The 57,393-nt window shown below is 65.5% G+C and carries 48 protein-coding genes (2 of these 48 only partly in view); 23 read left to right on the forward strand and 25 right to left on the reverse strand.

Annotated features, from left to right (window positions below):
* Positions 1–164: the 5' portion of a hypothetical protein gene (locus NNX38_RS14790; RefSeq protein WP_255798718.1), read on the reverse strand. It extends 613 nt beyond the left edge of the window; only the first 164 of its 777 coding nucleotides appear in the window; the start codon lies at positions 162–164; its stop codon lies off the left edge, out of view.
* A 241-nt stretch (positions 165–405) separates the two neighbouring features.
* Here NNX38_RS14790 and NNX38_RS14795 point away from each other — a divergent pair, with 241 nt between their 5' ends.
* On the forward strand, positions 406–1,242 hold the full coding sequence (locus tag NNX38_RS14795) for a PhzF family phenazine biosynthesis protein (protein WP_255798719.1): 837 nt from the start codon (positions 406–408) through the stop codon (positions 1,240–1,242).
* A 55-nt stretch (positions 1,243–1,297) separates the two neighbouring features.
* On the opposite strand, the gene NNX38_RS14800 is transcribed toward NNX38_RS14795, so the two are convergent.
* The 3 genes from NNX38_RS14800 to NNX38_RS14815 form a co-directional block, all read right to left on the reverse strand.
* Complete coding sequence (locus NNX38_RS14800) at positions 1,298–2,992, reverse strand: cyclic nucleotide-binding domain-containing thioredoxin-disulfide reductase (protein WP_255798720.1); 1,695 nt, start codon at positions 2,990–2,992, stop codon at positions 1,298–1,300.
* A gap of 122 nt (positions 2,993–3,114) precedes the next feature.
* Positions 3,115–4,590, reverse strand: coding sequence for an amino acid permease (locus NNX38_RS14805; RefSeq protein WP_255798721.1), 1,476 nt, complete (start codon positions 4,588–4,590; stop codon positions 3,115–3,117).
* 524 nt (positions 4,591–5,114) lie between these two features.
* Positions 5,115–5,807, reverse strand: coding sequence for an SDR family NAD(P)-dependent oxidoreductase (locus NNX38_RS14815; RefSeq protein ID WP_255798722.1), 693 nt, complete (start codon positions 5,805–5,807; stop codon positions 5,115–5,117).
* A gap of 101 nt (positions 5,808–5,908) precedes the next feature.
* Here NNX38_RS14815 and NNX38_RS14820 point away from each other — a divergent pair, with 101 nt between their 5' ends.
* Positions 5,909–6,775, forward strand: coding sequence for a helix-turn-helix transcriptional regulator (locus NNX38_RS14820; RefSeq protein WP_255798723.1), 867 nt, complete (start codon positions 5,909–5,911; stop codon positions 6,773–6,775).
* 29 nt (positions 6,776–6,804) lie between these two features.
* Here the strand turns inward: NNX38_RS14820 and NNX38_RS14825 are convergent, their stop codons facing one another.
* The 6 genes from NNX38_RS14825 to NNX38_RS14850 form a co-directional block, all read right to left on the reverse strand.
* Positions 6,805–7,860: a DNA polymerase IV gene (locus NNX38_RS14825; protein WP_255798819.1), complete on the reverse strand. Its 1,056-nt coding sequence runs from the start codon at positions 7,858–7,860 to the stop codon at positions 6,805–6,807.
* A gap of 95 nt (positions 7,861–7,955) precedes the next feature.
* Complete coding sequence (gene murJ, locus NNX38_RS14830; protein ID WP_255798724.1) at positions 7,956–9,668, reverse strand: murein biosynthesis integral membrane protein MurJ; 1,713 nt, start codon at positions 9,666–9,668, stop codon at positions 7,956–7,958.
* A 38-nt stretch (positions 9,669–9,706) separates the two neighbouring features.
* Positions 9,707–11,245: a sulfatase-like hydrolase/transferase gene (locus tag NNX38_RS14835; protein ID WP_255798725.1), complete on the reverse strand. Its 1,539-nt coding sequence runs from the start codon at positions 11,243–11,245 to the stop codon at positions 9,707–9,709.
* A gap of 147 nt (positions 11,246–11,392) precedes the next feature.
* On the reverse strand, positions 11,393–12,427 hold the full coding sequence (locus NNX38_RS14840; RefSeq protein WP_255798726.1) for an NADPH:quinone reductase: 1,035 nt from the start codon (positions 12,425–12,427) through the stop codon (positions 11,393–11,395).
* Between the two features lie 53 nt (positions 12,428–12,480).
* Positions 12,481–12,873, reverse strand: coding sequence for a hypothetical protein (locus NNX38_RS14845; RefSeq protein WP_255798727.1), 393 nt, complete (start codon positions 12,871–12,873; stop codon positions 12,481–12,483).
* Between the two features lie 110 nt (positions 12,874–12,983).
* Positions 12,984–13,109: a hypothetical protein gene (locus NNX38_RS14850; RefSeq protein WP_255767342.1), complete on the reverse strand. Its 126-nt coding sequence runs from the start codon at positions 13,107–13,109 to the stop codon at positions 12,984–12,986.
* Between the two features lie 234 nt (positions 13,110–13,343).
* Between NNX38_RS14850 and NNX38_RS14855 the strand changes: the two genes are divergently transcribed.
* From NNX38_RS14855 to NNX38_RS14865, 3 genes are all read left to right on the forward strand, one after another.
* On the forward strand, positions 13,344–13,892 hold the full coding sequence (locus NNX38_RS14855) for a hypothetical protein (RefSeq protein ID WP_255798728.1): 549 nt from the start codon (positions 13,344–13,346) through the stop codon (positions 13,890–13,892).
* Between the two features lie 74 nt (positions 13,893–13,966).
* On the forward strand, positions 13,967–14,572 hold the full coding sequence (locus NNX38_RS14860) for a bifunctional 2-polyprenyl-6-hydroxyphenol methylase/3-demethylubiquinol 3-O-methyltransferase UbiG (protein WP_255798729.1): 606 nt from the start codon (positions 13,967–13,969) through the stop codon (positions 14,570–14,572).
* Positions 14,573–14,637: 65 nt separating this feature from the next.
* Complete coding sequence (locus NNX38_RS14865) at positions 14,638–15,261, forward strand: maleylpyruvate isomerase family mycothiol-dependent enzyme (protein WP_255798731.1); 624 nt, start codon at positions 14,638–14,640, stop codon at positions 15,259–15,261.
* 26 nt (positions 15,262–15,287) lie between these two features.
* Here the strand turns inward: NNX38_RS14865 and NNX38_RS14870 are convergent, their stop codons facing one another.
* Together NNX38_RS14870 and NNX38_RS14875 are read right to left on the reverse strand one after the other, a co-directional pair.
* Positions 15,288–15,869, reverse strand: coding sequence for a Clp protease N-terminal domain-containing protein (locus tag NNX38_RS14870; RefSeq protein WP_255798732.1), 582 nt, complete (start codon positions 15,867–15,869; stop codon positions 15,288–15,290).
* Positions 15,870–15,873: 4 nt separating this feature from the next.
* A complete protein-coding gene (locus NNX38_RS14875) occupies positions 15,874–16,089 on the reverse strand; it encodes a helix-turn-helix domain-containing protein (RefSeq protein WP_146363983.1) in 216 nt (71 codons plus the stop codon).
* A 359-nt stretch (positions 16,090–16,448) separates the two neighbouring features.
* Here NNX38_RS14875 and NNX38_RS14880 point away from each other — a divergent pair, with 359 nt between their 5' ends.
* Positions 16,449–18,281, forward strand: coding sequence for an HNH endonuclease signature motif containing protein (locus tag NNX38_RS14880; protein ID WP_255798733.1), 1,833 nt, complete (start codon positions 16,449–16,451; stop codon positions 18,279–18,281).
* Between the two features lie 260 nt (positions 18,282–18,541).
* The gene (locus tag NNX38_RS14885) at positions 18,542–19,369 is read left to right on the forward strand and encodes an alpha/beta hydrolase (protein WP_255798734.1); all 828 of its coding nucleotides are present in this window, start codon (positions 18,542–18,544) and stop codon (positions 19,367–19,369) included.
* A gap of 143 nt (positions 19,370–19,512) precedes the next feature.
* Here NNX38_RS14885 and NNX38_RS14890 read toward each other — a convergent pair whose 3' ends face one another.
* Both NNX38_RS14890 and NNX38_RS14895 read right to left on the reverse strand, forming a co-directional pair.
* A complete protein-coding gene (locus NNX38_RS14890; protein WP_255798735.1) occupies positions 19,513–20,178 on the reverse strand; it encodes an SDR family NAD(P)-dependent oxidoreductase in 666 nt (221 codons plus the stop codon).
* 144 nt (positions 20,179–20,322) lie between these two features.
* Positions 20,323–21,810 carry an MFS transporter gene (locus NNX38_RS14895; protein WP_255798736.1) on the reverse strand — a complete coding sequence of 496 codons (1,488 nt, stop codon included), beginning with the start codon at positions 21,808–21,810 and terminating at the stop codon, positions 20,323–20,325.
* A gap of 55 nt (positions 21,811–21,865) precedes the next feature.
* Between NNX38_RS14895 and NNX38_RS14900 the strand changes: the two genes are divergently transcribed.
* The gene (locus NNX38_RS14900) at positions 21,866–22,456 is read left to right on the forward strand and encodes a TetR/AcrR family transcriptional regulator (protein WP_255798737.1); all 591 of its coding nucleotides are present in this window, start codon (positions 21,866–21,868) and stop codon (positions 22,454–22,456) included.
* Here the strand turns inward: NNX38_RS14900 and NNX38_RS14905 are convergent.
* The 3 genes from NNX38_RS14905 to NNX38_RS14915 all read right to left on the reverse strand — a co-directional run bounded on the left by NNX38_RS14905 (position 22,453) and on the right by NNX38_RS14915 (position 26,245).
* Positions 22,453–24,564: an NAD(P)/FAD-dependent oxidoreductase gene (locus NNX38_RS14905; RefSeq protein WP_255798738.1), complete on the reverse strand. Its 2,112-nt coding sequence runs from the start codon at positions 24,562–24,564 to the stop codon at positions 22,453–22,455. The two genes, NNX38_RS14900 and NNX38_RS14905, sit on opposite strands and share 4 nt — an antisense overlap.
* A gap of 80 nt (positions 24,565–24,644) precedes the next feature.
* Positions 24,645–25,901: a formamidase gene (gene fmdA, locus NNX38_RS14910; protein ID WP_255798739.1), complete on the reverse strand. Its 1,257-nt coding sequence runs from the start codon at positions 25,899–25,901 to the stop codon at positions 24,645–24,647.
* 35 nt (positions 25,902–25,936) lie between these two features.
* Entirely contained in the window at positions 25,937–26,245 is a 309-nt protein-coding gene (locus NNX38_RS14915) for an FmdB family zinc ribbon protein (protein WP_255798740.1), read from the reverse strand.
* Between the two features lie 471 nt (positions 26,246–26,716).
* Between NNX38_RS14915 and NNX38_RS14920 the strand changes: the two genes are divergently transcribed.
* Positions 26,717–28,579, forward strand: coding sequence for a BCCT family transporter (locus NNX38_RS14920; protein ID WP_255798820.1), 1,863 nt, complete (start codon positions 26,717–26,719; stop codon positions 28,577–28,579).
* A gap of 13 nt (positions 28,580–28,592) precedes the next feature.
* Here the strand turns inward: NNX38_RS14920 and NNX38_RS14925 are convergent, their stop codons facing one another.
* Complete coding sequence (locus NNX38_RS14925; RefSeq protein WP_255798741.1) at positions 28,593–29,621, reverse strand: isopenicillin N synthase family oxygenase; 1,029 nt, start codon at positions 29,619–29,621, stop codon at positions 28,593–28,595.
* A gap of 130 nt (positions 29,622–29,751) precedes the next feature.
* On the opposite strand from NNX38_RS14925, the gene NNX38_RS14930 reads away from it, so the two are divergent.
* Entirely contained in the window at positions 29,752–30,318 is a 567-nt protein-coding gene (locus NNX38_RS14930; protein WP_255798742.1) for a glutathione peroxidase, read from the forward strand.
* Between the two features lie 21 nt (positions 30,319–30,339).
* Here the strand turns inward: NNX38_RS14930 and NNX38_RS14935 are convergent, their stop codons facing one another.
* Positions 30,340–31,275 (reverse strand): hypothetical protein, encoded by a 936-nt coding sequence (locus NNX38_RS14935; protein WP_255798743.1) that lies wholly within the window; start codon positions 31,273–31,275, stop codon positions 30,340–30,342.
* A gap of 103 nt (positions 31,276–31,378) precedes the next feature.
* Here NNX38_RS14935 and NNX38_RS14940 point away from each other — a divergent pair, with 103 nt between their 5' ends.
* Genes NNX38_RS14940 through NNX38_RS14950 form a run of 3 tightly spaced genes read left to right on the forward strand, consistent with a single transcriptional unit; the run spans position 31,379 to position 33,096 of the window.
* Positions 31,379–31,678 carry a type II toxin-antitoxin system VapB family antitoxin gene (locus NNX38_RS14940; protein ID WP_227904874.1) on the forward strand — a complete coding sequence of 100 codons (300 nt, stop codon included), beginning with the start codon at positions 31,379–31,381 and terminating at the stop codon, positions 31,676–31,678.
* Entirely contained in the window at positions 31,671–32,348 is a 678-nt protein-coding gene (locus tag NNX38_RS14945; protein ID WP_255798744.1) for a LytR C-terminal domain-containing protein, read from the forward strand. The genes NNX38_RS14940 and NNX38_RS14945 overlap by 8 nt, the downstream gene beginning before the upstream one ends.
* 4 nt (positions 32,349–32,352) lie before the next feature.
* Positions 32,353–33,096, forward strand: coding sequence for a 4'-phosphopantetheinyl transferase superfamily protein (locus NNX38_RS14950; protein ID WP_255798745.1), 744 nt, complete (start codon positions 32,353–32,355; stop codon positions 33,094–33,096).
* On the opposite strand, the gene NNX38_RS14955 is transcribed toward NNX38_RS14950, so the two are convergent.
* Entirely contained in the window at positions 33,093–34,277 is a 1,185-nt protein-coding gene (locus NNX38_RS14955) for a heparan-alpha-glucosaminide N-acetyltransferase domain-containing protein (protein WP_255798746.1), read from the reverse strand. The genes NNX38_RS14950 and NNX38_RS14955 overlap by 4 nt on opposite strands.
* Positions 34,278–34,665: 388 nt before the next feature.
* Here NNX38_RS14955 and NNX38_RS14960 point away from each other — a divergent pair, with 388 nt between their 5' ends.
* The 6 genes from NNX38_RS14960 (at position 34,666) to NNX38_RS14985 (ending at position 43,845) form a co-directional block, all read left to right on the forward strand.
* A complete protein-coding gene (locus tag NNX38_RS14960; protein WP_255798747.1) occupies positions 34,666–38,721 on the forward strand; it encodes a Pls/PosA family non-ribosomal peptide synthetase in 4,056 nt (1,351 codons plus the stop codon).
* Positions 38,718–39,686, forward strand: coding sequence for a 4-hydroxy-tetrahydrodipicolinate synthase (gene dapA / locus NNX38_RS14965; protein WP_255798748.1), 969 nt, complete (start codon positions 38,718–38,720; stop codon positions 39,684–39,686). Before NNX38_RS14960 ends, dapA begins: the two co-directional genes overlap by 4 nt.
* 14 nt (positions 39,687–39,700) lie before the next feature.
* The gene (locus tag NNX38_RS14970) at positions 39,701–41,059 is read left to right on the forward strand and encodes a heparan-alpha-glucosaminide N-acetyltransferase domain-containing protein (protein WP_255798749.1); all 1,359 of its coding nucleotides are present in this window, start codon (positions 39,701–39,703) and stop codon (positions 41,057–41,059) included.
* 65 nt (positions 41,060–41,124) lie between these two features.
* Positions 41,125–42,204: a hypothetical protein gene (locus NNX38_RS14975; RefSeq protein WP_255798750.1), complete on the forward strand. Its 1,080-nt coding sequence runs from the start codon at positions 41,125–41,127 to the stop codon at positions 42,202–42,204.
* 30 nt (positions 42,205–42,234) lie between these two features.
* The gene (locus NNX38_RS14980) at positions 42,235–42,435 is read left to right on the forward strand and encodes a hypothetical protein (protein ID WP_255798751.1); all 201 of its coding nucleotides are present in this window, start codon (positions 42,235–42,237) and stop codon (positions 42,433–42,435) included.
* A gap of 57 nt (positions 42,436–42,492) precedes the next feature.
* Entirely contained in the window at positions 42,493–43,845 is a 1,353-nt protein-coding gene (locus tag NNX38_RS14985) for a M1 family metallopeptidase (protein WP_255798752.1), read from the forward strand.
* Here NNX38_RS14985 and NNX38_RS14990 read toward each other — a convergent pair.
* The 3 genes from NNX38_RS14990 to aceA form a co-directional block, all read right to left on the reverse strand.
* Positions 43,842–44,549: a DsbA family protein gene (locus NNX38_RS14990; protein ID WP_255798753.1), complete on the reverse strand. Its 708-nt coding sequence runs from the start codon at positions 44,547–44,549 to the stop codon at positions 43,842–43,844. The two genes, NNX38_RS14985 and NNX38_RS14990, sit on opposite strands and share 4 nt — an antisense overlap.
* A gap of 132 nt (positions 44,550–44,681) precedes the next feature.
* Positions 44,682–46,313 (reverse strand): malate synthase A, encoded by a 1,632-nt coding sequence (gene aceB, locus NNX38_RS14995; RefSeq protein WP_255798754.1) that lies wholly within the window; start codon positions 46,311–46,313, stop codon positions 44,682–44,684.
* 90 nt (positions 46,314–46,403) lie between these two features.
* Complete coding sequence (gene aceA, locus NNX38_RS15000) at positions 46,404–47,702, reverse strand: isocitrate lyase (protein WP_255798755.1); 1,299 nt, start codon at positions 47,700–47,702, stop codon at positions 46,404–46,406.
* Positions 47,703–47,846: 144 nt separating this feature from the next.
* On the opposite strand from aceA, the gene NNX38_RS15005 reads away from it, so the two are divergent.
* Both NNX38_RS15005 and NNX38_RS15010 read left to right on the forward strand, forming a co-directional pair.
* Entirely contained in the window at positions 47,847–49,346 is a 1,500-nt protein-coding gene (locus tag NNX38_RS15005; protein WP_255870089.1) for a helix-turn-helix transcriptional regulator, read from the forward strand.
* A gap of 32 nt (positions 49,347–49,378) precedes the next feature.
* Positions 49,379–50,263 (forward strand): Fpg/Nei family DNA glycosylase, encoded by an 885-nt coding sequence (locus NNX38_RS15010; RefSeq protein ID WP_255798756.1) that lies wholly within the window; start codon positions 49,379–49,381, stop codon positions 50,261–50,263.
* A 117-nt stretch (positions 50,264–50,380) separates the two neighbouring features.
* Here NNX38_RS15010 and NNX38_RS15015 read toward each other — a convergent pair whose 3' ends face one another.
* The gene (locus NNX38_RS15015) at positions 50,381–54,295 is read right to left on the reverse strand and encodes a S8 family serine peptidase (RefSeq protein ID WP_255798757.1); all 3,915 of its coding nucleotides are present in this window, start codon (positions 54,293–54,295) and stop codon (positions 50,381–50,383) included.
* Between the two features lie 291 nt (positions 54,296–54,586).
* Between NNX38_RS15015 and NNX38_RS15020 the strand changes: the two genes are divergently transcribed.
* The gene (locus NNX38_RS15020; protein ID WP_255798758.1) at positions 54,587–55,570 is read left to right on the forward strand and encodes a glycosyltransferase family 2 protein; all 984 of its coding nucleotides are present in this window, start codon (positions 54,587–54,589) and stop codon (positions 55,568–55,570) included.
* Entirely contained in the window at positions 55,567–57,090 is a 1,524-nt protein-coding gene (locus tag NNX38_RS15025) for a polysaccharide pyruvyl transferase family protein (protein ID WP_255798759.1), read from the forward strand. The genes NNX38_RS15020 and NNX38_RS15025 overlap by 4 nt, the downstream gene beginning before the upstream one ends.
* Before the next feature lie 91 nt (positions 57,091–57,181).
* Here the strand turns inward: NNX38_RS15025 and thiD are convergent, their stop codons facing one another.
* Positions 57,182–57,393 carry the 3' portion of a bifunctional hydroxymethylpyrimidine kinase/phosphomethylpyrimidine kinase gene (gene thiD / locus NNX38_RS15030; protein ID WP_255798760.1) on the reverse strand. Its footprint extends 634 nt past the window's final position, so only the last 212 of its 846 coding nucleotides appear in the window; its start codon lies off the right edge, out of view; its stop codon occupies positions 57,182–57,184.

The following is a 57,393-nucleotide window of genomic DNA, read 5'->3' on the forward strand; positions in this document are numbered from 1 at the left end:
AGGGCGACGGCCGCCAGGACGAGCGCAACGTATAGGCCACCCTCAAGGATCACTTTCCAGTTACTCCTGCGTACCCCGATCATCAGCACCAGGAGTGGCATAAAAGGAAAGAAGAGGAGCGCGACGGTGACTTTGAAGATGTTCCCCACGGTAAGGCGAGACATCATGATCCTCTCGTGAATGGATAGTGGCGGAGCTGCAGCCAACTACGCCAGATTACAACTCCACTCTGGTTGTCGGCTGTGGACTCCGATCCCGGTTTAGGCTGCCAGCAAAAGCAGATGTTCTACCCGTATATAACCGTCCCGGCAGGCTTTGAATTCCCACAGGTTTGAACACCAGGACGGATTGGCGCGGGCCTCCTCAGCGCCAGGCCCGCCGGAGGCATCTTGTTACAGTGGCGCCATGAAAGTCCGTCCCTACAGCGAAGTTGATGTCTTCTCCTCTGAGCCGTATCGGGGCAATGCGTTGGCGGTTGTTCACGACGCCGACGGCCTGAATGCCGAAGAGATGCAGCGGTTCGCAACCTGGACAAACCTCTCGGAGACGACGTTCCTCCTGCCACCAACCACACCGGAGGCTGACTACCGGGTGCGGATCTTCACCACCAAGGAAGAACTGCCTTTCGCCGGCCATCCAACCCTTGGAACCGCCAAAGCCTGGCTGGACGCCGGGGGATCGCCAAGGCCCGACGGAACAGTCATCCAGGAATGCGCGGCAGGGCTGATAACGATCCGCGTAGCGGGGGATCAGCTGGCCTTCGCGGCGCCGCCGCTCACCCGCTACGAACCCGTGGACGAGCCGCTGGCGCAACGGATAGCGGCAATTCTGGGGATCCCCCGGGAGAACATCCTTGATGCGTCCTGGCTGGTTAATGGTCCTCGATGGATTGGGATTCGGCTTTCCTCTGCACAGGAAGTCTTGAGCCTGCTGCCCGATCCGGGCAAGGCCGGCGATCTGGAAATCGGCGTGGTGGGGCCCTATGGGCCCATGGAGGAAACCCAGTTCGAGGTGCGTGCCTTCGTCGGAGGCGACCCCGTCTGGGAAGACCCCGTGACCGGCAGCCTGAACGCGGGCCTGGCACGCTGGCTGACCGACACAGCTGTGGCGTCGCCGCCCTACACCGCTTCACAGGGAACGGTTCTTGGGCGCAGAGGCCGTGTCCATGTCAGTCTCAGCGAGGGGAAAATCTGGGTTGGAGGACAGGTCACGGGCTGCATCGGGGGGACGGTCCGGCTGTAGTGTTCGGGCGGCAGTCGCCGTCGTCCGCCCAAGCGACGCGAATTCCAGAACGCGGCTAGGTGCTTCGCCCGGCGGGAGAGCGCGGCGCTCGGACGAGAGGACTAGCCGGGTCGCCAAGGGCCCGATGCACGGACGCGACGGCGCTTGACCCTTCGCCGACCGCTGCCGCGATGCGCTTCATAGAGCCGTGACGGACGTCGCCTGCTGCAAAAACGCCTGGCGTGGAGGTTTCAAAGGGCATAGGTTCGCGGCCCAGCGGCTGCCACTGGTCCAGGGCCTGGATGGCGATGTCGGTTCCGGTACGGATGAAGCCTGCAGTGTCTCTATCCAGGGTGGGCAGCCAGGCGCTGGCAGGGTCGGCTCCGATGAAGCAGAACAGGCCGCGCGCATCCACCGAACCGGCGGTATCGATGCGGACCGAATCCAGGGCGGAGCCACCGTCCAATCCGATGATGTTCGATTCGGTATGGATACGGATTCGGGGATCCTCCCGCAGGCGGTCCACGAGGTAGGAGGACATCCGCGCACCAACCTCGGTTCCCCGCACCACCAGATGGACCTGGCATCCATGGGATGCGAGATAGAGCGCCGCCTGGCCGGCCGAGTTCGCCCCGCCGACCACAACCACCGGGTGGCCTGTGACTTGGCGCACCTCGAGGCTGGTAGCGGCGTAATAGATGCCGCGTCCCTCGAAGTCCTCCCACCCCTGAACACCGAGACTTCGGTAGGCGGCCCCGGACGTAATCAATGCGGTGCGGGTATGGAGGGTAGCGCCGTCACCCAGCGTGAGCCTGAGGCCATCAGTCATAGTCTCGAGAGACACCGCATCGCAGGGCGCCCAGATCCTCACCCCGAACTTGATCGCCTGCAGTGTGGCTTGGCGGATGAGGTCTCCGCCGGCAACTCCAAAGGGAAAACCAAGGAAGTTCTCGATTCGAGAGGTCGACGCCGCCTGGCCGCCGGGCGCGACGGCGTCGAGCACCACCGTGCTCAGCCCTTCGGAAGCTGCGTAGATGGCCGCCGCGAGCCCGGCAGGTCCGCCGCCCACGACTAGCAGGTCCGTCGCGCCCTCGTGGTGGGGCTGGTAACTCAACCCGAGCCGCTCGGCGATAGTCCCCGGCGTCGCACGCTTTATCAGCTTGCCCTGGATCAGCGCTGCCGGCAGATCATCGGCTGCGATGCCGTGGCCGTCGAGGACGCCCATGTCGTCCGGCGGGACGACGAAGACGGTATGAATCAAATCCAGACGCTCTGCGAAGCGCCGAAGAGCCAGCAGTCCGCTCGATGCTTCCGTGCCGATGAACTTGAGCGTCATGGCTGCCGGGCCCCGACGAAGCGCTTCACGGCGTTCCCAGAGAGTATGCAGAACAATTCCGCCCAGATCGTCATCCTGGTTCATAACCAGCCGCAGGTCCTCGCGGGCCAGGCGGCGGATCCGGCCGGACTCCTTCACCCGCGCCGACAGGAGTGCGGACTGTCCGTTGAGCAGCCCGAGCTCGCCGGCGAACGAGCGCGGTCCCAGCGTGCTGAGAACGGTTTCTTCATCCCACCACAACGGGTCGCGGACCATTTCAATGGCCCCCGATTCCACGAGGATCATCGGATAGTTCAAATCTCCTGCGCGAAAGACATAGTCGCCGGCGCTGACGTCGGTTGGCGCGGCCAGAGAGAGGAGTCTGTCCCACTGGGAGTCGGAAAGACTCGGCACATCGCTGGTTCGCTGGGCGGGGTGCTCACTGACATCCGTCATGTTGATCCTTCCGCAGGGATGATGCTCATCCGGAGAAACGCGGAGCTGGGAGGTGGATTGAGGATGCAGTGAGATTACCCGATTGGACCCGGAAATGGATGCCCCCGCCGGAACGTCAGACGCTACGACCCGGCGTCGCCGTCCCGGACCGCCGCGAGTTCCAGGACGCGGTCGCGGCAGAGCCGCCAGCCGAGCATCAGCGCGGGGATGATGACCACCAGGGAAGCGATGGTCCAGGTGCCCACGGGCGAATCGAAGGCCATCAGGATCAGCACGGCGAGAAGGAACACGAGCGTGATCCAGCCGGTCACGGGAGCGCCGGGCATCCGGAATGCGGGACGTTCCAGCTCGCCGCGCTTGGCCCGCTTGGCCAGCTCCATCTGGCACAGGACAATCATGGCCCAGGTGCTGATGATGCCCAGCGACGCAACGTTCAGGACAATTTCGAAGGCGTCTGCGGGCACCACGGCGTTGAGGACGACGCCGAGGAGGGCCACCACGGCGGTCAGGGCGATACCGCCGTACGGGACACCGGCCTTGTTCATCCGCGCCGCGAACTTCGGGGCGGAGCCGGCCACGGACATGGAACGCATGATGCGGCCGGTGGAGTACAGGCCGGCGTTGAGCGAGGACAGCGCCGCGGTGAGGACCACCAGGTTCATGATCGCGTCCACGCCGCCGACGCCGATGGAACCGAAGAAGGTCACGAACGGGCTTTCGCCGGCGTGGTAGGCGTTGTAGGGCAGCAGCAGCGAGAGCAGGACCAAGGTGCCGACGTAGAACACGGCAATGCGAACAACCACCGTGTTGATGGCCCGCGGCATGATCTTCTCCGGGTGCTCGGTCTCGCCCGCAGCGGTGCCGATGAGCTCGATCGAGGCGTAGGCAAACACCACGCCCTGCATTACGACGACGGCGGGCAGCAGGCCGTTGGGGAACAGGCCGCCGTTGTCCGAGATGAGGCTGAAGCCGACCTGCTGGCCGTCCACCGGGGTGCCGAAGATGACGAAGCAGATGCCCACAATCAGGAAGGCCACCAGGGCCACTACCTTGATCAACGCGAACCAGAACTCGAGTTCGCCGAACACCTTGACGCTGACGAGGTTAAGTCCAAGTACCAGGATCAGGGCGGCCAGGGCCCAGGTCCATTGCGGCACCTCGGCAATGGGGGCCCAGTATTTCTTGAAGAAGTTCATGTACAGCGCGACGGCGGTGATGTCCACAATTGCGGTCATGGCCCAGTTCAGCCAGTACAGCCAGCCGGACACAAAGGCGGCCTTCTCACCGAAGAACTCGCGGGCGTAGGAGACGAAGGAGCCGGTGGTGGGCCGGTGCATCACCAGTTCGCCCAGGGCCCGCAGGATCAGGAAGGCGAAGAAACCGCAGACGGCGTAGCTGATGACCAACGACGGCCCGGCCGTGGCCAGCCGGCCGCCGGCACCCATGAACAGACCGGTACCGATGGCCCCGCCAATGGCAATCATTTGCACCTGGCGGGGCTTGAGGCCCTTCTGGTAACCCGCGTCCTCGTGCTCGATACTGGTTTCGGCTGTGCGGTCGGGAGCCTTTTGCTCCGGGCTGGCCGCTTGCTGTGTCATTGGTGGTTGTCCTTTTATCTATTTGAGCCGGCGGGGTTATCGCCGGAGTTGCAAACCGCAGCGGCAGGCGTTGAAGGGCGTTGGCGTGTGCTTACTCATGCTCTCTGGTTGTTCGGGGCTCTAACAAATTCACCCGTAGACTATGGCGCCGGTCGCATCGCAGCGTCAAAAACGGAAGCATGGTGAGTATTTGCCACAAGGGCGTTTACGGGGCGGACCCTGTCCGGGTGGGTGTAGAACCCAGCACAGGAGGATGAGGGCCGGCTCCAGGGTGCCGCGCCCGTCGAAGCAGCTCGTGTGACGAGAATGAGACCCCGATGCCCAGCAGCGTCAGTATCGGAATGCCCGCGGCATGCTCATCAATACCCTGATGGCCTGCGGACGTAGATGGACCCGGACCCCGCAGGCAGTCAGCTGGCCGAGCGGGTGCTGAGGAAACCACGGCCCCGCCCGCGGGCTGCCCGGCCCCATGGGAACCGGGCCGGGCAGATTGTGAGGGACAGGGCGGGCAGGATTGCGGAGCACTAGAAGGGGGCGGTACCGGACCTGTCGATGAACGTGCCGGTGGGGCCGGAGCCGCCGCGGGTGGCCAGCTCCACGATGGCGTCCGTTCCCTCGCGTATTGTCTGGGTGCCCTGCCGCCCGTTGAAATCAGTGGCGGTGTAGCCGGGGTCCGCAGCATTGATGCGGAGCTCCGGGAACGCCTTGGCGTATTGCACGGTCAGCATGGTGACGGCGGACTTGGAGGAGGTGTAGAGCGGCATCACCACGGTGGACTCGACGCGCTCCGGGTCGTGCGCAAAGCCGAAGGAGCCCACTCCGCTGGTGACGTTCACAACCGTTCCCTCGGCGGACCCCCGCAGGAGCGGCAGGAAAGCGTGCATCACGCGGACAATGCCCACCACATTGGTGCCGTATACCGCCTCTGCGTCCGCTGCCGTCAGTTCCTCCGCCGGGGCGTAGGGTCCGGGAATGCCTGCGTTGTTGACCAGGACGTCCAAGCCGCCGGCAGCTGCCACGGTCTTGGCTGCGGTCTCCACAGAGGACTCATCGGTGACATCGAGCTGGACGAACGTGCCGCCGAGTGCTTCGGCCGCTTCCCGCCCGCGGATTTCATCGCGCGCCCCCATCCAGACGGTATGCCCCGCCTCGAGGAGACGGCGTGCTGTTTCATAACCCAGGCCTTTGTTGGCGCCGGTAATCAGTGTTGTTGTCATGGCTTTAGTCTTGGCCCGCTGCGGACTGATGTCGTGGCACGGGCCAGCATATGGACTGTCAGGGCCACCCAGAACCGGTTTGCGGCTGGCAGACTCTCTCCATGCAGGATTCTGATTTGGGTGCCATTCTCCGTTCCTGGCGTGACCGCCTGCAGCCGGCGGACGCGGGCCTGCCCGTCTACGGGTTCAGGCGGGCGCCGGGGCTGAAGCGGGAGGAGCTGGCCCAGCTGGCAGGTGTCAGTGTTGACTACCTGGTGCGCCTTGAGCAGGGCCGTGCCCGCCGGCCCTCCGCCCAGGTGGCGGCGGCACTGGCACGTGCGCTGCAGCTGAGCGACGCCGAACGCTCCCATCTCTTCGAGATTTCCGGGCTGCTTCCGCCCGGGCCCGGAGAAGTTCCGACGCATATCCCGCCCAGCGTGCAGCGGTTGGTGGCGCGGCTCGGTGAAGTACCGGTGGCCGTATTCACTGCCGCCTGGGACCTGCTCTCCTTCAGTCCGCTGTGGGCGGCGCTTCTCGGGGAGCCCGCCCCGCCCGACAAGGGCCGTCCCAATCTCCTGCGCTCGCACTTTGCCGGGAGAACGCTGGGCAGCAGCGGAATACGGATCATCTGTCCGGAGGGCAGCCTGGAGATCTTTGAAGCCTCCCTGGTGTCGGACCTGCGCCGTGCTTACGGACGGTACCCGCATGACCACAGGGTGCAGGAGCTGATTGCTGATCTGACTGCGTCCAGTGAGCGTTTCCGTGCACTGTGGGACAGCGGAACCGTCAGCGAGCACCAGTCCGAAATGAAAGTGGTGCAGAACGCTGTCGTCGGGGATGTGGAGCTGGACTGCGACATTTTCACCGTGGCTGGCACGGACCTGCACATTGTCGCCTACACCGCCGCCGCCGGATCCGAAGCGGCAGGGAAACTCGATTTCCTGCGCGTCTCGGCTGTCGCGGCCACAGCACTTCCGCTGGGTGCGTGACCGCTCCTTGCCCGACTGCGGTGCGGCTGTCACCATCCGCCGCGCGTAGGCGTGTGCCCCTTCCGCGCGTCGTCGGGCATGGCCATTTCGGCCCGCAGGCCCAGCAGCCGGATCGGCCGGCCGGGTTCGATGGCGCCGGAGAGATCCAGGGCCCGGGCGAGGACGTCCTCCCGGTCGAAGGTCTCCGGGATCTTCCGCGCATGCGTCTTTGTGGTGAACGGCGCGTACCGGACCTTGAGGGTCAGCCCGATCACCGGCCGCCCTTCGGCCGCCACGTCCTTCAGGACCTGCGCGGTCAGCTCGCGGACGGCGTCGTTCACTTGGGCCGGCTCGGTGAGGTCCTGCTGGAAGGTGGTTTCCCGGCTGTGCCCGCGGGCCACCCACGGGGTGTCGTCCACAACGCTGCTGCCGTCCCCGCGCCCGAGTTCGTTGTACCAGGGGCCCATCTTCGGTCCGAACTCCGGAACCAGCGTCTGCGGATCGGCCGCGGCGAGCTCGGCAACAGTATTAATCCCCAGCTTCGCCAGCCGGCCGGAGATCTTGCTCCCGACACCCCACAGCTCCTTGGTGGGCCGCTCGCCCATGAAATCAAGCCAGTTCGCGGTGGTGAGGCGGAAGACGCCGGCGGGCTTGCCGAAGTCCGTGGCGTTTTTGGCACGGATCAGGGTGTCGCCGATGCCCACGCTGCAGTGCAGCTGCGTGCGTTCCAGGACGTCGGCCTGGAGCTGCCGGGCGTAGGATTCCGGATCTTCCGTCTCCACCCCCACGAAGGCCTCATCCCAGCCCAGGACCTGCACGACGGCGCCGGGCTGGGCGCGCAGGGTAGCCATCACCGCGTCCGACGCCTCGAGATAGGCCTCGGCATCGACCGGCAGGATGACGGCGTCGGGCACCTTCCGGGCCGCGATCCGCAGCGGCATCCCGGACCCGACGCCGAACGTCCGGGCCTCGTAGGACGCGGTGGACACCACGGCGCGCTCGGTGGGGTCGCCGTGGCCGCCCACAATGATCGGCTTGCCGGCAAGTTCGGGCCGCCGGAGCACTTCGACGGCGGCGATGAACTGGTCGAGATCGACATGCAGCACCCAGGGGATAGCGTTCACGCGACCAGTGTGCCCTAACGAGCGCTGAGACGCACCGGCTTCCGCGCCGACCCGGTCACCGGGCGGCGGGCGGTCCGTTACCGGCCCCGCCGGACCAGCGCCTGCAGCGACCCGGCAAGCTGGCCCAACTCGGCCACCCGAAGCAGTTTCAGCATGCCCAAATACACGGCACCCATCACAACACCGCCGACGGCGAGCACCACAACGGCGTGGAACTTGGACTGCCAAAGGTACCCGCCGGCGTCGTACCCGCCGAACGCCCAGGACACGGCCGTCCCGGCGAGGGCGGCGACAATGCCCGCAACCGCGAACCGGACGTGCGCATCGAAGATGTGCCCGGCACCGTAGGGGCCAATGGCCCGCGTGAGGAAGACATGACTGACGACGACGGCGATCACGTTGCCGAGGGAATAGGCGACGGCGAGCGTCGGCACAATGAACCGGGGATCAAGCACGCCGGCAATAACGGCGAGAACCACCCCCACTCCGGACAGGATCAGCTGGATTTTCAGCGGCGTCTTCACGTCCTCTCCCGCATAGAACACCCGGCCGAGAAGGAAGTTGGCGCTCAAAAACGGGGCTCCTACGGCGAGGATGGCGATGATGATTCCGTTGAGGGCAGCGGCCCCGGGCGATTCGCTGAAGAGCATTCCGAGCGGGCCGGCGAACGCCAGCAGGGCCGCCGCGCCGAACACCGTGGCCACACCGGTGAGGCGCAGCCCCTGGGACAGCACGGCGCGTACCTCCGGAAGGTTCCCGCCCGCATAGGCAGCGGAAAGCTGGTTGAACATCACCGTGGCCAGCGACAGGGCGATCACGGCATGCGGCAGCTGGTAGACCATGGCGCCGATGTCCAGGTTCGTCAGGCCCGCGATCCGGGCCGGGCGGCCCTGCTCGATGAGGGCTTGCCGGGCGTCGGAGGCGATGGTGGCAACGTAGAGATTGACGAAGTACAGGCCGTTGCCGAGGGCCATCGTGATGATCGTGACGGATGCCAGCCGGCCCGTGCGTCCAAGCCCCGTTCCACGCAGCCCGAACGTCGGCTTCAGGCCCAGTTTCAGGCGTCGAAGCGGGAGAAACAGCAGAAGCGCCTGAAGGGCGACACCGAGCGTCATGCCTCCCGCCAGCAGGACGGTATGCTCCGGCGTCCAGGTTTCGGGTTTATACCTTTCGGCCTGTTCGGCGCCCATCAGCGACAGGAACACCACCAGCGCGCCGATGGACACCAGGTTGTTCACCACGGGAGCCCACATGTACGGGCCGAAGGAGCCGTTGGCGTTCAGGATCTGGCCCAGTACGGCATACAACCCGTAGAAGAAGATCTGCGGCAGGCACCAGTAGGCGAACGCCGTGGCCAGGGTGAGGTTGCCGTCCGTGAAACGCGTTGCCGCCTCGATGATCACCGGCGCCGCCAGTGTCACCAGCACCGTGAGGACCAGCAGCGCCGCCACGGCGAGGGTCAGGATCCTGCTGACGTAGTCGGCGCCCCGGTCCGGTTGCCGGCTGGCCCGCACGATCTGGGGCACCAAAACGGCGTTGAACACACCGCCGGCGAGCATCAGGTAGATGAAGTTCGGCAGGGCGTTGGCGTAGGAAAACAGGTCCGACACCCCGGCCGAGGCGCCAATGGCAGTGGCGAGCAGCGCTGTCCGGACGAGGCCGAGTACCCGGGACACGACGGTGCCCGCTGCCATAACAGCGCTGGCCCGCGCTGCGGAAACACGGCCCGGGGCCGAAGGCGCGCCGGGGGCGGCATTTTCGGCGTTCCTAGCGGCGGCGGCTGAACTCATGGAGGATATCGTCCCAGATGATCGCTCCGGCGCTCGCCCTACCGTCCGGCCCAGACCTCCGCGTAGAACTGCGGGGAAAGCGATTCCAGCAATTCGACGTAGGCCTCGCGCTCCATCGCCTGCGCCGATTCCGCAGGGATCTCGGAGGCGAAGGCGGACACGCCCAGCCCGGCCTCATGATCCTTGAGGGTCAGGCCGGCCGCTTCCAGGATGGTCGGGTACATGTTCAACTGGTCGACGCCGGGGCGAAGCGTGCTGCCTGCCTGGCCCGGAACCCAGACCCGGTTGAAGATGGTGCGGTTGGTGTGATGGTCCAGCTGCTCGTGGAAAGCGTCGCCGGCACTCATGTGCTTGAGGTGGTCACCCATGATCACCACGGCGGTGTCCTCGAGGTACCCCTGCTGTTCCATGTAGTCGACGAAGCCGGCCACCTCCGTCATGGAGCAGGCGAACACGGAAGTCACGTTGTTTTCGGTGTCTACGTCGCAGTAGTCGTAGACATGCACCGGCTCGTGGGTGTCCAGCGTCAGCATGGAGAGGTTGAACGGCTGCCCGGTTTCCTTTGCCTCGGCATGCAGCCGGTCGACTTCGTCCTTGGCATGAGCCATGAGGCGTTCATCGCTCAGGCCCCAGTCCTTGCGGAAGTTCTCTTCCGGTTCCCCGGCGTCGCGCCAGTCGGAAAGGTCCTTCACCTCGGAGTAGCCGTGGGTGCCCAGGAATGTGTCCTTCGCAGCGAACGAGGCGTTGGCGCCGCCCAGGAACACATTCGTGTACCCCTGCTCTTCCAGGACATCGCCGAGGCAGGTTGACCCGGCCAGGTAAGTGTCGCCGTCGTCGTCGAGGTTGCTTGCGTCCTTGCTCTCCTCGGCCGAGCCCACACCCTTCAGGGGGATGCCGCACTGCGTCGAGACGAGGCCGGCCATGGTCCAGCCACCACCCTCGTACTGCTGGAAATTCTCCACGCTCTGCCAGCCGGCGGAGGCCTGGGTGACGCTCTTAAGGGGAACGAAAGCGTCCTTTTCGAAGAGCTGGTCATCCGCGAGGGTGCCCTCGCCGGACTCCAGGTAAATGAGCACCAGGTTGCGCTTCTGCTCGGCCCCGGTGACGGTTGGCTCCACGTAGTAGTCGCCGATGTTGTACTTGGAGTTCGCTGCCTTGATGTAATCGGCCATGCCCACCGTGCTGGCGAAGGCCGTGGTGCCGCCAATGACCAGTGCGCCCACCAGGACGGTGGAGACGGTGCGCATAATCCATGGTGAGCGGCGAGGGCTCGCGTCCTCCCCGTTGCGGCGCTTGCGGCGGCGGAAGTACTGCCAAAGGGCGATCCCGCCGGTGATGAGCAGGGGCAGGACGCCGACCCCGAGGATGCCGAGCCAGACAATGCCCCCGCCCCCGCCGTCGGTCTCCACCGAGACGAGGTTCAGGAGCATCTGGCCGACGGAGATTTCGCCCCAGAAGAAACGGATGCCGAGGGCGGCAATAAGCAGCACAAGTCCAAGCCAGATCAGGACGTAGACCAGGACGCGTCCAACGACGACGCCGACCCGGCGGGTCACGTCAAGAATCTGGCCAGACATGGAAATACCTCACGTTCCAGATGCCCGCCTTTTCGCCGAACACCCTTGACATCCAACCCGCTCACGGGGCCAAAGAAGAATAGTACCGTCATGCTACCTGTTCAACCTTGGTTCATCCCTCAGGAACGGGCTGGACACCTCCGCGAGTTATGTACGGGATGAGGCGGTCTCGTGGGTCACTCGGATGAGGATCTTGCCCGTGGTTCCGTCCTCAACGGCGTCGTGCGCAGCAGCGGTCTCCTCGAGGGGGAACCAAGTGAGGGGGAGTCCCGCGGACTCACCGACGGGCAGCGCGCCGTCCTGCAGTGCTGCGGTGATGTCCTCTGCCGCGGCGTGCTGGGCCTGTGTCCCGACCGTATATATAAGGACGCCCTGCCAGCGGACATTTTTCGCGAAGCTCGCAACGATCGGTGCCGTGAACTCTTCGCCGTTGTTGTTGGCGTAGTAGGCGATGCTGCCATGGTTGGCGATTACGTCCACATCGAGGGCCGCGTTTTGGGTGGGGGATACCTCGACAATGTGGTCGACGCCGTCCGGGGCGATTTCGCGGATGCGGTCGGCCTCGGCGTCGTCCGGGTAGCGGACAATGTGGTGCGCTCCGGCAGCGGTGGCGAGCTCGGCCTTCGCGTCACTGCTGACCGTCGCGATCACGGTGGCGCCGGCCCAGACGGCGAACTGAATGGCGGCATGGCCCACGGCTCCGGCGCCGCCCTGAACCAGGACGGTGCGGCCGGAGAGGGCGCCCGGGGCGAGCCGGGCCGGGCCGTGTTCGTGGACGGTGAGGGCGCGGTGCGCGGTCATCGCGGGGACGCCGAGGCTGGCGGCGACGTCAAAACCAATGCCTTCCGGAAGCCGTACGGCCCGGTCGGCGGGGAGGACAGTGAATTCCTGGGCGGTCCCGGTCGGTCGGCCGTGGGCGGCGAGGTAGATCCACACCCGGTCGCCCACCTGAAGGTCGGTCACGCCCTCGCCGACGGCGTCGACAATCCCGGCGCCGTCCTGGTTCGGCACCACTTCGGGGAAGGCCAGGCTGCTGCCGGCACGGGCCTTCCAGTCGGTGGGGTTCACGCCCGAAACGGCAACGCGGACCCGCACTTCGCCGGCACCTGGGGCTGCGGCATCGCGGTCAACGAGGGAGAGGACGGACGAGGGGCCTGTGGCGGAGTACACGATTGCTTTCATGGGCGGTACAAGAAACCGAGGCGGAGTTCTATTCCCCGTCGCGGCCAATCGGGTCAGGTGCTCGCCTGCGGCAACTGCTGTTGGCCCCAATAACTGCGGGCATCCGGACCGACGGCATCGTAGTCATCGCTGCCGAGGAAGCGCTCCTGTGCGTAAGGGGTGTCATTGGCGACGGTGGCAGCGTAGACCTTCAAGTCCCTTCGCTTGCGGTGCAGTTCCCGGGGACGGGATTCGCGAACATAGATCCCCGCCAGGGCGACCGCCTTGCTGATCAGCATGCTGGAACCGTCGGCTGGGCCAGGACCGTTGTAGAGGATCCAGCCTGCGACGGTAAGAACCTCCTCCAGCACCTCTTGGGGCGCTTCCCACGCCCACTGTGCAGCAGCGTCCTCACCATACGAGAGCAGATCCGCAACGATGCTCACCCGCGACGTGCTCAGCGACATTCTTCCCCCATTTCCCCCGACCCCCGGGTGTTAACCCGGTTCTGCAAAGCGTTCTGCGAAGAGCCGGACCGCCCCCGCGGGGACGGTCCGGCTCTGTTTGGCGACGGTTACTACTTCTTGTCGTCCTTGTTTCCGTCGACGGCGTCCTTCGCCTTGTCTTTAGCCTGGTCAACCTTCTCCGGGTTGTCCTTGGCTGCGTCCTTTGCCTTATCTGCCATGCCGCCTAGATCTGCCATTGGATAATGCCTTCCCTCCGTGCGGTCCGGGGTCCACGCGGCCCCGGTTGGGTACACCCATCCTGCCCCACATTGGCAGGATGGAACCCGGGTGCAGGTGTTTTTTATTGGCTCTTTGCGGCGGGGCGGTGGTGTTGCGCCGCTAAGCCGGGCGTGTAGCGCTCCTGCTGTCGGATAAGCTACCTACCGCCGCGGCAAACATGCCGCGGAATCAGCCAGCTTTATGGGGGAAGCATGTCCGAGAACGTGGCGCAGGACGCCAACTACAATCCTTACGCAGGAGTCCAGCCGGTAGCACCCGGAAACGCACCTGCACGTCCGATGACGGTGGAGATGGCCTTCTGGCTGCTGCTGGCAGCAGCGGCCCTGGTGCTCATCCGGATTCCGGTGGGAATCATGGCCGTGAATAAGGATGACCATAAGTCCGAGATCGAAAGCTTCCTGGGCCCGGACAACGTTCCCATCTGGATCCGCAACGAAATCTCCGACTATGTCTGGGCAGGAGTCATCACCGCCGTCATCCTCGCGGCGATTGCCCTGCTGTCCCGGATGGGCTTTGGTTGGCCCCGGATAGTCCTTATCTTCGTGGTGATTTTCACCGCGCTGAACACGCGTGTGCAGTTCTTCGCAAGCGTCATCCCGGTGTACGAGACAGCTTGGGTGACGCTGGCATCCGTGCTCCTGTCGCTGGTCGCGGCGGTGCTGCTGTTCCTGGCGCCGTCCGGGGCATACTTCAAGTCGATGGGGCAGTACCGCAAAGGCAAGAAGGCCGTCCAGGCCTAGTCTCCACATGCGTCCCCGCGGCCGGCAGCCCTGTTGGCTGACCGGCCGCCAGGGGCGCGACGTAGGCTGGAAACATGCGAAACGAAACTCTCTGGGAAGCAAAAAAGCGGCAGAATCCCGAGCATTCCGCCTGGTACATCTCGCGGTTCGAAGCCATGCGGGAGCAGGGCCAGGACCTCGACGGCGAAGCCCGGCTGATCGACGCGATGCTGCCGCGGGGAGCCCGGATCCTCGACGCCGGCTGCGGTCCCGGCCGGGTGGGCGGGGAACTGGCGCGGCGCGGTCACACCGTTGTCGGCGTCGACGTCGATCCGGAACTTATCGACGCCGCCCGGCACGACTTCCCGGACCTGCAGTGGTTCGTGGGCGACCTGGCCGAGCTGGACCTGCCCGCCGAGGGCGTTCCCGAACCGTTCGACATGATTGTCTGCGCCGGCAACGTGATGACCTTCCTGGCACCGGGAACCGCCGTCGACGTCCTGACCCGGATGCGCGGGCACCTGGCAGCCGACGGCCGGATAGTTGTCGGGTTCGGCGGAAACCGCGGCTATGCGTTCCAGGCGTTCTTTGACGACGCCGCCGCGGCCGGGCTTGAGGTGCAGCAGCGGTTCTCCACGTGGGACCTGCGGCCGTTTACGCCCGAGTCGGACTTCCTGGTGGCGGTGCTGGGCCGCGCCTAAACCCGTTCCGACCCCGACGATGGAGAATAACGTCCATCAGCGAGTCGGCGGGAAGGCGGGGCATTGTGAATCTGGAAGAGGATCCGCAGCGGGCGTCACAACTATGCCTTGAGGCCCAGGCGCGTTTGACGCGTCGTGCCGCAGGCCTCTCAGACACGGACGTGCTGGCGCCGAGCCGCTTGCCCGGCTGGACAGTGGGTCATGTGCTGACCCATCTGGCGCGGAACGCCGATGCCCACGCCCGCCGGCTGTCCGGCGCCCTCGAAGGGCACGATGTTCCGAGGTATCCCGGCGGCGCCGAACAGCGCGCCCGGGAGATCGAGGAGGGGGCCGGCCGGGCTGCCGCAGAAACCATTGCGGATCTGAGCTCCAGCATGCTGCACCTCGAAAAGGTACTGAACCTTTCCGATGCTGCAGGATGGCCCAACGGGCACCTCATGGGCGACGACTCCTACCGTGTGGCTGCCTGTCCGGCGCATCGGCTCCGCGAAGTCGAGATGCATCACGTGGATCTGGGGCTCGGCTATACGCCAGCGGACTGGCCCGAGGAATACGTCGCGTGGGACCTGCCGGTGCTGCTTGCCACTGTTCCGGAACGGCTCGGGTCCCCTGCCGAGCAACGCAGCTTCATGGCGTGGCTGTCGGGCAGGGGACCGCTGGCTCCGGACACGAAGCTGGCGGACTGGTGAACCGGGCTCGGCGCGGGCGCCGGGACCTAGGCCGCGGCGTCCATGGTGCCGAGAATCCGCATCCTCAGGTCCTCCGGGCCCACGTGCCGACTAATCAGGGACGTGGCTGCGGGATCGGCGCCGCGCAGGATCCCGAGCAGGAGATGTTCGGTCCCGATGTAACCGTCTTTCCGGGCCGTTGATTCGCGCAGGCTGTTGGTCAGCACGGCTTTCGCACCGTTGCTGAAGGGCCGGTGCCCGCCTTTGAGGGAGTCGAACAGGCGACGGCGCCGCGGGGCGGAACCGGCCGCCGCGTCCAGGGCGCCTTCGCCGAATTGTGCGTCGATGGCGCGTCGCACTTCGTCCAGGTCGATACCGACGGATTCCAAGGCGGCGGCGTCGTCGTACCCGGAGTCCGCGCCCATGGCGCGAAGGTCCGCGCGCAGCTGCGCCGAGGTCAGTCCGGACTCGGCCAGCACGGATGCCAGTAGGGGAGTGGTGGCTTCAGCGGTGGACACGGTGCTGAGGAGTAGATGCATCGGAAGGATCTGCGTCGCCTCCAGGGTTTGGGCTTCTTCCTGTGCGGAGATGACGCTTTGACGGGCTTGCTGTGTAAACCGTTCAAACATGGCTCTACTTCGCTTTCCGGTTGTATTTCTGGTGCACTGCCTGCTTGCTGATGCCGAGCTGGTCCGCTATCGCCTGCCAGGACCAGCCCTGCGCCCGGGCGTTGGCAACCTGCACGGCCTCAAGCTGGTCGCGCAGTCTGCCGAGGGCGACGACGGCGCGCAGCCCGGTGGCCGGATCGGGACTCGCCGCCGCGGCGGCCAAGGGGGAATGGTCTTCCATGCCGTCAATCTAGATTGACGCGCTGGGGGAGTCAAGGGGTTAGCGGAACTGCTGGCGTCAGGACAAATGACTGTGTGCTTCTTTGGCGGGCTGCAATCGATTATGGTTACCTGCGTCCTGCGTCCTGCGTCCTGCCATTCGCGTTCATTCTGGTGGGTCCGGTTGACGCCAGGGCAGCCCACCTAACCGGGGCTTCGCTGGCGTCGGTTTAGCTTGTGCGGGTTTGTTGATCGTGCCCGGCGATGCTGGAGCTGCGGGCAAGTAGTTGGGTGCGAAAGACGCGTATTCTGGTTTTTCTGACGGCTGTTTTCGGGCTGTTTTTCGGTCAGGAATGTCAGTGCGGGATGAAATCCTAAGATATGGATCAGCCTAGGAATACCGAACCACTCAGCGAAGAGCAGAGCGGTGAGAACCAGCGGCCGGCGGGGCGGGCTGGCGGCGGCGAGCAGCCCTGTCCTTCAGTCACTCTGGCTGTCTACCGGGCGGAACTGGCTGATACCTCCGCCGGCGGAGAGGCCGCGGCACGGCCCGACGACGACCCTACCGGACCTACTGGAGCTACCGACCCTGCGTCCGCCGGCTCTGACCCTTCCTTCCATCCGGACCGCGCGGAGAATGCCGAGACCACTCCTGCCGACGGAGCTGAGAGTCCTGCCGGTGCCTTCCCAGACGGATTTACCGGGACGTTGGCGCTGCAGAACCTTGAAGCCTTCGACGAGCAGATGGTTGGTGAGGCCTTGGTCCGGGTGGAGCATTTGATTTCCTGGGGGCAGGCGCAGCGGGCCCACCTTTTGAACCGGATGGAGCAAATCTTCCGGGACAACTTCTTCGACCCGTCGGAGCGGGATAAACCGGGGATCGCTTTCAGCCTCGCGGCGGCCGAATGTGCAGCCATTCTGAATGTTCCGCAGGTGACCGGTCAGCGGCTGCTGAGCGAGGCCGGGCAGCTGTGCGGTGCCCATACGGCGACCCTGGCCGGCTTGGAAGAGGGGCGGTTTTCGTACCAGCATGCGCAGGTGGTCCTGGAACAGTGCCAGAACGTTCCCGCCTCGAAACTGCCAGCGTTCGAAGCGGACCTGTTGAAGGCGGCAGAGGGTCAGACGCGGGCGCAGTTCTCGGCCAAGGCCCGGCGGCTGCGCGAAAAGAAGTTCCCGGAGACCGTCAGCAAACGGCACCTGACCGCTTTCGAGCAGCGCATGGTCACCTTGGACCGGGAAGAGGACGGCATGTCCTGCCTCTCAGCCCACCTCCGGGCCGCGGAAGCGCAGCAGATCTATACCGCTCTCAGCACTGCGGCCCGAGGCGAGCAGGCGGGAGGGGATTCCCGGACCACGGACCAGCTGCGTGCGGATATTCTGTCGCAGCTGCTGATGGGCGGCAGCCGGGGACTTTTCGTGACGGCGGGAACCCGAGGCGAAGCCGGAACCCGATACGCGACCGGAGTCCGACCCGGCACCGGCCACACCGGCCACACCGGCAATGACAATGGCGCAGCCGCCCGGGACGAGGACCGAACCGGCTTTGCCAGCGGCCCGGAGAACGACGGCGGACTGGAAAGCTACCCCGATATAGAGGCTAAGCCGGACATGGGATCAGGGCCGAATGAGGGAATCGTCCCTCGGACCGAAATCATGGTGCTGATCAGCGCCGAAACCCTCTTCGGAGCCGACGACCAGCCCGCCGAGCTGCACGGCTACGGCCCCATCAGCGCCGAAGAAGCCCGCAGGCTGGCCCGCAACGCCGTGGGATGGGCCGGACTCGCCCAGGACCCAAACACCGGAGAAATCCTCGGGGTAGGACGGCGCCGAAAAGTCCCGGCAGGGCTTCGCCGTTGGCTCCGCGCCCGGGACGGAACCTGTAGGTTCCCCGGTTGCCGGGCCAGCACCGCGAACGCGGACATCGACCACACCGTCGATTGGGCGAAAGGCGGGCCTACGGACCACGGAAACCTGGAACACCTCTGCCGTCGGCACCATCGGTTTAAGACTCTGGGTTTCTGGAACGCGCGCCAAGCCACTCCCGGGGTGATCGAGTGGACTTCGCCAACCGGACGGGTCTATCGGACCGAGCCCTTCTTGGAACTCGGTCCTCCGCCCCCGGCAGCCGAACAGGAAACGGACCCCCTCGATACCCGGCAGGCAATGGATTCCGGAGAGAAAGATGCCAGCCCAGCACCGATGCCGCCGTTCTAAGCACCGACCGGCGTCTAAGTGTCGTGACCGCTTGGAACGTGTACACGGAGAAACTCGAGCATCACATCCGCGAGCTGTTCCGGTGCTTCCGAAGCTACGTGCATCCAGAGCTGCTTAGTGCCCCACGGCGTCGGGCTGCACGGAAGCGACAGGTTCCGCAACCAAAACTGGCTTTCAGGATTGTTCCACCCCGCAGGACTACGTAGCCTGCGCATACGCTGATTTTCCGCCTAATCCAACGGAGCGCCGAAGGGGTCACCATGAACGGTTCCACCACCCCGGATACGATCGTGCTGGTCCACGGGCTCTGGGTGACGCCCCGCAGCTGGGAAGGATGGAAAGCCCACTATGAGGCGAAGGGATTCACCGTCGTGACGCCCGCTTATCCGGGCTTCGAGATAGAGGTTGAGGCACTGCGCGAAAACCCGGACGTGATCGCCGCGCTCACCGTACCGGAAACACTGGATTACCTCTCGGGCGTCATCGGGGACCTGCCCCGTCCGCCCATCATCATGGGCCACTCCTTCGGAGGGCTCCTGACCCAGATGCTGCTGGCCCGCGGTTTGGGGGTTGCCGGTGCTGCCATCAACTCGGCGCCAACCGAAGGGGTGAGGGTTACCCCGCTGTCTCAGGCCCGCGCGCTCTTTCCCGCACTGAAGAACCCTGCCAACTTCCATAAAGCGGTGGGGTTCACCCCGGAGCAATGGCACTATGCCTTCACCAATACGCTGAGCCGGGAGGACTCCGACGCCGCCTACGAACGGTACGCTATTGCCGCTCCCGGAAACTGGGTGTGGGCGTACGGACTGCTTGCGAATTTTCAGCCGGGGCATCAGGAGACATGGGTGGATTACTCCACGGACAGGGCGCCGCTGCTGTTCATCGGAGGCAGCGAAGACCACATCATGCCCCCGTCGGTGAATAAATCCAACGCTAAACACTGGGCCAAATCGCCCGCCCTCACGGAGTATCACGAGTTTGACGGCCGAGCGCATTGGACCTGCGCCGAACCGGGGTGGGAAGAGGTGGCCGATTACGCGCTGGACTGGACCCTCGGCCACGCGCAACCGCAGCCGTCTGCTCTCTAGGACGGACCAGGCTAGGACGGATCAGGCCTAAGCGCCTTGACTGAGCATGAGGCCCGATTTCTCGGGCCTCATGCCTTGTGATCAGCCCGCCGCGGATCAGCCCGCCGCGGAGCAGTCCGCCGCGGAGCAGCCATGCCTTGTGATCAGTCCGCGCTGATCTGGCGGCGGAAGGTGTCCCGACGGGTGTGGAGGTCCCAGAGGACGCCTGCGAGAACGTCGGGGTCCTTTTCCGGATCACCCTCGATGATGCGGCCGCCGATGATGAGCTGCGATACGTGGATGCCCTCCTCGCCGAGGACCTCATTGAGGAGCTGGGCGTAGGCGGCCTGTCCGGCGAACGCCACCGAGGTTCCGGTGACCCCGCGTCCGGGCTTCACTGCTGATCCGCCGTTGACGAACAGGATGGTGCCTCGGCTTTCACCAAGGAACCGCATTCCGGGCAGCACCTGATGGACTGCGGCGACCGGCCCGTAGATGGAGAACTCAACAGGACCCTTGAGGTCCGCAACCGTCGTCTCAAGGACGGGCCGCATGAAGTCTTTCTGCGGAAGGGGGCTGTACTGCAGCACCTCTACGGGCCCGAGGGTTTCGGCCGCAGCCTCGAGGGCCGCGGCGATTGATTCCGGGTTGCGGACGTCGGCGGCGAAACCCCGGGCCGGAATCCCCGCCTTGCCGAGGTCTTCGGCAAGGGCATCCACCTTGGCCTGGCTTCGGGAGATCAGCGCAACGGAGAATCCCTCCGCACCGAAACGTCGAGCCACTGCGGCACCGAGGCCGCGTCCTGCACCAATGATCGCGATAGTAGTCATGGGCAAGCTAACTGGTTGGGGTGCCGAATAATTCCGGAGGTTTCCAGCCCCGGCACGGGGCCCGGCGTACAGAAGGCGTACAAAAAAGGAACCGGTCCCGCTTTCACGGGAGCCGGTTCCTTTTTCGCCAGGGATGGAGCCGCTTTAGCCGACGGGGGCTACCTCGGGGACCTTCAGCAGATCCTCCTTGGACGGACGGATCATGAAGTACCCGATCGGGGCAGCGAGGAACAGTGCGACGCCGGCCCAGATGAACGCCGTGGAGTAGCCGTTGACGAGCGCGTCGAGCTGCGCGGCAGGCTGGCCGCCGTTGCTGCTCATGTAGGAAGTGATGCCCGCCGTGTAAACGGCGGTGAACAGTGCGGTGCCGATGGACCCGCCGATCTGCTGGGTGGCGGATACAGCGGCGCTGGCAACACCGGCGTCGTGCTCGTCAATGCCGGCCAGGGCCACGTTCTGCAGCGGCACGAAGATCATTGCGAGGCCGAAGCCCAGCAGCGCCAGTCCGGGGAGGACCTCCAGGGCATAGTTCCCCTCGACCGTGATGAAGGAGAGCCAGATCAGGCCGGCAGCACCGACGACCGGCCCTACGGTCATGGGCAGGCGTACGCCGGTGCGCGGCAGGAACTTGGACAGCACGCCCGCGCCGACGGTGATGGCGATGGTCATGGGCAGTGACGCGAGGCCGGACTTCAGCGGCGAGTAGCCCAGGACAATCTGGAAGTAGAAGATCAGGAACAGGATGCCGCCCAGCAGGGCAGCGCCGGTCAGGGTGGAGGTCAGGAACGCGCCGCCGCGGACTCGGTTGGTCAGCACACGCAGGGGCAGCAGCGGGTTGGAGACGCGGCTTTCCACGAACACGAAGAGTGCCAGGATCAGCACGCCGGCGGCGAGGAAGGCAATGGTTTCAAAGCGTGCCCAGCCGTTTTCGGCCTCGGAGAATCCGTACACGAGCGAAGCCAGTCCGGCGACCACGAGAACGGCGCCAGGCAGGTCGTAGCGGGTGTTGCCGTGGGCCTTGCTCTCGCGGATCAGGGGCAGGCCGGCGGCCATGGCGACAATCGCGATGGGCACGTTGACCAGCAGGCACCAGTTCCAGCTGGCGTACTGCGTCAGGACGCCGCCAAGCAGCAGGCCGATGGCCGCGCCGCCGCCGCCAATGGCACCGTACACGGCGAAGGCCTTGATGCGGTCCTTGCCCGAGGGGAAGGTAATGGTCAGGATGGCGAGCGACGCCGGTGCGAGCAGTGCGGCGAAGGCGCCCTGCAGGCCGCGGGCCGTCAGGAGCATTTCGGTGCTTTCCGCGAAACCGCCGATGGCGGAAGCGACGGCAAAGCCCGCCATGCCCACCATGAACGTGCGCTTGCGGCCCCAGTAATCGGCGATGCGGCCGCCGAGCAGCAGCAGCGAGCCGAAGGCCAGTGCGTAGATGGTGACCACCCAGGTGCGGTCGCCGTCGGACATCCCCAGTTCGCTCTGCGCATCCGGCAGGGCGATGTTCACGATGGTGCCGTCCAGGACCACCATCAGCTGGGCCAGCGCCAGGACGGCCAGCAGCAGCCAGCGGTGCGGATGTGCCGAATGGTCTACGGCTGCGGCCCGGGGCAGGCCGGAAGGGGTGGTGCGGTCCATGAAGGTGAAATCCTAATCAAACGAACTGGTTGGTTGGCTTAGATAGACTACAGGTATGAGAACCGACGGCGAAGCCACGCGGGCCAGGATCCTGGCTGCAGCACGAAAAGAGTTTGCACAGTATGGCTTGGCCGGTGCCCGGGTTGACCGTATTGCGGAAGAGGCACGCGCCAGCAAGGAACGTCTTTATGCGTATTTCGGCGGGAAGAGTGCCTTGTTCGCCGCAGTGCTGGCGGGAAACCTGCAGGAAACCACGGACAAGCTTCCACGGGATGCGCTGGATCTTCCCGGGTTCGTGGGCGCCCTCTACGACCACGCGGCGCAGCACCCCGAGCATCTGCGCATGTTGGACTGGGCCCGGCTCGAGGGTGCGCCGGAAGTGCTCGCGCCCTCCAGCCGCCCGGGGCCGACGTCGGCCGATATTGCCGCCGCCCAGGCGCAGGGGATCATTGATCCTGCCTGGGATCCGGATGACCTGATGACTCTGCTTTTTTCGCTGGCCACCGCATGGGCGCAGTCCCCGGAACTGCTCTACACCGGCAGGACCGAGGATTCCGACGCCGCTCGCGAACGACGCCGGCAGGCCGCCATCGCTGCGGCCTGCCGGCTTCTTGCGCCTCCGAAGGAGGAGGCAATACCGTCCTAGAGCTCGGTGCTCACCTTCCAGGAGGAGTGGATGGCACCGTGGATGTAGTTCACCGCACCGGCGTCGCCGACGACGTCGCAGGTGATGTCCGCGGCCCGCAGCTCGTCCGCCAGGGGTGAGGCTGACGTCGTCCCGTCCGCGTAGACCACCATGTCCGCGGGGGCGGAGAAGCTTTCCCCGCCGACGGTCCACTCGACGCTCTTCTCGGTGATCCGGGTGATCGAGGCGTTGCGGTGGATCTTCACGCCGTGCTTTTCGGATTCCTTGACTGCAGTCCAGCGGCGGGGCATGGCCAGCGGCAGGCCGAGCTGCTGCTTTTCATGCAGCAGCGTGACCCGGCGGCCGCGCTCGGCGAGGAACTCGGACAGCTCCAGGCCCACGAGCGAGCCGCCGATCACCACCACGTCCTTGCCCATGGGCAGCCAGACCTTGGTGAACTGGCGGACAAACTCCGGGCTCTTGGTCACGCCGGAGAGGCGGCCGAGCTTGCCCAGGGTGCTCAGCACCGCGCCGGCTTCCTCCGCGGTGGCGGTGCCGAGCATCATGGCACGCAGCGTGTCGCCGGTCTGTACGATCGGCAGGTCGCCGCCGGGGAAGTCCGGCTTGGGACGGACAGCGCCGGTGGCCACGATCACGTGGTCCGGGTGCAGGGCCCGGATGGACTCCACCGTGGCCGGGGTGTTCAGCTTGACCGCAATGTTCAGCCGTTTAATTTCGGCCTTGAACCACTTCAGCAGGCGTTCGTTGTCCGGGGTGGTCATGGTGGAGAACCACATGGTGCCGCCGAGGCGGTCCGACTTGTCCACCACGGTGACCCGGTGGCCGCGCTCGGTCAGGACCCGGGCGCTTTCCAGGCCCGCGGGGCCGGCGCCGACAACCACTACATGCTTGGTCGCGGACGCAGGCTTCAGCGGCAGCAGCGCCTCGTTGCCCAGTGCGGGGTTGACCGCGCAGAACGGGGTGTCGTCGAAGAAGTTCTCCGCGACGCAGAGGTAGCAGTTGATGCAGGGGCGGACCTGGTCGAACTTGCCGTCGCGCAGCTTGTTCGGCAGTTCCGGGTCGGCCAGCAGCTGGCGTCCCATGGCGGCGAAGTCGATCTGTCCGGCGGCCAGTGCCTTCTCGGAGACCTCCGGCAGCATCCGGCCGACGGCGATCACCGGAACCTTGACGTGCTTCTTGATCTCCGCGGCGTTCTTCAGGTAGGCACCCACTTTGTTGGGCAGCGGACCGTCGGTGAAGTTGTCGAACGGGTTGCGTCCCCAGCCGGTGACGTGGATGGCGTCAGCCCCGGCCTGTTCGAACAGCTTGGATGCCTCGATCGCCTCGTCGAGGGTCAGGCCGCCCTCCTGTCCGTATTCCTCGCCGGCAACGCGGACCAGGACGGCCAGGCGGTCGCCCACCCGCTTCTTCACGGCGCTGATGACCTCGCAGGCGAGCCGGGCCCGGTTTTCCAGGGAGCCGCCGTATTCATCCGTGCGCAGGTTGTCCCGCTGGTTAAGGAAGACGCCGAGGATGTAGCCGTGCGCTACGTGGATTTCGATGGCGTCGGCGTCGGCTTTGGCAACGCGTTCGGCGGCGTCGGCCCAGGTGGAGACCAGCCAGGAAATGTCTTCGGCCGTCATCTCGTGGTACGCGGTCTGCTTGCCGGCGGTGGCGGCACCCATCTTGCCGAGCTCTTCGCGGGTGCTGTCCGCCAGTGCGGACATGTCATACGTGTAGTCCGGCAGGTTGGGTGCGAGCACCGGACGGTCGTTGGCGACGTCCACGCGGGCAACCTTGCCGTGGTGCGTGGACTGGATGCAGAGCTTGCTGCCGGCGGCGTGGACGGCATCGGCCAGTGCCTTCAGGCCGGGAATGTACTTGTCATCCGACAATCCCGGTTCCTTCATGGACGCCGCGCCGTGCGGGAACGCGATGGCGCAGGCACCGGTGATGATCAGGCCGGCGCCTCCCGCGGCACGGGCCACGTAATGGTCGATTTCGGGCTGTTCAATCTCGCCGTGCTCGGAGACATTCATGTCCATTGCCGGCAGGACGATTCGGTTGTGCGTTTCCATGGGGCCCATGCGCCCCGGGGCCATGAGGTGCGGGAAAGATTTGGTATTCACAGGGGTATTTTAGCCCGGTTGTGTACACCGTAAACGCACGGCCCGGCGGGCGTGGGGCGGCGGGTCGCCGGGCCTGCCGGTCAGGTGCGGCTCGCCCGAGGCGCTCCAATGCCCGGGTCAATCCGGAACGGTCCGGCGGCGGACGGGCGGACATCGAAGTCGAAAATGGACGTCGGGATGTACACGGTGGAACACGAGTTCGGGATGTCCACCACGCCGGACAGGCGGCCCTCGATGGGCGCGGCCCCGAGCAGCAGATAGGCCTGCTCGGGGCTGTAACCGAACTTTGTCAGGTAGTCGATCGCGTGCAGGCAGGCCCGCTGGTAGGACAGGTGCGAGTCAAGGTAGCGCTGCTCGCCGTCGAGCGTCACCGACGTGCCCGAAAAGGCGATCCACTCACTGAACTGCGGATCCACGTTGCCCGGCATAAAGACCGCATTCTCGGAGACGCCGTAGGTCTCCATGCCGCCCTTGATGACGTCCACCCGGAGATCGATGAAGCCGCCCATCTCAATGGCACCGCAGAAGGTGATTTCGCCGTCGCCCTGGGAGAAGTGCAGGTCACCGACCGAAAGGTTCGCGCCGTCGACGAACACGGGGTAGAAGATCCGGCTGCCCTTGGACAGGTTCTTGATGTCCTGGTTTCCGCCGTTCTCCCGCGGCGGCGCGGTACGGGCGGCTTCTGCGCCCACCCGTTCCCACTGGTCCCGGGGCAGGCCCCCGAGGACGGCGTGCTCGGACTCCGGCGGCAGTGCCAGCGGTGGAACGCGGTGCGGGTCGGTGGCGATCAGGTCCCCTTCCCGCCGGTTCCACTTGGCGAGCAGGTCCGACGACGGCGCGGTTCCCATCAGTCCGGGATGGATCAAGCCCGTGAAGGAGACGCCGGGAACGTGCCGGGAGGTGGCGGTCTGGCCGGTGAAGTCCCAGACGGCCTTGTAGGCGTCGGGGAACTGCTCGGTGAGGAACCCGCCGCCGTTCTCGCGGGCGAAGATTCCCGTGTAACCCCAGCCCTGTCCCGCCAGCGGGCCGGAGTCCTCCTGCGGAATAGGGCCGACGTCGAGAATGTCCACCACCAGCAGGTCACCGGGACGGGCTCCCTCAACGGCGAACGGGCCGCTGAGCTTGTGCACGGTCAGCAGCGGAGCGTTGAGGATGTCTTCGGCGGAATCGTCGTTGACGATGGCTCCGTCGAACCACTCGCGGCAGTCCACCCGGAAAGCCTCGCCGGGCCGCAGCACCGCAACCGGAGGTATTTCGGGATGCCACCGGTTGTGCCCCAGCTTTTCCTGGTCCTCAAACTTCCTGGCGGAATCAAGTGGAAAGACGGCCTTGGGCATGGCTTCTCCTCTAACGGGGCGGACTCGCGGCGGGTTTAGTCGGGGCGGGGCAGCTTTCGGTGGAGCGGATTGGTGGTGTTTCTGCCGGCCGGGCGGGTGCCGGGACCGGGGGAGCGGACGACGTCGGGCTCCGAGGCGCTGCGCTCGGTGGACTCGATCAGGCGGTACGCACTGGAGGAAGCGTGCGAGAGGTTGGGCGCAGTGAAGCGTCGCCGGGCGGGCGCCCCGCAGTCGGGGCAAGGGAGGGAAGCGGGCGCGGAGCCCATGCTCAGCCGGACCTCGAAGTCCGGGCAGATCGACCCTGCCGAACCACCGGCAGCACAGCGGTAGGCGTAGAGCGGCATGTCGAAAGCCTTTCGATTCCACGCGGGAGCGTCATGGACTGGAAATAGCGGTGCCGCTCCGGCTTGCCCGACAGCCTAGGGAGGGGGCTGGCGCGAGTCAACGGTAGGTGCGCGATGGCGATATTCGACCGGCTGGAATTGTTTCCGGGAATTATCAGAATGAATTATAAAGGGATATCAGCATTAGGACTTTCGCTATTTCTATCGATTGCATCGGTGAGTAACGCACAATACTTTCGTGGCGCAGGGCTATCCGTGGAGCATGGTTCGAGCCCTTGCGCTCGATTGGTCCTGCCGCGGCATTAGTGCTATGTGGGCGCTTCTGCGATTGATCGAGAGGGCACCGTTGCAATCCGTTATTTACTGTAAATGGCGCTTTATGCCATAAAGTTTAGCGTTATGAATTCCGACTCTTCACCCCCAGGGCACGGCGCAGGCACCACCGACGGTTCAAGCGGGGCCGGGTCGCCGATGCGCAGACCCGCCGGCCGCCCAGTTGAACGTGTGAAAAAAGCGCTGCGTACTGCTGCTTCCGCCCCGGCTCTTAGCCTCCATCCCGGGCTGGTCCCGGGCATCAGCGTTGAGGACACCGGGGTCAGCTATCCGACCCGGCGCGGTGTGTTCATTTTTGCCATGGCCATCTCTCTCGCCGTTCTGGCGTGGGCGATTTTTGCCCCCGGCAACCTGAGTTCCGTGGGCACCGGCATACAGGGCTGGGTGGTTGTGCATTTCGGCTGGCTGTTTAACGCCACCATGGTTGCAGCCGCGATCTTCATGCTGGTGGTCGGCTTCGGTCCGACCGGCAAGATCCGGCTGGGGGCCGACGACAGCACGCCGGAGTACTCCACGGCGTCCTGGATCTCCATGCTGTTCGCAGCTGGTCTGGGCATCGCGCTGATCTTCTACGGGCCGATGGAACCGCTCAGCCATTTCCTCTCCCCGCCGCCCTCGACTGATGCCGAGGCCGGCACCTCCGCCGCCATCCTGCCGGCCATGGCGACCACCTTCCTGCACCAGGCCAGTCTCGCCTGGGTCATCTACGCCCTGGTGGGCGGCGCCCTGGCCTACGCCTCGTTCCGGCGCGGCCGGTTGCCGCTGATATCGTCGCTGTTTGAACCGGTCTTCCCCGACGGCAACAACCGGGTACTGGGAAAGATCATCGATGTTTCCGCCGTGCTGGTGACACTGTTCGGCACCGCGACCTCGCTGGGCATCGGCGCGCTCCAGATCCGCACCGGAGTCTCGATCATCACGGGCCAGGAGCTGGGCAACAGCTTCGTCGTCGTCGCCATCAGCCTCCTGACGGTAGTCTTCACCATTTCCGCGGTCGCCGGCATCAAGAGGGGCATCCGGCTGCTCTCCAACCTCAACATGACCCTGGTCATTCTGCTGACGCTCTTTGTCCTGCTGACCGGGCCGACGTTCTTCCTGCTCGATCTGCTGCCGGCCTCGCTCATCGCGTTTGTCGGCAACCTGCCGGACATGCTGACCGTCTTCGCCGGCCAGGGCGCCGAGCAGGAGGCCTTCCTGACTGGCTGGACCACCCTGTACTGGGCCTGGTGGATCTCCTGGTCGCCGTTCGTGGGAATGTTCATCGCCAAGATCTCCAAGGGCCGCACCCTGCGCCAGTTCGTCACCGTCGTCGTCTTCGTTCCCTTGACCATCTCCATCTGCTGGTACACGGTCTTCGGCGGCACCGCCATCTGGATGAACCGGAACGGGCAGGACCTGGCCGTGAAGGGCACCGGAGAGAACGTCATGTTCGATCTGCTGGCCAACCTGCCGTTCAGCTCCGTGACGCCCATCGTGTGCATGCTCGCGATTCTGGTCTTCTTTGTCACCGCCGCGGACTCGGCCGCCAACGTCATGGGCTCGATGTCCCAGTCGGGCCGGCCCGTGCCCTCGAAATCGGTGACCATCATCTGGTCGGCGGCACTCGGGCTGATCGCTATGTTCCTGCTGCTGGCCGGGGGCCGCAACGCCCTTTCGGGACTCCAGGCCATCATGGTGACCTGCGCCCTGCCGTTCACCATCATCCTCGTCGGCGTGATGGTCTCCTGGGCCAAGGACCTCCGCAACGACCCGCTGATGATCCGGCGCCGGTATGCGCTGGAGGCCATCAGCGGCGGCGTGCGCCGCGGTATCGACGAGCACGGAGACGACTTCGTCTTCGGCACCGCGCACGTGCCGGAGGCCGAAGGCGCCGGCGCCGACTTTGAGAGCGACGATCCCGCCCTCACCGAGTGGTACACGGACAACGTGCAGGACCCGGACGTCGTGGAGGGCCCGGAGGAGGAACACTCGGGCAAGGCGAAAGCCGGCGCCGTCGACTAGCGCTCTTGCCTGGTTACTTCCCCACAAGCTCCGGATGGTGCAGCTTGGCCACCTGCGGGTGCGCCCGCAGCCAGCCCTTCAGGACATTGGCGCCGTAGGACGCCAGCATGGGGTTGTCCGGATCATCGGAAATACCGCGGGACTGCGCGGCCAGCTCGGCGGGAAGCTGCACGGGGTCGATCACCGTGTCCAGCCGCGGCGACCAGAAGAAGGGAATGGCGTAGCGGTCCACTCCGGGCGCCGGCGCCAGGACACGGTGGATGGTGGCGGAAAGGTAGCCCTGGGTGGCCACCTCGAGCATTTCGCCCAGGTTCACCACCAGTGCACCGGGGATGGGTTCCACCGGAAGCCAGGTATCGGACTCGTGCGGCTTCACTTCCAGGCCGCCCACCGAATCCTGCAGCAGCAGGGTGATGAAGCCGTAGTCGGCGTGGGCGCCCACGCCCTGGGTGCCGGCTTCCTTCACGACGCCGCCCACATAGTGGATGAGCTTGGCCATCCAGGCGGGGGTGTCCTCGAAGGGTTCGGTGAAGTGGTCCTCGGGCAGTTCCAGGGACACTGCGATGGCGCTGAGCAGCTCCGCACCCACCCAGCTCATGGCCTCCGCCCAGTCCATGGCGGTGGAGCGCAGTTCGGGCAGCACCTCGTCCGGGAACTGGTTGGGCCCCTGCACCAGCCAGTACGGCTGGTCCGCAGGATAGTCCGCCACGGGTGCGCGTTCCGGACCGAAGTCCACCTGCTCACGGGCATCGGGGCGGCCCTTGGTGATTTCGGTGCCGAGCCGGGTGTAGCCGCGGAAGTGCGGGGAATTGCGGTTGTCCAGGGCCAGCCGGTCCTCGAGCGGCAGGTCGAAGAACCGCTTCGTGACGTCGAACAGCTCCTCCACCCGGGCCTGCGCGGCGCCGTAGCCGACCAGCTGGAAGAAGCCGATCCGGTGCGTGGCGTCACGCAGTTGGTCGATGAACTCGGGATTGAAGGAGCCGTCGGCATCGCGTGCCGTGCTCAGGTCCAGGACGGGAATTGACTCGGGAATAGCACTCATAGCGGCAAGCTATCACCGGGCCTGTCAAGTTCGAACCAAATATTACGAAGTGCTAGGAATCACGTCCCCGTGTTTCCTGCGAGTAGGCACGGAAGCCGGAATTGGGTATTCCGCTCGGAGATGGGATGCAATGGAAGCAGACCAATCGAAAGGGAGCTCCGTGGAGGACGACGCCGTGTATGACAACTCGTACGACAATACGAACAACACCTTGTACGACATCCCCCTGACCATGCTGGACGGCACCGAAACCACCTTCGGAGAGCTGTTCCGCGGCAAGGCCGTGCTGGTGGTGAACGTTGCTTCGCGCTGCGGTTTTACCTCCCAGTACGAGGGGCTGCAGGCCCTCTACGAAACCTACGAGCACCGGAACTTCACCATCCTCGGCGTGCCCAGCAACTCCTTCGCCGGGCAGGAACCGGGCACCAACGAAGAGATTGCCGAGTTCTGTTCGCGGAACTTCGGCGTCACCTTCCCGCTGACCGCCAAGACAGACGTCAACGGACCGAACCGGCACCCGCTCTACGCAGCCCTGACCCGGTTCCATGATGGCGAACTGGGCGACGATATCGGCTGGAACTTCGAGAAGTTCCTCATCACCGACAGCGGCGAGATTGTGGGCCGGTTCGCGTCCAAGATTGCGCCCGGGGCACCGGAAATCCAGGAATCCGTAGAAGCGGTCCTGCGCCTGGAGTAGGGCTCCACCGCCGGGGGAGGGCTAGACGACGGCGGCGTCGTCCGCTGCTTCCCCGGCAGCCATCGCCACCCAGCGCTCAAAGTAGGCTGCACCGGCGTCGTCGTGGATCAGGGACCCGGCCGTCAGCACCGGATAAGGCGTGGACGGGACCCCGTCCGCCGGCCGTACGTCCACGTGCGCGACGTCGTACCCCAGTGCGTGCAGTTCGTCGGCCATGGCGTAATCGGTGCGCGAATCGCCGACCGTCCGCCAGATCTGCGGAACCGGCGTGCCGTCCGCTTCGAGCAGGGACAGCGCGCGCCGGGCGCCCAGGTCCTTGCCCACTCCCATGGCTTCGATGTCGGTGGAGATGATGGTGGGATCAATGCGGAAGGCAACGGCTCCACGGGCGTCCGGGATGGCATGCTCCAAACGCCGGCCGCCCATTCCGGCCAGAGACATCTGTTCCAGTGCGTCCGCGTCGAAGCGGCGCTGGTCCGTGAGGTAGTCCGAGTTGTCCACCTGCAGGTGCTGCTCCACGGAGACCATGGCCAGCTTGGTTTCGTCGAAGAACATGGTCTCGGAGTACTTGGCGGCCACCAGGTCGCGGATGGCCTCGGCGTAGTCTCCGGGGACCTTCAGTTCGGGGTCCACCTGGGGCTGGTCCGAGCCGGTCCCGTCGAAGGAGAACCAGACGGCACCCTTTTCACACACGGCGTGCAGCCGCACCCCCTCCGGCAGTCCCGCTGCCATCATCGGCTGCATGACCTGTTCGCGGATGAAGGCATCGGAACGGCCCGTATTGAAAATGACCGGCCAGCCTGCTGATGCCAGGGTAACCAGGTGCCGGATGATGGAGGGGCGGACGCTCCGGGAGACGGGGCTGGCCACGGGGCCGTCGACGTCGAGCAGGAGACCGATTCGGGGAGCAGAGGTGTTCACCTCCCCAGTATCCCGTGTCCGCGCCGGGTACCGCATTTTCGTGTCTCGGGCGCAATCAGCGGCCTAATCGGGGCTTTTGCCTGCGGCGCGCCCGAGCACCGCTGTTTCTTTGGGTGCGGATGTTATCTACTCTGTACTAGTGATCTTCAAAGCTGTTGGCGACGTACGCCCCTACCCTGACCATGGATACGTAACACCGAAGGACTGGGCAGCGGTACCTCCCCGGCAGGTTCGCCTGGATGAACTGGTGACCACGAAGGCCACACTGGACCTCGGCGCGCTGCTGGCCGAGGATTCCACCTTTTTCGGAGACCTGTTCCCGCACGTCGTCCAATGGAAGGGCACCATGTACCTTGAAGACGGATTGCACCGGGCCGTAAGGACGGCGTTGCACCAGCGGACCATACTGCACGCACGCGTGCTGGTCCTCGATGACTAAAGAGCCCCCTGAGGGGCGGCACCGCGGCAACCCTGCGAAGAGTGATCCAAGGGAATGGCACGGGCACCGGATCATCACCGGAGGCGACCTCGGTGCGGTATTTGCACCGACCGACGAACCGGAGGTGGTCCGGCGTGCGAGACGGCGCCGGCGGCTGCATAATTCAGTGGTCGGGTTCCTGGCGTTGCTGCTCGTGCTGGCGGTGATCCTGGCACAGGGATTGATTTCGGGGTGGGTACGGCTGCCCAGCGCAGCACCCAGTACCTCTGCAGGTCCGGTGGACGAATGCCCGGCCGGGCCTTTTCCGTATCTGGACCCCGCCACCGTGACGGTCAATGTCTACAACGCGACGGCGTCCCCGGGCCTGGGCGGAACCGTCGGAAACGCCCTGAACGAGCGCGGCTTCCGGGTGGACCGGGTAGGCAACAGCAGCGTGAACCGTTCCGGCATGACCGCGCTGGTGCTTTCCGGACCCTCCGGCCTCGCCGCCGCGTACACGCTGCAGCAGCACATTCCCGGCACGGACTACGTCCTGGACAAGCGGACGGACGCATCGGTGGACGTGGTGATCGGCTCCGGATTCCAGGAACTTCTCCCGGCGGAACAGGCAGTAGCCGCGGGACCGGGTGCGCTGAGCTGTCCAGGCACTTCGACGCCGGACGGGCAGTAACGCGGTGGGCCTGCCGCACAGTGAAACACGCGGGTTTGGAGACCAGCAGGAACTGGCGGAGGTGCAGCTGGCCGTCCGGCGGCTGGACGCAGTGGACCTTGGGACCGCGGCCAGCCTGGGAACCGCCGTACAGACACGGGCGAAGGGATTCCATCACGAGGAGGACCGCCGTCGTTTCCTTGCCGGGCGGGTGGCCGCCCGGTCCCTGGTGGCCGGGTACCTGCAGGCACCTGAGGACACGGTGACCGCGATGGCGCACTGTCCTGACTGTTTGCACGGCAATGACGGAAGCCACGGGGAGCCGCGCTATTTCATTGCGGGCAGGCCCATCCCGCTCAAAGTCAGTTTCAGCCGTTCCGGGAACTGGCTCGCGGCGGCGCTCGCACGGACGCGTGTGGGGGTGGATCTGGAAGACTCCGCCGCAGGGGCGTTCGCTGATACGGCGGTGGAGGACGTGATGGCCACCGGTGCGGAAAGGGCGGCCATCGCCGCCGTCGCGGTTCCGGACCGCCCCCGCCTGCGGGCGCAGATCTGGGTACGGAAGGAGGCCCTGCTGAAGGCGTCAGGCCAAGGGCTCCGGGTTGATCCGCGCAGTGTGGAAACGGATTCCGACGAACGGGCGCGGGAAAAGGGCCTCGGGTTCAGCGGGCTGCGCGCGTACGACGTCGAGCCGGAGCAGTTCGGACTGCCAGCCTCCTTTGCGTTGTCCTACGCCGTGGACGCGAGGGAGGCGGACGGGTTGGCTTAGGGGCCCCGGTGGGCGGAACGGGTGTCCGGGTGCCGCCGAAGGACGGACTCCCGCGCGGCAGCGGCGCCCCGGGAGACGAGTTTCTCCAACGGCCCCTGCTTTCTCGCAAGCTGCCAAATCACGGCGAAGATTATGAATACGGTGATTTGCAGCCAGAGGGAGAATTCCGGGAGGTCGACCAGTGCTCCGGTGCCGAGGAAAAGCAGATGGGCGCAGTAGAGGGTAAGCGTCATCCGGCCGGGCGCGGACAGGAGGAGCAACGCCTTGCCTGCAAAGCGTGAGACCAGCAGCATGGCCCCGAGCACGCCGGCGGCAACTCCTATGGTGTGCAGCAGATCGAACGGTGTGGTGGTGTGCGGCGCGGCAATGGACAGCCACCACCAAGAGCTGGTGGGAAGGTACTCTTCGGTGCCCCACACCAGGATTTCCTGGAGATCACCTGTTCTTAGATCCGGCTCCGATGCCAGCAACCGGTCAAACCCGGGACCGGCAAGCAGCAGCTGGGAGCCGAGCCAGGCAGCCGCGGCAAGTGCGGAGCCGAACCCCAGCAACCCCAGCTGCACGCTGGGCCGATCCAGGCTCATCCTGCCGATAGCGAGCCCGGCGGCAATGTAGGCCAGCCACGGAATGGCGGGGTAGGTTCCGGTGAGCAAAAGCTGACTCAGGAAGACACCGGGTTCGGTGAGCACGGTAGTGAACGTGGGGTCGAACCCGGGCTCGGGGAGGTAATCCCGCAGGCCCTGCATCAGGATAGGTCCCAGCAGTGCGAATCCCGCGGCGGCGACGAGCAGGGTCCGGGTCGATACTCCCAGCAGCGGGATTGCCAGCAGGAACATGGCGCCGTAGTACGCCAGGATGATGAAGGCGTCCATGTCCACGTAGGCGATGGCCAAGCCTAGGGTGGTGACCAGTCCTGCCCTTGCAGCCACGCTCCACCGGGCCGCAACCAGGAAATGTCCGCCTTCCGTCCTTGCCCTACGGGTAGTGAAGGCCAACGTAACCCCGGCCAGAAGAGCAAAGAGCGCTGCCGCCTTGCCGGCGAACAGCAGCCACGTCAGGGTCGGCTCGCCGTCTTCGCTAACGGCAGACAGGACATGGATCGCCATCATCCCGAAAAGCGCCAGCCCCCGCGCAGCGTCCACTCCGGACAGCCTGGGTCTCGATGTAGCTACTGAAGACATGCTCTAGATCCCATCGGCAGGTGTTATCCAGCGCCCTGTCGAGTGCCGGGGGTGGACCACACACAACCAACCGCTTCTGTCCGTAACCTATCGGAAACCTAAGCGCAGGCTGTGAAGCACCGGGCGCCATTTCTACCTGCGCCCTGCTTGCCTGTGCTGACGCGAGACGCCCGCGGAACGAATTCTAAGTTGAGTAGTGATCCGAGTAGCCGCGGAGGCGGGGGAGTAATTAACCCCGTACCGGATGGACTCCTGCAGCTCTGGGGTACTCATGTGAATCCGCTGTGAATTTTCTAGGCTTCCCTGCATCGCCCCGGCCGTCGCCGGGCTCAGGTTGTGGTCCCTCGACCACGGATATGAGATGTACCAGCAGGGAGAACTGCTTTCTATGAACACGCCCGAAAACCCGCAAGACGTGGCGGCACGACCATCAACCATCCAGCACTCTGCCGCCCTCGGCAGCAAGACCGCACCACCCCTTCCCGAAAGGGCACCATCAGCAGCAAGCCAGAATCCCGTTCCCGCGGAATTGGCGGTCTTTCACGGCGGCCGCACACCTGAGCAGCGCACCCTGGTCGACATCATCACCGAAACGGTCTCCGCCTATCCAGGCGCGCCCGCCATCGATGACGGAACCGTTTCCCTGAGCTACGCCGAACTTGAACTGCGGGTGCAGGCGCTCGCAAGGCGGCTGTGGGCCGGCGGCATCGGTGCCGGTGACCGGGTAGGAATCTATGTCCCCTCCGGATCCGTGGACCTGTATATCGCCATTCTCGGTGTGTTGTACTCCGGGGCCGCCTATGTTCCGGTGGACACGGACGAACCGGCCGGCCGGGCGGAGACGGTGTGGGCCGAAGGCGGAGTCTGCGCGGTTATCGAAGCAGGGCTGGAGCTGAACCTGCTCCAGGGCGTCCCCAGCGGCGGGCACAGCCCCCAGCCGCACCCCGAGGACGATGCGTGGATCATCTTCACCTCCGGTTCCACGGGCAAGCCCAAGGGCGTGGCCGTGACCCACCGCTCCGCGGCTGCCCTGGTGGATGCCGAATCCTCGCTTTACTGCGTCAACGCCCCGCTTTCCCCGGGGGACCGGGTCCTGGCCGGCCTGTCGGTCAGTTTTGACGCCTCATGTGAGGAGATGTGGCTGGCATGGGCCCACGGTGCGTGCCTGGTTCCGGCCCCTCGTTCCGTGGTGCGGTCCGGAGCGGATCTCGGCCCCTGGCTGGTCGAACGGAGAATCACTGCCGTTTCAACAGTGCCCACCCTTGCCGCGCACTGGTCCACCGAGACCCTTGACCGCGTGCGGCTGCTGATTTTCGGCGGTGAAGCCTGCCCGGAGGAGCTGGTCCGGCGGCTGGCTGCCCCCGGGCGGGAAGTCTGGAACACCTACGGCCCCACGGAAACCACGGTTATTGCCTGCGGTGCGCTTCTGGACGGACAGTCCACCGTCCGGATCGGACTGCCGCTGAACGGGTGGAGCCTCGCCGTCATCGGCGAAGAGGGGAACCCCGTGCGCTGGGGGGAAGTGGGTGAACTGGTCATCGGCGGTGTAGGTGTTTCGCGGTACCTCGACCCGGAGAAGGACGCCGAAAAATTCACCCCGCTTCCGGCCCTCGGGTGGGAACGGGCTTACTACAGCGGAGACCACGTCCGCGCAGACCAGGAAGGCCTCGTCTTTTTGGGGCGCGTGGATGAGCAGATCAAACTGGGCGGCCGGCGGATTGAGCTCGGCGAGATTGACGACGCCCTGAGCCGGCTGCCGGGCGTGGCCGCGGCTTCCGCCGCCGTCCATTCCACCCAGTCCGGAAACCGGGTGCTGGCTGGATATCTGGTCCCGGCGGCCGGGGCCACCCTGGACCTTGGCGCCGCACGGGCCCAGCTGGCACAGAACCTGCCGGCATCCATCGTCCCGTCGCTGGGAATCGTCGATGAGCTGCCGATGAAGGCCTCGGGGAAAGTGGACCGCAAGGCCCTGCCCTGGCCATTGCCGGTTAGGGAAACGCCGACCGACGTCCGGGTGGAGCTCAATGCCGATCTGCGTTGGCTGGGCCAGCGGTGGACCGATCTGCTGGGACCGCTGCCGTTGACCGAGGAAAGCGATTTCTTTGCCCTGGGCGGAGCGAGCCTGGCTGCAGCCCAATTGGTCTCTGCACTGCGGGAACGTTATCCGAAGGTCTCGGTTGCCGATATCTACGAGCATCCGACGCTGAGCACGATGTCCGACCATTTGACGTCACTGCGCGACTCAACCCTGGACGTCCGTGAAACCCCCGAGTCGCCCTGGTGGCTGGGGCTGGTCCAGGCACCGCTGATCGTGGCCCTCTACGGGATCACGGGCCTGCGGTACGTCACCGGTATCGCCATCGTGTGCATGGTGATGTTCCATGTGGTGGGCAGCCCCTGGACCCCGGATCCACCAGTAGTTCCCACCCTCGCGGCCTGGCTGGCCCTGTACAGCCTGCCGGCACGGATGGTGGCCGCGGTGGTGTCGAGCAGGTTGCTGCTCTTGGGAATAGGCCCCGGCATTTATCGGCGCGGCGGCAGCACCCACCTGAGGCTGTGGGCAGCGGAACGGATAGTGACGTACTGCAAGCTCGAGCCCATCATGGGATCCCCGATCGGCATTTGGTATGCCCGCCGGCTGGGCTGCAACATCGGTGAAGGCGTGCACCTTGACGCCATGCCGCCCGTTACCGGTTTTGCGTCGATAGGCGACCGGTCCTCCATCGAATATGAAGTAGACCTGGCGGGCCACTGGATTGAAGGCGGACAACTCCACATCGGCCGCGTGCAGATCGGCGAAGACGTGCGGATCGGTGCACGGTCCACGCTGATGGGCGGGGCGAAAGTGGGCCGCGGAGCCGAAACGGAACCGGGGACCCTGGTTTCCGGGGAGATTCCCGCAAATGAACTGTGGGCGGGATCCCAGATGCGGAAGACCGGTAGCGCCGGAGCGGGGTGGCCCACGGAAGCAGCACCGACGTCGGAATCCCGCAGAGTACGGTTGCTCTACCCGGCTTCCCTGGGTGGCATCGCGTTGTTGAACCTCCTTTCCATAGCGCCCGGATCCGCCCTGATGCTGTGGCTGCTGAACGGGGTTTCCTCCTTCACGGACGCCTTGTGGATCCTGGCTGCCTGGGCACCGGTTTTCGTGGTGATTTCCATGCTGATGTTCCTCGCACTCACCGCCGCCGTGGTCCGCGGTACCGCCCGTCTAATGCCCGAAGGCATGCACCCGGCGGACGGCATGACAGGCTGGGCGTCCTGGTTGAGCAACGTGATGCTTAGCCGGTCGCTCATTACGATGTATCCGATCTACGCCAGCGTGCTCACGCCGGTGTGGACGCGGCTCCTGGGAGCGAAGGTCGGGCGCCACGTGGAGATTTCCACCATGGAAACCGTCCCGCACCTGACACGGCTGGAGGACCGGACCTTCCTGGCGGACCACTCCATGGTGTCCGCGCGGCGAGTGCGCCAGGGGTGGCTGCACCTCGGCCAGGCGAGTGTCGCGGAACAGTCCTTTGTGGGGAATTCGGCGATCGTCGGGCCGGACACGCACGTTCCGGATAACTCCCTGATTGCGGTGCTTTCCTCAGTCCCCAAGAACATGCCGGCCGGTACTTCCTGGTTCGGGCGTCCGGCGGTGGAGCTTCCGCGGCCGGTGCAGGTGGGGGACACCGCACGGACCTACGATCCTCCCCGACGACTGCTGGTTGCCCGAAGCGCGGTTGAAGCATGCAGGATCCTGCCGGCGGTGATCACGGCCTGGCTGGCCCTGCTGACCGTCTGGGCATTGGCCGGACTGTACGACGCCTTCGGGTTCCTCACGGCCGTCCTGTGGTCCGGCCCGGTCCTCCTTCTGAGCGGGATCGCAGCAGCGCTCATTGCCGTCATGGCGAAGTGGCTGCTGGTGGGCCGTTTCGAGGCTTCGGAGCACCCGCTGTGGAGTTCGTTTGTCTGGCGGAATGAGCTGGCGGACGTGTTTTCGGAATCCCTGGCCGTTCCCGGCCTGGTGCGGATGAGTCTGGGCACCCCGATGCTCAACGCCTGGCTGCGCTGGATGGGTGCACGGATCGGCCGCAGCGTTTGGTGCGAAACGTGGTGGTTGCCGGAATTCGACCTGATACAGGTGGGCGACGGAGCGAGCATCAACCGCGGCACGGTACTGCAGACGCACCTTTTCCATGACCGGATCATGCGCCTGGACGAAGTAACCCTGGGCGACGGTTCCACGCTGGGACCCAACAGCATCGTGCTGCCGGGCAGTGCCATCGAAGAGGGCGGCACCGTCGGAGGCTGCTCGTTGGTGATGCGCGGGGAAAGCGTCCCCGTGAACAGCGCCTGGTGCGGCAACCCCTTGGCGCATTGGGGCCAGAGCCGCCCGATGGAACGCCGTGCCCGTCACCGCAAGTCGATTGAATACAAAACTGTAGGAGCAGGACTATGAGTACAACTACGGGCAACACAGGAACAACGGTCTCCCGACAATTCGGCACCGTGCTCACCGCAATGGTCACGCCCATGGACGAGCGCGGCCAATTGGATCAGGCCGGCGCCGAGGAGCTGGCCCGATGGCTGCTGCGGACCGGTTGGAACGACGGTGTGGTGGTCAACGGCACCACCGGGGAGTCCTTCGCTACCTCGGACTGGGAAAAAGCGTCGATGATCCATTCGGCGAAACGGGTCACCGCGGGCACCGAACGGCGGGTTATCGCCGGGGTGGGCTCCACCGACACGCGGCACAGCATCGAGCTGGCCCGGGCTGCGGCAGAGCAGAAGGCAGACGGGCTGCTGGTGGTTGCCCCCTACTATTCACGCCCCACGCAAAAAGGCCTGCTGCGCCACTTCGAGGCCATTGCGGACAGCACCGACCTGCCGGTGATGCTTTACGACATCCCCGCCCGCACCGGCGTCGCAATTGCCCCCGAGACCTTGGTGGCGGCCGGCCGGCATCCGAATATCGTGGCGGTGAAGGACGCCAAGGGAGATCTCGCCTCCTCATCCTGGGTCATGAAGCACAGCGAGCTGGTCTATTACTCGGGTGATGACGCACTGAATCTGCCCCTGATGTCCGTTGGTGCTGTCGGCGTCGTCTCGGTGGTTGGACATGTCGCCGCTAACCGGCTGCGTGCCCTGACAGTCGCGTACCGGCAGGGCCGGGTGGATGACGCGCTGCGGATTCACCGTGACCTGCTGCCGATCTACACCGGTATGTTCCGGTGCCCCGGCGCAGCATCGGCCAAGGCGGCGCTTCGGAAACTGGGGCTGCCCGCCGGCCCCGTCAGGGGACCGCTGACCGACCTGAGCGAAGAGGAGACGGACCTGCTTGTGGCAGACCTCACCGCAGCGGGGTTGCCGACTACGCTTGCGTCCGGCCCCGCAGTCCCTGAAGCTCTGGCACGGGTGTATTGAGCAAAGGGGGAAGCATGAGCGGGTCGTCTCAGGCAGCGGTGGGCAAACGGCGAGTGACCGGTGTCGATGCTGCCCGGGGAGCGGCGTTGATTGCCATGATGGCGATCCACATCCTGCCCGCCTGGAATGAGGAGTTCGCCCCCACGCTCACCTGGCTTCTGTTCGCCGGCCGGGGAGCCGCGCTTTTTGCATTGCTCGCCGGGATATCGCTGGCTTTTATGTCCGGCGGCAAGCACCCTCCGCGGGGACGGAAGATGGCTGCCGCCCGTTATGGACTTGCGGTGCGCGCTGCCCTCATCACCGTCATCGGGCTGTTTCTCGGCTACCTCGCCGTCAACGCACAGGTGATCCTCGTCTATTACGGCGTGATGTTCCTGCTCGCCCTTCCGCTGCTCGGGCTGCGTGTGCGGACCCTGCTCGTTCTTGCTGCGGGTATTGCCGCCGCCGCCCCTGTCCTGATGCAGGCCACCAGGGATTGGTTGCCGGACATGGGCGGGGTGGAACCCAACTTCTCCACGCTCGTTGAAGCCCCCGGCGGTGTCATTGGCCAGGTCCTTCTCTCCGGTACGTATCCCGCATTGCCTTGGATGGCGTACGTCTGCGTCGGACTGGCTATCGGCCGGCTGGACCTGGCCGAGCGGGCGGTGCAGATTCGGCTGCTGGTGGCCGGCGTCGCCCTTGCCCTTGCAACAGCCGTCCTTTCCGCCCTCATCCTCGGCCCCATCGGCGGGCGGCAACAGCTGGTGGACGCGACGTCGGAATGGACTTCTGCCCCGGAGGAAATCGTTGGGGACATCCTGATCTGGGGGCCGGACCCGGTGCTGCCGACGGATTCCTGGTGGTGGCTTGCCTCCTTGGCTCCCTATTCCAGTACGCCGCTGGTGCTGGCCAACACCATCGGCACCTCTGCCGCGTTCCTGGGGGTGCTGCTGCTGCTGGGCGGCGCCCGCGGGCGGTTCCTGTGGCCCTTGGCTCTGCTGGGAAAGATGACCTTGACCCTGTACTCCCTGCACCTGATCCTCTTGGCCACCGGCCTGCTGGCGGACCAGCCAGTGCCGGCAATGATTCTCCAGTTGGTCATCATTTCGGCCTTCGCCTCCATCTGGCTGCGGTATGCGGCCCAGGGGCCGCTGGAAAAGGGAGTTGCCGAAGCCTCGAAGTGGGCGCGGAACAAATACCTGGCGCGCCCGGGCGATCCGCGGGAGAGTCGGACGTCGTCGATAAATCCAGCGGCTGCGGGAACGACGACAGAGCCGCCTGCCCCGTCGTCGTCGGAACCGCGCGGAGTGGCGTACCCGCCCGCCCCGTCCTACCCGCCAGCTCCGCCGGTGCCGGAAGGCAGGGCCCGCCACCGAGCCCGTCAGCGCAGTTGATGCTGTTGACTCATGCACGCCGTCTCGGGCTTGCGGCAGCTGCGGCGCTGCTTGCTGCCCTTTTAATGCCTGCTCTGCCCGCGGCCGGCGCCGAGCAGGAGCACGACCCCTGTGCGAGGCTCAACGCGGGGGAAGTCCGCTACTCCGTCCGTGAAGCCAAGCGCGTCACTTTCGCGACGGCGGAAAAATACGGGGCTACGGAAACCCGCCTCACCGGCTGCGTTTTCGAGGACGGGGCCTATGTACAGGAATGGCAGTCCTGGGGCTTCAGCGGCCGCAACGGCTTTGCACCCCCGGGCAGCATGTGGGAGAACACCTTGTATTCACCGACCGGGTCCTTCAGCTTCACCGAGGCGCTCGGCCGCAGCAACCCGGGCACGGAACTGGAATATCACGAGCTGAAACCCTCCTCCCGGTGGGGCGGGAAGCACGGGGAGAACTATAACCAGTACTTCGAAGGGGAAGGCGAAGGCGCAGACGAGAACCTTTGGCGGTACATGGAGCAGGGCCTCTATGAGCAGGCAGCCGTGATCAACTGGAACCGCCAGCCGGATATGCCGACCCGGCAGGGTGCCTCCTTCGCCATCTTCTTCCATGCCGGGTACGCGCCAACGTGGGGATGCATTTCCACGGACCTGGCCACGGTCACACGGTTGCTGCGCGGGGCCGTCCCGGGCGACCGCATCGTTATGGGGACCGTGGAGGACGTTTTCACAGCGTCCACTGCCGCTTCCGAAGCTGCCGCTGCCGCTGCGGCCAGGGCAGAAGAGAAGGCAGCGGCAGTCGAGCAAAGGCTGGAGACGCTGACTCACGTGCTGATGACCCTCGGCGTGCTGGCGGCTCTGGGGCTGCTGATTCGGCTCGCGTTCAAGCGGGCCGGGCGCCAACGGAAACCGCGGCGCTCTCCGCCGAGCGCTGACTCATTCGCCAAGACGGCGGCGTCGGACCGTCAGGCTGCGGCAAGGCCACGGGCCCATACGGGGTGGTCCCCGCCGGCGGAAATCCCGCCGGCAGGCGCGTCCCTGCCGCGCGACCGACCGTTGGACCCGTCGCTCGATTCGTCGCTGGATTCGCCGTTGGATTCGCCGCTGGACAGTGAGCGTGAAAGGAAACCGCGGGAGGACGTTTCTTCGCGTAAGCCCTGATGCGTTAGCGGTGTCGCTTAGAGTTTAAGGGTGAACCAGACACCTGCCGCCGAGGGGACAGCCTGGACGGACCCCGACGACGCAGCGGATGAGGGCAGGTTGCTGTACGAGGAACGCGCGGCCCTCCTCCCGGGGTTGTGGATGCCTCCGGCACCCGACTGGGAGGACCTGTCCGAAACGGACCGGCAGCGGTGGCGCCAATACGCCCAGGACGCGGAAAACGACCTATAAGGCCGGTTCCGCACGCTACCCGTGGCGAAATCGCCGCGCCGTGTCAGGATGTCGGCCATGTGGCAGACCGGATCCCACCGCCAACATCAGCACCAGACGCCCGACCCGTATACGCCCGCGTCCGGCTCCACGGAGCTGAGCATCAACGAATATGACCTGACACTTGATTACGACGTCGGCCTCAACCGGCTGAAGGGGCAGGCGCGCCTTGCCGGCTCGGCCCTGGTCGACATTGAACAGCTCACCCTGGACCTGGACCGGCCGATACGGGTGGAAGAAGTGCTGCTTTGGTGCGCCGGAACTCCGGTGGACGTCCGTTCCTTCCGGCAGCGACGCGGCAAGCTGGCGATAACGCCCAGTCGGGACCTGAAGGCCGGTGACAGCTTTCGGCTGAGCATCCGGTACCGGGGCAAGCCACGCGCTGGCAACGGCCTGTGGGGCGATATCGGCTGGGAGGAATTGGCCGACGGCGCCCTCGTTGCGGGTCAGCCGACGGGGGCTCCGTCCTGGTTTCCCTGCAACGATCTGCCAGCGGACAAAGCGCGTTATCGGATCAGCGTGACGGTGGAGTCCGGCTACCGGGTGACGTGCAACGGAGAGCTGGTCTCCCACGAAGACCGCCGCGGCCGGGAGACCTGGGTCTTCGAACAGCCCGAGCCGATGTCTACCTACCTGGCGACGGTTCAGATTGGCCGGTACGAATGCCTGGATCTGCCGGGCGACGTACCGCAGTCCGTCGTCGCACCCCCGTCCCTGGCCGACCGGGCGCGGGCCGCGCTGTCCCGGCAGGACGCCATGATGACGCTGTTTGCCTCCCGGTTCGGGCCCTATCCCTTCGGCCGGTACACGGTGGTGGTGACCGATGATGAGCTGGAAATCCCTTTGGAGGCGCAGTCGGTGTCCGTCTTCGGACGCAACCATCTGGGGCCGGCCTCGGCTTCGCTGGTGGCCCACGAACTCGCGCATCAGTGGTTCGGCAACTCGGTTACGGCCGGCAAGTGGCGGGATATCTGGCTGCACGAGGGCTTCGCAACCTACGCAGAGTGGATGTGGGCAGAGGCGGCCGACGGCGTCAGCAGCGACCAGCGGGCCGCGGTGGATCTGGAGTGGCTGCAGCATCAGCGGCAGGACCTGCAGTTGGCCGATCCCGGGCCGGCGGCCATGTTCGACGAACGGGTTTACCGGCGCGGAGCGTTGACCCTGCACATCCTGCGGCGCAGCGCCGGCGACGGGATCTTTTTCGAGCTGCTGCAGGAGTGGACGCAGAAGTACCGGCACAGTTGTGCCGGTACCCGCGACTTTTTAGACCTCGTCGACAAGGCATATGCCTCCGCCGGTGTTTCGGCCAACGGCCTGCTGGGGCCGTGGTTGTTCGAGCCCTCGGTCCCGGAGGTTCCTTTCCGGGCCTAGCAGCCGTCCGGGCCGCAGGCCGGTCCGTCTGCTGACACCGGCGTCAAGTTCACCAGCGGATGGGATTCCTGCCACGCCTGTTCCAGGGCCGAGGAGAACAAGTCGGCAGGCTGCGCACCGGAAATGCCGTACTTGTCATCGAGCACGAAGAACGGGACGCCGCTGATCCCCAGCGACCGTGCCTGGGCAATGTCAGCATTGACGGCGTCGGCGTATTCGTCAGTGGCCAGTACGGCCTTCACCCGGTCCGCGGACAGCCCGATGCCGGTGCCGATCTGCACCAGGTCGTCGGCGGACCCAATGTTCATGCCCTTTTCGAAGTGGGCCGAAAGCAGCGCTTCCTTGGCGGCGTCGGCGGTCTTGGGCCCGCCTTCCGCCTTGGCCAGGTGGATCAGGCGGTGGGCGGAGAAGCTGTTGGCCACTACGAGGGAGTCGTAGTCGTAGGACAGTCCCTCGCCGGCGGCCTGGACGGTTACCTGGTCCAGCATGCCGGCGAGCTGCTCGGGGTCGATGCCCTTGCGCTCGCTGAGGTACTCGACCTCGCTGCCGTCAAAGTGGTCGGGCAGGGACGGGTCCAGCTGGAAACTGTGCCAGTGGACTTCCACCTCGTCCCGGTGCGGGAATCGGGCGAGGGCTGCCTCGAAGCGGCGCTTGCCGATGTAGCACCACGGGCAGGCAATGTCGGACCAGATATCAATCTTCATACCGGGTGCAACGCGCAAAGGGCCGGGAGCCATTCCCGCGGTGCCCAACGAATCGAGCACATGCGGTAATGATTCCCGGCCCTTGCTGAAGCGGATACTGAAGCGGTATCCGCCTCGCCGCCCCCCAAGCGGCTATGCCGTGGCCAGCTCCTGCGATTCATGCAGGAAGCGGGCGTAGGCAGGCACGGTGAGGAAGGTGGGGAAATGCTCCCCGCAGGCGACTTCCTCAAAGAGTTCGCGTGCGTCGTCGAAGCGGTCACCCTCGAAGCGCTGCAGGCCCGTGAACTCCTCGTCGAGCAGTTCCTCCACCCACTGGTGAGTCACTACGTCGCCCTCATCGGTCAGCGCGGAGCAGTGGATCCACTGCCAGATCTGCGAGCGGGAGATTTCCGCGGTGGCGGCGTCTTCCATCAGGTTGTTGATGGCGGCCGCACCGTTGCCCCGCAGCCAGGACTCGATGTAGCGGATGCCCACTTCGATGTTGCTGCGGATGCCGGCCTCGGTGATGACGCCGGGCGTGGAAGCGATGTCCAGCAGTGCCTTGTCGTTGGGCACCACGTCTTCGCGGGTCTTCTCCAGCTGGTTGGGCCGGTCGCCGAGCACCCCGTCGAACACCTCCATGGCCACGGGGACCAGGTCCGGGTGCGCCACCCACGATCCGTCGAAACCGTCGCCGGCCTCGCGGGTCTTGTCGGCGCGCACCTTCTCCATGGCGACGTCGTTGGCTGCGGCGTCCTTGCGGTTCGGGATGAAGGCGGCCATGCCGCCGATGGCGTGGGCACCGCGGCGGTGGCAGGCACGGACCAGCTGCTCGGTGTAGGAACGCATGAACGGTGCGGTCATGGTGACCATGTTGCGGTCCGGCAGCACGAACCGGGGTCCGCGGGTCCGGAAGTTCTTGATGACCGAGAAGATGTAGTCCCAGCGGCCGGCATTCAGGCCTGCAGCGTGGTCCCGCAGTTCGTAGAGGATTTCCTCCATCTCGAACGCGGCGGTGATGGTTTCGATCAGGACCGTGGCGCGGATGGTTCCCTGCGGGATGCCGAGCAGGTCCTGGGCCAGGACAAAGATGTCATTCCAGAGCCGCGCCTCGAGGTGGTTTTCAATCTTCGGCAGGTAGAAGTAGGGGCCGCGGCCCTGGGAGATCAGGCGCTGGGCGTTGTGGAAGAAGTACAGTCCGAAGTCCACGAGGCCGCCGGCAATCGGGGTGTTGTCCACCAGCATGTGCTTTTCCGGCAGGTGCCAGCCGCGGGGGCGCACCACGATGGTGGGCAGCTCGGTGAGGGAGGCACCCTTTACCCGGTATTCCTTGCCCTCCGGGGAGGTGAAGTCGATGCAGCGGTCCAGGGCGTCGCGCAGGTTCAACTGGCCGTTGATCACGTTGGACCACGACGGCGTGGAGGAGTCCTCCATGTCCGCCAGCCACACCTTCGCGCCGGAGTTCAGGGCGTTGATGGTCATCTTCCGGTCCACCGGTCCGGTGATCTCCACCCGCCGGTCCTCCAGCCCGGGAGCCGTGGGGGCCACCTGCCAGGAGTCGTCCTCGCGGATGCTCCGGGTTTCGGGCAGGAACGTCGGGTCCGCACCGTTGGAAATCTGCGTCCGGCGGGTCTGACGCTGCTGAAGGAGTTCCTGCCGCCGGGTGGCCGTGGCCCGGTGCAGCGCCTTGACGAAGTCCAACGCCTGCGGGGTGAGGATTTCCTCCTGCCGCCGCACTACGGGAGCGGTGAGGGAAATGCCGTTCAGGGTGATCGGGTCATTCATGGCGTTCTCCTTGTGGTCTTTCAAAACTGTGGCGGTGATGCCGCGGGGGCGCCGCTGCGGATGCAGCCGGCGCCCCCGCAGGACCGGGGTTTAGTGGAACTGGCTGGACTCCGTGGAGCCGGCCAGGGCCAGGGTGCTGCCTTCGGGGTTCAGCGCCGTGGCGATCGCGTCGAAGTAGCCGGTGCCGACCTCACGCTGGTGCTTCGTGGCGGTGTAGCCGCGGGACTCGGAGCCGAACTCCTTCTCCTGCAGTTCCACGTAGGCGCTCATGCCCGAGCGGGCGTAGCCGTGGGCCAGATCGAACATGGAGTAGTTCAGGGCGTGGAAGCCGGCCAGGGTGATGAACTGGAACTTGAAGCCCATGGCACCGAGTTCCCGCTGGAACTTGGCGATGGTCTCGTCGTCCAGGTGCTTCTTCCAGTTGAAGGACGGCGAGCAGTTGTACGCCAGCATCTGGTCGGGGAATTCGGACCGGACGGACTCGGCGAACTTGCGGGCCATCTCCAGATCCGGCGTGCCGGTTTCCATCCAGATCAGGTCCGAGTACGGGGCGTAGGCCTTGGCCCGGGCGATGCAGGGCTCAATGCCGTTGCGGACCTTGTAGAAGCCTTCGGCTGTGCGCTCGCCGGTGATGAACTCGGCGTCCCGCTCGTCGACGTCGGACGTGATCAGCGTGGCTGCCTCGGCATCGGTGCGGGCAATGACCACGGTGGGCGTGCCGGCGACGTCGGCCGCGAGACGGGCGGCGTTCAGGGTGCGGATGTGCTGGCCGGTGGGGATGAGGACCTTGCCGCCGAGGTGGCCGCACTTCTTCTCCGAGGCAAGCTGGTCTTCCCAGTGAACGCCCGAGGCGCCCGAGGTGATCATGGCCTTCATCAGTTCGTAGGCGTTCAGCGGGCCGCCGAAGCCGGCCTCGGCGTCAGCCACGATCGGCACCAGGTAGTCCTCGACGCTCTGGATGCCTTCGGCGAATTCGATCTGGTCTGCGCGCAGCAGGGCGTTGTTGATGCGGCGGACCACGGTGGGAACCGAGTTCGCCGGGTAGAGGGACTGGTCCGGGTAGGTGTGGCCGGAGTTGTTGGCATCGGCGGCTACCTGCCAGCCGGAGAGGTAAATGGCCTTGAGCCCGGCCTTGACCTGCTGGACGGCCTGGTTGCCGGTGAGGGCACCGAGGGCGTTGGTGTAGCCCTCATCGCCGGCGTTGCGCAACTGGTCCCAGAGCTTTTCGGAACCGCGGCGGGCCAGCGTGTGCTCTTCCTGGACGCGGCCACGCAGCTTCACGACGTCGTCGGCGGTGTAGTCGCGCTCGATGCCGTCCCAGCGGGGATTGGTCTCCCAGTCGGAAGTGAGCTGTTCTGCTGTGGGGGCGGTGAACTGGTCCTGGCTCATGCTTTTATCTCCTTGAAATCATTCATTCGTTCCGGTCCGCTTCAAACCGGAATTCCTGCTGTGAACTAAGCCTGTGCCAACAACAACCCCTCTTCTAGGGGTTTTCTATGGAAAGAAACGCAATTCTTCGCGTAATCTGAAAATGTGACGCCTACTACATGGAATAGACCCGCTCCTGACTCTCCGAAGGGCGGATTGGGGCCCGACGCCGAGCGCACGCTGGACGTGATTAGCCTCGGCCGCCGCGTGCGGCACCTGCGCAAAGCCAAGGGCATGACGCTCGATGATCTGGGGGCCGCCGTCGGAACCGTGGCGTCCCAGCTGTCCCTGATCGAGAACGGCAAGCGCGAGCCGAAGCTCGGCATGATGCAGGCGCTGGCCGCTGCGCTGGATGTCAGCATCGATTCCCTGCTGGGCTCGGAGCCGCCGAGCCGGCGTGCCGCGCTGGAAATCGAACTCGAGCGGGCGCAGCGCGGCCCGCTCTACGCTTCCCTGGGCCTGCCCAAGGTGCGGATCGGTTCGCGGCTGCCCATCGACGTCCTCGAATCCCTGGTGGGGCTGCAGGCCGAACTGGAACGCCGGCTCAACGAGCAGGTAGCCACCCCCGAGGAAGCACGCCGGGCCAACGGCGAACTGCGGGCCATGATGCGCGAACGGAACAACTACTTCCCCGAATACGAGGCCGAGGCGCAGAAGGTGCTGGATTCGGTCGGGCACACGTCCGGCCCGCTGTCCCAGCACGTGATCGCCGATATTGCGGCGCACCTGGGCTTCAGCCTGCACCACGTCAACGACCTGCCGCACTCCACGCGCTCCGTCACCGACCTGAAGAACCGGCGCATCTACCTGACCCAGTCACAGCGTTCGGACCACGATCCGCGGTCGGTGCTGCTGCAGGCACTGGGGCACTACGTGCTTCAGCACCAGACGCCCAGCAGCTACGGGGAATTCCTGGGCCAGCGGGTCGCCACGAACTACTTCGCCGCCGCGCTGCTGCTGCCGGAGAAGGCCACGGTCGAGTTCCTGCAGCGGGCCAAGGCCGCCAAGGAAATTGCCGTGGAGGACATCCGTGACGCCTTCGCGGTGTCCTATGAAACCGCCGCACACCGGTTCACCAATCTCGCCACCGAGCATTTGGGCATTCCCACCCACTTCCAGAAGGTGCACGAGAGCGGCATTGTCTACAAGGCCTACGAGAACGACGGCGTGACGTTCCCTGCGGACCACACCGGCGCCATTGAGGGCCAGCCGATCTGCCGGTACTGGACCTCCCGGGAAGTCTTTTCCGTACCGGACCAGTTCAGTGCGTTTAACCAGTACACCGACACTCCGGCCGGCACCTACTGGTGCACGGCCCGCACGGAGCGCGGATCGGCCGGCAAGTTTTCGCTCAGCATCGGGGTGCCGTACCAGCACGTGAAGTGGTTCCGGGGCCGGGACACCACGGAACGTTCCAAATCCCGCTGTCCCGATCCGGACTGCTGCCGCACTCCTCCCGGGGAGCTGGCGTCGGAGTGGTCCGGCTTTGCCTGGCCCAGCGCACGGGCACATTCGCACCTGCTGGCTGCCCTGCCGCCCGGAGCCTTCCCCGGCGTGGACGAGACCGAGGTGTATTCATTCCTGCAGGCGCACTCGGAACAGTGACGCCACCACCGCACCGCCGTTAGGGTAGGGCCATGCCCGAGATGCCCGAAGTGCAGGGACTGGTTGATTACCTGCGGTCAAAGCTGCTCCCGCCCGATGCCCCCGCAATGGCGATCGACGACGTCGAAGTGCTGTCTTTCCCCGTACTGAAAACCGCTGCGGTGCCGCTGGAGGAGCTCTACACGGGCCCCGTGTCCGACGTCGAACGCCGGGGGAAGTTCCTGGTGGTCACCGCCGGGGGAGTGCATTTGGTGATGCATCTGGCCAAGGCCGGCTGGCTGCGCTGGTCCGATGCGCTGAAGCCGGGACGGCTCCGGCCCGGCAGGGGAGCGATGGCCCTGCGCGTGAGGTTCGCAGCGGAGGACGGCTCCGCGCAACCCGGCTTTGACCTCACCGAGGCAGGAACCCGGAAATCGCTGGCGGTCTACGTTGTCCGGGACCTCGCGGACGTTCCGGGGATTGCCCGGCTGGGTCCCGAAGCGCTCGACGTCGACCCGGCGGCTTTCGCGGAGCTGGTCGCCTCCCATCACGGCCAGATCAAGGGACTGCTGCGGGACCAGGCGGTTATCGCAGGGATCGGGAATGCCTACAGCGACGAGATCCTCCATGCAGCACATCTGTCGCCGTTTGCTATCGGCGCCAAGCTCGGACCGGCCGAGGTGCAGCGGTTGTTCGAAGCCATGGGCGCCGTCCTGGAATCCGCAATCGAGAATGCGGCCGGGCGTCCCGCGGCGGAATTGAAGGACTCCAAGCGGCAGGCCATGAGGGTGCATGCCCGGACCGGTGAGCCCTGCCCGGTGTGCGGGGACACGGTCCGCGAGGTGGCCTTCGCGGATTCCTCCCTGCAGTACTGCCCCACCTGCCAGACCGGCGGCAAGCTGCTGGCGGACCGGAGGATGTCCCGCCTGCTGAAGTAGTTTGGCGGCCGGCCTTCCGACCCAAAAACAGCGGGCCCCGGATTTCTCCGGGGCCCGCTGCTTTTATGGTGTGCTGCTTATCTTGCCGGTGTGTTTCCGTGCCAGGCCCATACGGGCTTAGCGGCAACCACCGTTGTTTTCCGTGTAGGTGTCCAGGCGGTGAACGAAAGCCGCCATGGCTTCACGGGAAACCTTTTCACCCGGATGGTAGCTGCTGTCCGGGTAACCCGTAGACACGCCGGACGCCTTCATCCAGGAGATCTCCCGGTGGAACTGGTCGTTAGTCGGAACGTCCGTGAAGGATGCCGTGCCCGGAGCCTGGTAGCCCTTGGCAGCGTCGATCCCGCACTTGTCCCCGGCGAACCGGTTCATGAAGGCAGCCATCGCGTCACGGTTGACCGGTGATACCGGGCGGAAGCTACCGTCCGGGTAACCGGTGCTGATGCCGGATTCGGCCATCCACGAGATTTCCTTGTAGAACTGGGTGGTCGGAGTGACGTCCGTGAACGGCGACACGTCCGGCGCGTCGTAGTTCGGCGAACCCGCGAGACGGTACAGGAACGCTGCCATTGCGTCGCGGTTGATGGAACCGGCAGGACGGTAGGTGCCGTCTGCATAGCCGGTGGTCAGCCCCTGGTCAGCCATCCAGTTGATGTCCGATTCGAACATGGTGCCCGGAACATCCGGGAACCGAAGCGGAGCAACTTCCACCTGCGTGACCTGGTCCTTGACGCCCTGGGCGTTGTGGTGGTGCAGGAACAGCGCCTTGGCGTCCGTGGTGCTGGCCTGACGGTTGACCGTGAGGGTTGCTCCGTCCTCCTCCGCGTAGACGAAGGCAGCAGGGCTGGCGCTCTGGAACCAAACGGCCGGCTGGGTGAGGTTGAACGGAATCCACGCGGTGGTGTCAACCGGAACCTCCTGGCCGGACTCATCCACGTTGATGGCGTTGGAGGTGGAGATGCGGTACTGGATCGGCTGTGACTTCGTGAGATCCAGGCCAAGGGAACCGGCCGGAATCGGCAGCGTCATCACGTTGGTGTCGAAGACGTTGCTGTCGACGTCGCCCACGGTACCGTTCACCGGGTAGGAGCCCGGGAGCGGGGTACCAAAAACGAGCTCTCCGTCGGCATCGACGCCCGTCACCGGAACAATGCGGAAGACGCTCTGGTCGAGTCCCGTGATCCGGGTGGTGATGGCCACGAAGTTGGGTACACCGTCGGAGTTGGTATCCAACTCGACCAGGATCGTGCTGTTGCCGCTGATCGTGGCCCAGTTTTCCCAGGTGCTCAATCCGATGTTCAGGACAGCCGCGTTCAGGTTTGCGCTCCCTGCAGCAGCCAGTGCCGGAACGTTGGACGAAGCACCGACGTTGCGCAGGTCAAGCCCGTAGAGGGAATCAAGGTCAAGATCGCTCCTACGCGGGCTTTCCTCGCCCAGCACCAGCGGCGTCATCATCGAAACGTAAGCCTCGCTGCCTTCACCCTGGTCCAGTCCGCGACCGGTGAAGGTGACGGAAGTGGCCAGGTCCGTTGCGCCGGCAAACGAGATCTTGGAGCTTGCCTGCATGTCGGACGTCGGCTTGGGTGCGGAGTAGACCGGCACCCGCAGGGCCGGCGATCCTTCGCTCGTCAGCTGGATGCGGCCCGATTCTTCGGCGATGTACTGCCGCGCGATGGCGCCAGTACCCTGGGTCCGCTCGGCGGCCGGGTCGATCCGCTTCACCAGTGCGGTGGGATCCGCAATGCTGAGCGTGACCGGCACGGTGACAGTAGCGTTGGCAGGAACCTGCACGGGTGCAGTGCTGACGCTGATGCTGACGCCGGGCATGTCGGTTGCGGGCAGGTACTCGGGCGTGTACGTCTTCGGTGAATCGCCCTTGTTCTCAACCGTGATGGTGCGCGTGATCTCAACCGGATCCGCTCCGACTTCCAAGACGCCGAAGTTCATGGACGTCAGACGCGGGTTCTCTGCGTCGTAGGCCAGGACCTTTGTGCTCAGGGCGTCCAGGGCGTCAACGCGTCCGGATCCAACGCGGTTCGGCGCATGAACTACGCCTTCCCCGGCGAATACGTCGTGGGTCGCCGTGTTCATGATGATCGACTTGACCTCGTACGGGTTGTAATCCGTCGCGCCCACAACGAGTGCGGCAATACCCGCTACGTTCGGGGCAGCCATCGAGGTGCCGGACTTGATGGAGGCGCCGGTGCCGGTGCCAACCTGGGCGGACTTGATCTGCGTTCCCGGGGCGGCGACGTCGGGCTTGATCACGCCGTTGGATCCGTGGACGCCGCGCGAGGAGCTGGCGTTCAGGGTGTCCAGCGCGCCGGACTGTCCGGTCACGCTGCCCACCAGCTCGGGAGCGAGCTGAATCTGCAGGGTCCCGGCCTCGGCGGCCGGCCGCAGCTGCTCGCTGGATTCGCGGGTGAACTGGAAGCCGGGGATCGCAGCGTTTCCGGCAATGCCGGCCGAGAAGCCGTTCAAAGTGGAGTCAAGGACGACGCCGGCGTAGCCTGCGGTTGCGGCGTTGTTCCAGCGGACGGCCGAACCGCATTCGCGGGTGGCCGCGTCCTCATCCCAGGTCAACCAGACCCATTTGCCCGCATTGGCGCCCGCGGGTTCCAGTGCGGCGCAACCGTCGGAGTTGCCGCCCTGCGGCCCCATCACCACGGTTCCCGTAAGAGCAGCCTCGTCGGCGGAGGCGTAGTCGAAGCTGGAGGTGTACTGGCCCTTGGCGGTTCCTGCAGTCGGAGCCAGGATGCGTGCAGCGTCCAGGGTGGTCTGGGACCCGACACTGTTCGCCACGGTAAGTGCAGTCTCTGCACTGCCGGGGGAGCCGCCGATGTCGTAGATGTCGCCGGAGTTGCCCGACGACACGACCGAGAGGATGCCCTGGGCCGTGAGTGCGTTGACAATGTCGTTTTCGGGATCGTCATAGGCGGGGAAAGCGGAACCCAGGGACATGTTCACAACCTGGGCGCGGTCGCTGAAGTCGCCGTCGTCGTTCGGGTCCAGGACGTAGTCCAGGGCCTGGCCGACAACCTCGGAGGAGCCCACGCAACCGAAGACGCGGACGCTGACGAGCTTTGCGTTCGGCGCGGTGCCCGGGCCGATGCCCATGGCGTTCACCTGGTCGCCGGTGAGCGTGGAGTAGTCCCCGCTGAATGTGGTTCCGTCAGCGTTGGTGCCGTAACCCGCCGCGGTTCCCGCGACGTGGGTGCCGTGGCTCCCGCAGTCCAGGGGGTTGGCATCCGGGACGGGGATGGGGCTGTACGTGGCGGGGTCCGAGGGATCTGCGTTGTAGGCGTCACCGACGAGGTCCCAGCCGCCCGCGAACTTCTCCGGGTCGTAAAGGCCTGAGTCTGCTGCCGGAATAGTGGGCGAAGCCTGCGCCGTCTCGAACGCTTCCTGGGTGCCCGGGCCGCCGAAGTCTGAGTGCGTGTAGTCCAGGCCGGTGTCGAGGACGGCAATGGTGACGCCCTCACCGGTCTGGGAACGCTGCACCCAGGAATCCACGGCACGGACATCGATATCCCCGCCCTTGTTGTCAAAGGTCTTGGGAACGATGCCGGTGATCTTAACGACGTCGCCGCGTGCTGCCAGCGCCCTGATTGCCTCAGCGTCGCCGTTGATGGCAACACCCGGGATGCTGTTGGTGGTGGTGTAAAGAATGGACGAGGAAGCGGCCTGTGCAACTTCTTCGGCCTTAGTCTCGATGCCGCTGCGGATTTCCTGCACCTGGCCGGACTTGTTCAGCGGTTCAGCGAGTCCTTCGAGTACTTCGACGGGCTGGGTCTGTTCATAGGCGCCTTTGCCGCTGAACTGTACGAAAACCGAGACCGGGCCCTGCTTGGTTTTGAGATCCGGTGAGACCTTGAAATCAGGCGTAACCGTTTCGATTCCCCGAATGGTCGGTTCCTCGTTTGCGGTCCCCTCAGTGGCCGCAGCCGGTGCCCACATGCTGGAGGCGAGGGCAAGGCCGGCGACTGTTGCCAGCGCTGCCTTTCCTGCTCTCCGGTGGTTTGGATTGTTCATACTTCTCCCTCAAAAGAGGCCGCCGGGGCCAGGGACAAGTACGGCAGTGAGTTCCGCAGAGTGACCGAGACCGGCGAACCTGGCAAAATGGATAGGCAGATCCGGTGCCTCAGAATGCAGTGACCCCCCAAAGAAGCGACCCCGAACGCTGCAGCACTGTTAGTAGAGTCATCCCTCCAAGGAGGGATGTCAACGGTGTTACCCGTGTTACGCACGGGTAATTTGTGACGGGTCGGGTGCATAACCCTTCTTGGTAAGGTGGCCTGAAAGTTCGTCAAAGCTGGGAGCCACGTGGTTTTAGATTCTGCCTCCGTCGGGATTGTTGTCAGGACGCGGAACAGGCCGCTGTTTCTGGCCCGGGCCCTGGAGAATATCTTCTGTCAGAATTTCTCTGATTTCACTGTGGTCGTCGTCAACGACGGCGGCGCCCCGGCCGACGTCGAGCAAGTAGTTTCGGGCGTCCCGGATGAGTACCGGGAACGTATTACCGTGCTTCATCGGCCTGAAAGCCGAGGCATGGAAGCTGCCTCCAACGCGGGCATCCGGGCATGCTCAAGCACCTACATTGCCATCCATGATGATGACGATCTGTGGCATCCCGATTTCCTCAAGCGGACCGTGGATTGCCTGGAAGACACTGCTGCCGCAGGTGTCATGGTCCGGACAAACATCCGCTATGAACAGATGGCTGACGGAGATATCCGCGAAATCGACTCGGTTCCCTTCTGGCCTGACATGAAGCAGATTTCCCTCGGCTCCATGCTGCGGATCAACCAAGCCGTGCCCATTTCCTTTCTTTACCGGCGGTCCCTGCACGACGAGCTCGGGTATTACGACGAGAGCCTCGAAGTGGTGGGCGACTGGGAATTCCATCTCCGGGTCCTGTCCCGGCATACCCTGGAATTCCTCGACGGCGAAACGCTGGCGTTCTGGTGCCAGCGTCCGGATGCATCCGGCGACAGTGCAAACAGCGTAAACAACAAGGCCGACGCGCATCGCCGTTTTGATGCCCGGGTCCGTGACGCCTACCTCCGCGAGGACATCTCCCGGCACGGTATGGGAAGCCTGCTGCACCTGACCAAGCTGCTGGCCCGGCAGGAAGAACTCCTGGATGAAAACCGCCGGCGGATGGAGGAGATGGAACATAGATTGAATGAGTCCCTCCTCCGGCTGGAAGATACGGTGGTGCGGCGGACCAGTCTCAGCAGCTCGGTCGGCCGGATGCGTTCGGCGGCCGGGCAGATCCGTTCCCTGATCGGCAGGGCGGGGAGGTGACGCGGGTTGCCGTGTTGGCCGACGTCGGACAGCACGTTTACCACGTGGGAGACGAAGCCATGGGGCTCGCGGCTGCCGACGAGCTGGCCGGGCGCGGGTTCGACGTCGTCCTGCTTTCCCGGGACCCCGAACAGACGCAGGACGGCTACGGGCATCCCGCCGTATCGACTCTCGAGTTTCCCTGGAGTCCTGCTGAGCGCGAGGACTACCTGCGCCGCATCCAGGAGCATCTTGCCGGGTCGTCATCATTGCCGGAGTCGGATCCTGCCCTGGCGCTGAGGGAACAGCTGGCGTCAGTGGATGCCGTGCTGATTGCCGGCGGGGGGAACCTGAACTCGCGCTACGGGTGGCTCCTGTATGAGCGTGCCGCGGTGGCAGCCATTGCCCGTAGCCTCGGCAAACCCGTAGTGGTGTCCGGCCAGACACTCGGCCCGGTTTTGACAGCCCGGGACGCCCAGACACTGGCCGAAATGCTTCAAGGCGCCCAACTGGTCGGAGTCCGGGAATCCACTTCTGCCCGGATTGCCCTGGAACTGGGTGTGGAGGCAGCACACGGGTTGGATGATGCCTCGTTCCTCGCTGACCCGGCGCTGCCCGATGACGGCGGCCCCGCCGTGCCGCAGGACGCCGCTCGGCCCGTACCGCGCTATGAAGCTCCGGCGGGGGGCTACGTGGCAGTTACGTTTGCCCCGGGACGGGATGACGGCTTCCGGCGTGGGCTTGCGGCAGCACTGGATCAGCTGCACGCCAAAACGCAGCTGCCCGCTGTGTTCATTCCGCACATGGGTGTCCCCGGAAACATCGACGCCGACGCCGGCATGCATGCGGAAATCGCGGCACTGATGGCCACGCCTGCCGTCCTGGTGCCGGTCGTGGCCGCCCGTGAGGCTGCCCGGCTCACACGGGGTGCGTCCCTTGTAGTGACCACCCGCTACCACCCGGCGGTGTTTGCGCTTTCGGCCGGTGTTGCCGCCGTGGCGTTGTCCGTGGAGGCCTACTCCGATGCCCGCCTGCGGGGCGCCCTGGAGAACTGGGGAATGGCTGATTTTGTGCTGTCGCTTCCCGCACTGCAGCAGGGCCTGCTGGAAGAGGCGCTGCTGGAAGCATGGGAACGGCGTGCCGAAACAGCGAAGCACCTGAAGGCAGTGCTGGATTCCCGTACCCGCGACGCAGGCATCTGGTGGGATCGGGTGGCTGCCGTGCTGCAGGCCGATACTGCGGCAGCGCCGAACGTTGCTGGGTTGCCGGGGACACCGGGCCTGTCGCCGAGTGCCCGGCTGGAAGGCCGCGGGGAGTGGGTGGCGGCGGAGACTGCGCTGCGCCGGCAGTTCTACCCGCAGTCCCTCCTGGCAGCACGGCTGGCCGCGGAGGACGAACGGGTGCAGTCCTTTACCGCTCCTATCGACCGTGCCCTGGAGCAGGAGCAGGCGGCGCACCAGCGGTTGGCGGGCAGCAGGACCGTGCAGACCGCTTTGGGGTTGCACAGTTCCTTGTCGAAGTTCCGCCGCGGCCGCGCCTAAGCGGCAGGCGGGTGCATGGAAAGCGCCGCGTACCTTCCGCCGCTGTCATGGACGACAGAGGGCAGAAGGGACGCGGCGCTTCGGCTGAAACCTAGAGGGCCGGGCCCTGACCGGCGTTGCCCTGCCACAGCGCATCAAACGGTGCGTTGGAGGAAACGCGGTTGCGGATACCTTCGGTGACGAAGGCCTTTGCCGTCTTGGCCGCTTCCAGAGGCGTTGCCCCCTTGCCCAGTTCGGCAGTGATGGCCGCTGCGAGGGTGCAACCGGCACCGCTGACAGCCACCTCGCCTACCTTGGGTGCCC

It is taken from the genome of Arthrobacter sp. zg-Y238 (assembly GCF_024385525.1).
Classification (GTDB): domain Bacteria; phylum Actinomycetota; class Actinomycetes; order Actinomycetales; family Micrococcaceae; genus Arthrobacter_B; species Arthrobacter_B jinronghuae.

Bases quoted from the DNA above. Each gene is read 5' to 3' on its own strand.
- NNX38_RS14800 (WP_255798720.1), bottom strand. From the start codon at position 2,992: ATGACGGATGTCAGTGAGCACCCCGCCCAGCGAACCAGCGATGTGCCG.
- NNX38_RS14885 (WP_255798734.1), top strand. From the start codon at position 18,542: ATGAACGGTTCCACCACCCCGGATACGATCGTGCTGGTCCACGGGCTC.
- NNX38_RS14935 (WP_255798743.1), bottom strand. From the start codon at position 31,275: ATGCGGTACCCGGCGCGGACACGGGATACTGGGGAGGTGAACACCTCT.
- NNX38_RS14920 (WP_255798820.1), top strand. From the start codon at position 26,717: ATGCGCAGACCCGCCGGCCGCCCAGTTGAACGTGTGAAAAAAGCGCTG.
- dapA (WP_255798748.1), top strand. From the start codon at position 38,718: ATGAGTACAACTACGGGCAACACAGGAACAACGGTCTCCCGACAATTC.
- NNX38_RS14805 (WP_255798721.1), bottom strand. From the start codon at position 4,590: ATGACACAGCAAGCGGCCAGCCCGGAGCAAAAGGCTCCCGACCGCACA.
- NNX38_RS14850 (WP_255767342.1), bottom strand. From the start codon at position 13,109: ATGGCAGATCTAGGCGGCATGGCAGATAAGGCAAAGGACGCAGCCAAG.
- NNX38_RS14835 (WP_255798725.1), bottom strand. From the start codon at position 11,245: ATGTCTGGCCAGATTCTTGACGTGACCCGCCGGGTCGGCGTCGTCGTT.
- NNX38_RS14915 (WP_255798740.1), bottom strand. From the start codon at position 26,245: ATGCCGCTCTACGCCTACCGCTGTGCTGCCGGTGGTTCGGCAGGGTCG.
- NNX38_RS14925 (WP_255798741.1), bottom strand. From the start codon at position 29,621: ATGAGTGCTATTCCCGAGTCAATTCCCGTCCTGGACCTGAGCACGGCA.
- NNX38_RS15015 (WP_255798757.1), bottom strand. From the start codon at position 54,295: ATGAACAATCCAAACCACCGGAGAGCAGGAAAGGCAGCGCTGGCAACA.
- NNX38_RS14880 (WP_255798733.1), top strand. From the start codon at position 16,449: ATGGATCAGCCTAGGAATACCGAACCACTCAGCGAAGAGCAGAGCGGT.
- NNX38_RS14945 (WP_255798744.1), top strand. From the start codon at position 31,671: ATGACTAAAGAGCCCCCTGAGGGGCGGCACCGCGGCAACCCTGCGAAG.
- NNX38_RS14985 (WP_255798752.1), top strand. From the start codon at position 42,493: ATGTGGCAGACCGGATCCCACCGCCAACATCAGCACCAGACGCCCGAC.
- NNX38_RS14900 (WP_255798737.1), top strand. From the start codon at position 21,866: ATGAGAACCGACGGCGAAGCCACGCGGGCCAGGATCCTGGCTGCAGCA.
- NNX38_RS14855 (WP_255798728.1), top strand. From the start codon at position 13,344: ATGTCCGAGAACGTGGCGCAGGACGCCAACTACAATCCTTACGCAGGA.
- fmdA (WP_255798739.1), bottom strand. From the start codon at position 25,901: ATGCCCAAGGCCGTCTTTCCACTTGATTCCGCCAGGAAGTTTGAGGAC.
- NNX38_RS14960 (WP_255798747.1), top strand. From the start codon at position 34,666: ATGAACACGCCCGAAAACCCGCAAGACGTGGCGGCACGACCATCAACC.
- aceA (WP_255798755.1), bottom strand. From the start codon at position 47,702: ATGAGCCAGGACCAGTTCACCGCCCCCACAGCAGAACAGCTCACTTCC.
- aceB (WP_255798754.1), bottom strand. From the start codon at position 46,313: ATGAATGACCCGATCACCCTGAACGGCATTTCCCTCACCGCTCCCGTA.
- NNX38_RS14930 (WP_255798742.1), top strand. From the start codon at position 29,752: ATGGAAGCAGACCAATCGAAAGGGAGCTCCGTGGAGGACGACGCCGTG.
- NNX38_RS14840 (WP_255798726.1), bottom strand. From the start codon at position 12,427: ATGAAAGCAATCGTGTACTCCGCCACAGGCCCCTCGTCCGTCCTCTCC.
- NNX38_RS14890 (WP_255798735.1), bottom strand. From the start codon at position 20,178: ATGACTACTATCGCGATCATTGGTGCAGGACGCGGCCTCGGTGCCGCA.
- NNX38_RS14990 (WP_255798753.1), bottom strand. From the start codon at position 44,549: ATGAAGATTGATATCTGGTCCGACATTGCCTGCCCGTGGTGCTACATC.
- NNX38_RS14975 (WP_255798750.1), top strand. From the start codon at position 41,125: ATGCCTGCTCTGCCCGCGGCCGGCGCCGAGCAGGAGCACGACCCCTGT.
- murJ (WP_255798724.1), bottom strand. From the start codon at position 9,668: ATGAGTTCAGCCGCCGCCGCTAGGAACGCCGAAAATGCCGCCCCCGGC.
- NNX38_RS15010 (WP_255798756.1), top strand. From the start codon at position 49,379: ATGCCCGAGATGCCCGAAGTGCAGGGACTGGTTGATTACCTGCGGTCA.
- NNX38_RS14875 (WP_146363983.1), bottom strand. From the start codon at position 16,089: ATGGAAGACCATTCCCCCTTGGCCGCCGCGGCGGCGAGTCCCGATCCG.
- NNX38_RS14820 (WP_255798723.1), top strand. From the start codon at position 5,909: ATGCAGGATTCTGATTTGGGTGCCATTCTCCGTTCCTGGCGTGACCGC.
- NNX38_RS14955 (WP_255798746.1), bottom strand. From the start codon at position 34,277: ATGTCTTCAGTAGCTACATCGAGACCCAGGCTGTCCGGAGTGGACGCT.
- NNX38_RS14795 (WP_255798719.1), top strand. From the start codon at position 406: ATGAAAGTCCGTCCCTACAGCGAAGTTGATGTCTTCTCCTCTGAGCCG.
- NNX38_RS14895 (WP_255798736.1), bottom strand. From the start codon at position 21,810: ATGGACCGCACCACCCCTTCCGGCCTGCCCCGGGCCGCAGCCGTAGAC.
- NNX38_RS14860 (WP_255798729.1), top strand. From the start codon at position 13,967: ATGCGAAACGAAACTCTCTGGGAAGCAAAAAAGCGGCAGAATCCCGAG.
- NNX38_RS14845 (WP_255798727.1), bottom strand. From the start codon at position 12,873: ATGTCGCTGAGCACGTCGCGGGTGAGCATCGTTGCGGATCTGCTCTCG.
- NNX38_RS14815 (WP_255798722.1), bottom strand. From the start codon at position 5,807: ATGACAACAACACTGATTACCGGCGCCAACAAAGGCCTGGGTTATGAA.
- NNX38_RS14970 (WP_255798749.1), top strand. From the start codon at position 39,701: ATGAGCGGGTCGTCTCAGGCAGCGGTGGGCAAACGGCGAGTGACCGGT.
- NNX38_RS14870 (WP_255798732.1), bottom strand. From the start codon at position 15,869: ATGTTTGAACGGTTTACACAGCAAGCCCGTCAAAGCGTCATCTCCGCA.